The 55,224-nt window shown below is 64.8% G+C and carries 55 protein-coding genes, 2 tRNA genes and 1 pseudogene (1 of these 58 only partly in view); 28 read left to right on the forward strand and 30 right to left on the reverse strand.

What is annotated here, in order from left to right; translation table 11 throughout:
* The first annotated feature begins 117 nt into the window (after positions 1–117).
* Both ACFQU0_RS05120 and ACFQU0_RS05125 read left to right on the forward strand, forming a co-directional pair.
* A tRNA-Arg gene (locus tag ACFQU0_RS05120) sits at positions 118–192 on the forward strand.
* A gap of 25 nt (positions 193–217) precedes the next feature.
* Positions 218–526 (forward strand): ATPase with chaperone activity, encoded by a 309-nt coding sequence (locus tag ACFQU0_RS05125; protein ID WP_382199052.1) that lies wholly within the window; start codon positions 218–220, stop codon positions 524–526.
* 1 nt (position 527) lies between these two features.
* Here the strand turns inward: ACFQU0_RS05125 and ACFQU0_RS05130 are convergent, their stop codons facing one another.
* Entirely contained in the window at positions 528–2,135 is a 1,608-nt protein-coding gene (locus ACFQU0_RS05130) for an ABC transporter permease (protein WP_382199053.1), read from the reverse strand.
* A gap of 89 nt (positions 2,136–2,224) precedes the next feature.
* Between ACFQU0_RS05130 and ACFQU0_RS05135 the strand changes: the two genes are divergently transcribed.
* Positions 2,225–3,343, forward strand: coding sequence for an ABC transporter ATP-binding protein (locus tag ACFQU0_RS05135; protein ID WP_382199054.1), 1,119 nt, complete (start codon positions 2,225–2,227; stop codon positions 3,341–3,343).
* Between the two features lie 12 nt (positions 3,344–3,355).
* Here the strand turns inward: ACFQU0_RS05135 and ACFQU0_RS05140 are convergent, their stop codons facing one another.
* A complete protein-coding gene (locus ACFQU0_RS05140) occupies positions 3,356–5,248 on the reverse strand; it encodes an amidohydrolase (RefSeq protein WP_382199055.1) in 1,893 nt (630 codons plus the stop codon).
* A gap of 79 nt (positions 5,249–5,327) precedes the next feature.
* Here ACFQU0_RS05140 and ACFQU0_RS05145 point away from each other — a divergent pair, with 79 nt between their 5' ends.
* Entirely contained in the window at positions 5,328–6,056 is a 729-nt protein-coding gene (locus tag ACFQU0_RS05145; protein ID WP_382199056.1) for a TetR/AcrR family transcriptional regulator, read from the forward strand.
* Here ACFQU0_RS05145 and ACFQU0_RS05150 read toward each other — a convergent pair.
* Entirely contained in the window at positions 6,041–6,553 is a 513-nt protein-coding gene (locus tag ACFQU0_RS05150) for a copper chaperone PCu(A)C (RefSeq protein WP_382199057.1), read from the reverse strand. The genes ACFQU0_RS05145 and ACFQU0_RS05150 overlap by 16 nt on opposite strands.
* A 68-nt stretch (positions 6,554–6,621) precedes the next feature.
* The gene (locus ACFQU0_RS05155; protein ID WP_382199058.1) at positions 6,622–6,999 is read right to left on the reverse strand and encodes a DUF2946 domain-containing protein; all 378 of its coding nucleotides are present in this window, start codon (positions 6,997–6,999) and stop codon (positions 6,622–6,624) included.
* Between the two features lie 225 nt (positions 7,000–7,224).
* Here ACFQU0_RS05155 and ACFQU0_RS05160 point away from each other — a divergent pair, with 225 nt between their 5' ends.
* The 5 genes from ACFQU0_RS05160 to ACFQU0_RS05180 all read left to right on the forward strand — a co-directional run bounded on the left by ACFQU0_RS05160 (position 7,225) and on the right by ACFQU0_RS05180 (position 12,933).
* A complete protein-coding gene (locus tag ACFQU0_RS05160; protein WP_382199059.1) occupies positions 7,225–9,531 on the forward strand; it encodes an NADP-dependent malic enzyme in 2,307 nt (768 codons plus the stop codon).
* A gap of 224 nt (positions 9,532–9,755) precedes the next feature.
* Positions 9,756–10,790: an ABC transporter substrate-binding protein gene (locus ACFQU0_RS05165; protein ID WP_382199060.1), complete on the forward strand. Its 1,035-nt coding sequence runs from the start codon at positions 9,756–9,758 to the stop codon at positions 10,788–10,790.
* A gap of 64 nt (positions 10,791–10,854) precedes the next feature.
* On the forward strand, positions 10,855–11,682 hold the full coding sequence (locus tag ACFQU0_RS05170; RefSeq protein WP_382199061.1) for an ABC transporter ATP-binding protein: 828 nt from the start codon (positions 10,855–10,857) through the stop codon (positions 11,680–11,682).
* 10 nt (positions 11,683–11,692) lie between these two features.
* Entirely contained in the window at positions 11,693–12,460 is a 768-nt protein-coding gene (locus ACFQU0_RS05175; RefSeq protein ID WP_382199062.1) for an ABC transporter permease, read from the forward strand.
* Positions 12,457–12,933: a nucleoside deaminase gene (locus ACFQU0_RS05180; RefSeq protein ID WP_382199063.1), complete on the forward strand. Its 477-nt coding sequence runs from the start codon at positions 12,457–12,459 to the stop codon at positions 12,931–12,933. The genes ACFQU0_RS05175 and ACFQU0_RS05180 overlap by 4 nt, the downstream gene beginning before the upstream one ends.
* Positions 12,934–12,940: 7 nt before the next feature.
* Here ACFQU0_RS05180 and ACFQU0_RS05185 read toward each other — a convergent pair whose 3' ends face one another.
* Genes ACFQU0_RS05185 through ACFQU0_RS05200 form a run of 4 tightly spaced genes read right to left on the reverse strand, consistent with a single transcriptional unit; the run spans position 12,941 to position 15,291 of the window.
* The gene (locus ACFQU0_RS05185) at positions 12,941–13,342 is read right to left on the reverse strand and encodes a GFA family protein (RefSeq protein WP_382199064.1); all 402 of its coding nucleotides are present in this window, start codon (positions 13,340–13,342) and stop codon (positions 12,941–12,943) included.
* Between the two features lie 15 nt (positions 13,343–13,357).
* Positions 13,358–14,008, reverse strand: coding sequence for a glutathione S-transferase family protein (locus ACFQU0_RS05190; RefSeq protein ID WP_382199065.1), 651 nt, complete (start codon positions 14,006–14,008; stop codon positions 13,358–13,360).
* 9 nt (positions 14,009–14,017) lie between these two features.
* Entirely contained in the window at positions 14,018–14,197 is a 180-nt protein-coding gene (locus tag ACFQU0_RS05195) for a DUF3012 domain-containing protein (protein ID WP_382199066.1), read from the reverse strand.
* A 50-nt stretch (positions 14,198–14,247) separates the two neighbouring features.
* Entirely contained in the window at positions 14,248–15,291 is a 1,044-nt protein-coding gene (locus ACFQU0_RS05200; protein WP_382199067.1) for an aromatic ring-hydroxylating dioxygenase subunit alpha, read from the reverse strand.
* A 292-nt stretch (positions 15,292–15,583) separates the two neighbouring features.
* Between ACFQU0_RS05200 and ACFQU0_RS05205 the strand changes: the two genes are divergently transcribed.
* From ACFQU0_RS05205 to ACFQU0_RS05235, 7 genes are all read left to right on the forward strand, one after another.
* Entirely contained in the window at positions 15,584–16,615 is a 1,032-nt protein-coding gene (locus ACFQU0_RS05205; RefSeq protein WP_382199068.1) for an ABC transporter substrate-binding protein, read from the forward strand.
* 3 nt (positions 16,616–16,618) lie between these two features.
* A complete protein-coding gene (locus ACFQU0_RS05210) occupies positions 16,619–17,119 on the forward strand; it encodes a nucleoside deaminase (protein WP_382199069.1) in 501 nt (166 codons plus the stop codon).
* A 299-nt stretch (positions 17,120–17,418) separates the two neighbouring features.
* Entirely contained in the window at positions 17,419–18,249 is an 831-nt protein-coding gene (locus tag ACFQU0_RS05215; RefSeq protein WP_382199070.1) for an urease accessory protein UreD, read from the forward strand.
* An 88-nt stretch (positions 18,250–18,337) separates the two neighbouring features.
* Positions 18,338–19,465: a hypothetical protein gene (locus tag ACFQU0_RS05220; protein WP_382199071.1), complete on the forward strand. Its 1,128-nt coding sequence runs from the start codon at positions 18,338–18,340 to the stop codon at positions 19,463–19,465.
* Entirely contained in the window at positions 19,446–20,381 is a 936-nt protein-coding gene (locus ACFQU0_RS05225) for a metal ABC transporter solute-binding protein, Zn/Mn family (protein ID WP_382199072.1), read from the forward strand. Before ACFQU0_RS05220 ends, ACFQU0_RS05225 begins: the two co-directional genes overlap by 20 nt.
* On the forward strand, positions 20,378–21,109 hold the full coding sequence (locus ACFQU0_RS05230) for a metal ABC transporter permease (protein ID WP_382199073.1): 732 nt from the start codon (positions 20,378–20,380) through the stop codon (positions 21,107–21,109). Before ACFQU0_RS05225 ends, ACFQU0_RS05230 begins: the two co-directional genes overlap by 4 nt.
* A 32-nt stretch (positions 21,110–21,141) precedes the next feature.
* Positions 21,142–21,675, forward strand: coding sequence for a Fur family transcriptional regulator (locus tag ACFQU0_RS05235; RefSeq protein ID WP_382199074.1), 534 nt, complete (start codon positions 21,142–21,144; stop codon positions 21,673–21,675).
* Here ACFQU0_RS05235 and ACFQU0_RS05240 read toward each other — a convergent pair.
* The 6 genes from ACFQU0_RS05240 to urtA are packed head-to-tail and all read right to left on the reverse strand — an operon-like array spanning position 21,644 to position 28,609.
* Positions 21,644–22,981: a glycerate kinase type-2 family protein gene (locus tag ACFQU0_RS05240; RefSeq protein WP_382199075.1), complete on the reverse strand. Its 1,338-nt coding sequence runs from the start codon at positions 22,979–22,981 to the stop codon at positions 21,644–21,646. The genes ACFQU0_RS05235 and ACFQU0_RS05240 overlap by 32 nt on opposite strands.
* A 41-nt stretch (positions 22,982–23,022) precedes the next feature.
* Positions 23,023–23,715 carry an urea ABC transporter ATP-binding subunit UrtE gene (gene urtE, locus ACFQU0_RS05245; protein WP_382199330.1) on the reverse strand — a complete coding sequence of 231 codons (693 nt, stop codon included), beginning with the start codon at positions 23,713–23,715 and terminating at the stop codon, positions 23,023–23,025.
* Between the two features lie 17 nt (positions 23,716–23,732).
* Positions 23,733–24,608, reverse strand: a complete 876-nt coding sequence (urtD, locus tag ACFQU0_RS05250; RefSeq protein ID WP_382199076.1) for an urea ABC transporter ATP-binding protein UrtD — start codon at positions 24,606–24,608, stop codon at positions 23,733–23,735.
* On the reverse strand, positions 24,605–25,729 hold the full coding sequence (gene urtC / locus ACFQU0_RS05255; RefSeq protein ID WP_382199077.1) for an urea ABC transporter permease subunit UrtC: 1,125 nt from the start codon (positions 25,727–25,729) through the stop codon (positions 24,605–24,607). Before urtC ends, urtD begins: the two co-directional genes overlap by 4 nt.
* Positions 25,726–27,321, reverse strand: coding sequence for an urea ABC transporter permease subunit UrtB (gene urtB, locus ACFQU0_RS05260; protein WP_382199078.1), 1,596 nt, complete (start codon positions 27,319–27,321; stop codon positions 25,726–25,728). Before urtB ends, urtC begins: the two co-directional genes overlap by 4 nt.
* Positions 27,322–27,331: 10 nt before the next feature.
* Positions 27,332–28,609, reverse strand: coding sequence for an urea ABC transporter substrate-binding protein (urtA, locus tag ACFQU0_RS05265; RefSeq protein ID WP_382199079.1), 1,278 nt, complete (start codon positions 28,607–28,609; stop codon positions 27,332–27,334).
* Between the two features lie 328 nt (positions 28,610–28,937).
* On the opposite strand from urtA, the gene ACFQU0_RS05270 reads away from it, so the two are divergent.
* Positions 28,938–31,889: an EAL domain-containing protein gene (locus ACFQU0_RS05270; RefSeq protein ID WP_382199080.1), complete on the forward strand. Its 2,952-nt coding sequence runs from the start codon at positions 28,938–28,940 to the stop codon at positions 31,887–31,889.
* Between the two features lie 16 nt (positions 31,890–31,905).
* Here ACFQU0_RS05270 and ACFQU0_RS05275 read toward each other — a convergent pair whose 3' ends face one another.
* The 3 genes from ACFQU0_RS05275 to ACFQU0_RS05285 all read right to left on the reverse strand — a co-directional run bounded on the left by ACFQU0_RS05275 (position 31,906) and on the right by ACFQU0_RS05285 (position 37,330).
* On the reverse strand, positions 31,906–32,652 hold the full coding sequence (locus ACFQU0_RS05275) for an N-acyl amino acid synthase FeeM domain-containing protein (RefSeq protein ID WP_382199081.1): 747 nt from the start codon (positions 32,650–32,652) through the stop codon (positions 31,906–31,908).
* Between the two features lie 228 nt (positions 32,653–32,880).
* Entirely contained in the window at positions 32,881–33,840 is a 960-nt protein-coding gene (locus ACFQU0_RS05280) for a response regulator (RefSeq protein WP_382199082.1), read from the reverse strand.
* Entirely contained in the window at positions 33,821–37,330 is a 3,510-nt protein-coding gene (locus ACFQU0_RS05285) for a hybrid sensor histidine kinase/response regulator (protein ID WP_382199083.1), read from the reverse strand. Before ACFQU0_RS05285 ends, ACFQU0_RS05280 begins: the two co-directional genes overlap by 20 nt.
* On the opposite strand from ACFQU0_RS05285, the gene ACFQU0_RS05290 reads away from it, so the two are divergent.
* From ACFQU0_RS05290 to ureC, 4 genes are read left to right on the forward strand one after another with little or no spacing between them, the layout of a single operon-like run.
* Positions 37,329–37,631, forward strand: a complete 303-nt coding sequence (locus ACFQU0_RS05290) for an urease subunit gamma (RefSeq protein WP_382199084.1) — start codon at positions 37,329–37,331, stop codon at positions 37,629–37,631. The two genes, ACFQU0_RS05285 and ACFQU0_RS05290, sit on opposite strands and share 2 nt — an antisense overlap.
* A gap of 8 nt (positions 37,632–37,639) precedes the next feature.
* A complete protein-coding gene (locus ACFQU0_RS05295) occupies positions 37,640–37,807 on the forward strand; it encodes a hypothetical protein (RefSeq protein WP_382199085.1) in 168 nt (55 codons plus the stop codon).
* On the forward strand, positions 37,804–38,109 hold the full coding sequence (locus ACFQU0_RS05300; RefSeq protein ID WP_382199086.1) for an urease subunit beta: 306 nt from the start codon (positions 37,804–37,806) through the stop codon (positions 38,107–38,109). The genes ACFQU0_RS05295 and ACFQU0_RS05300 overlap by 4 nt, the downstream gene beginning before the upstream one ends.
* 2 nt (positions 38,110–38,111) lie before the next feature.
* Complete coding sequence (gene ureC / locus ACFQU0_RS05305; protein ID WP_382199087.1) at positions 38,112–39,830, forward strand: urease subunit alpha; 1,719 nt, start codon at positions 38,112–38,114, stop codon at positions 39,828–39,830.
* On the opposite strand, the gene ACFQU0_RS05310 is transcribed toward ureC, so the two are convergent.
* On the reverse strand, positions 39,815–40,000 hold the full coding sequence (locus ACFQU0_RS05310; RefSeq protein WP_382199088.1) for an AbrB/MazE/SpoVT family DNA-binding domain-containing protein: 186 nt from the start codon (positions 39,998–40,000) through the stop codon (positions 39,815–39,817). The two genes, ureC and ACFQU0_RS05310, sit on opposite strands and share 16 nt — an antisense overlap.
* 70 nt (positions 40,001–40,070) lie before the next feature.
* Between ACFQU0_RS05310 and ureE the strand changes: the two are divergent.
* The 4 genes and pseudogenes from ureE to ACFQU0_RS05330 all read left to right on the forward strand — a co-directional run.
* Positions 40,071–40,589, forward strand: a pseudogene (gene ureE / locus ACFQU0_RS05315) (urease accessory protein UreE); the annotation flags it as partial.
* 2 nt (positions 40,590–40,591) lie between these two features.
* Positions 40,592–41,332, forward strand: coding sequence for an urease accessory protein UreF (locus ACFQU0_RS05320; protein WP_382199089.1), 741 nt, complete (start codon positions 40,592–40,594; stop codon positions 41,330–41,332).
* Positions 41,329–41,997: an urease accessory protein UreG gene (gene ureG / locus ACFQU0_RS05325; RefSeq protein WP_382199090.1), complete on the forward strand. Its 669-nt coding sequence runs from the start codon at positions 41,329–41,331 to the stop codon at positions 41,995–41,997. Before ACFQU0_RS05320 ends, ureG begins: the two co-directional genes overlap by 4 nt.
* A 44-nt stretch (positions 41,998–42,041) precedes the next feature.
* Positions 42,042–42,129: transfer RNA gene (locus tag ACFQU0_RS05330), tRNA-Ser, on the forward strand.
* Between the two features lie 10 nt (positions 42,130–42,139).
* On the opposite strand, the gene ACFQU0_RS05335 is transcribed toward ACFQU0_RS05330, so the two are convergent.
* The 3 genes from ACFQU0_RS05335 to aceA all read right to left on the reverse strand — a co-directional run bounded on the left by ACFQU0_RS05335 (position 42,140) and on the right by aceA (position 44,972).
* The gene (locus ACFQU0_RS05335) at positions 42,140–42,538 is read right to left on the reverse strand and encodes a bacteriohemerythrin (RefSeq protein ID WP_382199091.1); all 399 of its coding nucleotides are present in this window, start codon (positions 42,536–42,538) and stop codon (positions 42,140–42,142) included.
* Positions 42,539–42,681: 143 nt separating this feature from the next.
* The gene (locus ACFQU0_RS05340) at positions 42,682–43,413 is read right to left on the reverse strand and encodes a hypothetical protein (RefSeq protein ID WP_382199093.1); all 732 of its coding nucleotides are present in this window, start codon (positions 43,411–43,413) and stop codon (positions 42,682–42,684) included.
* 227 nt (positions 43,414–43,640) lie between these two features.
* On the reverse strand, positions 43,641–44,972 hold the full coding sequence (aceA, locus tag ACFQU0_RS05345; protein WP_382199094.1) for an isocitrate lyase: 1,332 nt from the start codon (positions 44,970–44,972) through the stop codon (positions 43,641–43,643).
* Between the two features lie 386 nt (positions 44,973–45,358).
* On the opposite strand from aceA, the gene ACFQU0_RS05350 reads away from it, so the two are divergent.
* Positions 45,359–46,279 (forward strand): DMT family transporter, encoded by a 921-nt coding sequence (locus ACFQU0_RS05350; protein ID WP_382199095.1) that lies wholly within the window; start codon positions 45,359–45,361, stop codon positions 46,277–46,279.
* 2 nt (positions 46,280–46,281) lie between these two features.
* Here ACFQU0_RS05350 and ACFQU0_RS05355 read toward each other — a convergent pair whose 3' ends face one another.
* Together ACFQU0_RS05355 and ACFQU0_RS05360 are read right to left on the reverse strand one after the other, a co-directional pair.
* On the reverse strand, positions 46,282–46,962 hold the full coding sequence (locus tag ACFQU0_RS05355) for a sulfite exporter TauE/SafE family protein (protein ID WP_382199096.1): 681 nt from the start codon (positions 46,960–46,962) through the stop codon (positions 46,282–46,284).
* 9 nt (positions 46,963–46,971) lie between these two features.
* The gene (locus ACFQU0_RS05360) at positions 46,972–47,640 is read right to left on the reverse strand and encodes a pyridoxamine 5'-phosphate oxidase family protein (RefSeq protein ID WP_382199097.1); all 669 of its coding nucleotides are present in this window, start codon (positions 47,638–47,640) and stop codon (positions 46,972–46,974) included.
* Between the two features lie 117 nt (positions 47,641–47,757).
* Between ACFQU0_RS05360 and pdxR the strand changes: the two genes are divergently transcribed.
* A complete protein-coding gene (pdxR, locus tag ACFQU0_RS05365) occupies positions 47,758–49,230 on the forward strand; it encodes a MocR-like pyridoxine biosynthesis transcription factor PdxR (RefSeq protein ID WP_382199098.1) in 1,473 nt (490 codons plus the stop codon).
* 27 nt (positions 49,231–49,257) lie between these two features.
* Here the strand turns inward: pdxR and hemN are convergent, their stop codons facing one another.
* Positions 49,258–50,634, reverse strand: coding sequence for an oxygen-independent coproporphyrinogen III oxidase (gene hemN, locus ACFQU0_RS05370; RefSeq protein WP_382199099.1), 1,377 nt, complete (start codon positions 50,632–50,634; stop codon positions 49,258–49,260).
* A 128-nt stretch (positions 50,635–50,762) separates the two neighbouring features.
* On the opposite strand from hemN, the gene fnr reads away from it, so the two are divergent.
* Entirely contained in the window at positions 50,763–51,482 is a 720-nt protein-coding gene (gene fnr, locus ACFQU0_RS05375; RefSeq protein ID WP_382199100.1) for a fumarate/nitrate reduction transcriptional regulator Fnr, read from the forward strand.
* 5 nt (positions 51,483–51,487) lie between these two features.
* Here fnr and ACFQU0_RS05380 read toward each other — a convergent pair whose 3' ends face one another.
* The 6 genes from ACFQU0_RS05380 to ccoO form a co-directional block, all read right to left on the reverse strand.
* Positions 51,488–51,784: a hypothetical protein gene (locus tag ACFQU0_RS05380; RefSeq protein WP_382199101.1), complete on the reverse strand. Its 297-nt coding sequence runs from the start codon at positions 51,782–51,784 to the stop codon at positions 51,488–51,490.
* Between the two features lie 38 nt (positions 51,785–51,822).
* The gene (locus ACFQU0_RS05385; RefSeq protein WP_382199102.1) at positions 51,823–52,089 is read right to left on the reverse strand and encodes a nitrogen fixation protein FixH; all 267 of its coding nucleotides are present in this window, start codon (positions 52,087–52,089) and stop codon (positions 51,823–51,825) included.
* A 24-nt stretch (positions 52,090–52,113) separates the two neighbouring features.
* The gene (ccoG, locus tag ACFQU0_RS05390; RefSeq protein ID WP_382199331.1) at positions 52,114–53,484 is read right to left on the reverse strand and encodes a cytochrome c oxidase accessory protein CcoG; all 1,371 of its coding nucleotides are present in this window, start codon (positions 53,482–53,484) and stop codon (positions 52,114–52,116) included.
* A gap of 130 nt (positions 53,485–53,614) precedes the next feature.
* Positions 53,615–54,526: a cytochrome-c oxidase, cbb3-type subunit III gene (gene ccoP / locus ACFQU0_RS05395; RefSeq protein ID WP_382199103.1), complete on the reverse strand. Its 912-nt coding sequence runs from the start codon at positions 54,524–54,526 to the stop codon at positions 53,615–53,617.
* 27 nt (positions 54,527–54,553) lie between these two features.
* A complete protein-coding gene (locus ACFQU0_RS05400; protein WP_382199104.1) occupies positions 54,554–54,700 on the reverse strand; it encodes a cbb3-type cytochrome oxidase subunit 3 in 147 nt (48 codons plus the stop codon).
* A gap of 12 nt (positions 54,701–54,712) precedes the next feature.
* Positions 54,713–55,224, reverse strand: the 3' portion of a protein-coding gene (ccoO, locus tag ACFQU0_RS05405; protein WP_382199105.1) for a cytochrome-c oxidase, cbb3-type subunit II. It continues 112 nt past the right edge of the window; only the last 512 of its 624 coding nucleotides appear in the window; its start codon lies beyond the right edge, outside the window — the gene reads right to left on this strand; it ends in the stop codon at positions 54,713–54,715.

The raw sequence follows: 55,224 nt of genomic DNA on the forward strand, positions 1-55,224 counted from the left end.
TTGGCTGCCAGCACCATCACATCACGTCAAAGCGGACAATCTACTTGCTACAAAACCGGACAGTTCTATTTGCTGCTGACAGGCCTGTGGCCAGGGCCGTTAGAATCCACGCGCCCCGCCGCCATAGTTCAATGGATAGAACGAGCGCCTCCTAAGCGCTAGATGCAGGTTCGATTCCTGCTGGGGGCGCCACATTCTCCCCAACCCGCGCCCACCGATGTCCGAGGACAGCCAACTCCTGATCCCGCCGTCCTTCATCGCGCTGTACGTACCACCGGGCCGCATCAAGCCGACGCTGGCGCGCGACGAGATCGCGCAGCGCTACGAGCTGTGCGAGGACATGGCGCAGATGTTGACCGAAACGGCGTCCACCATGCTGGTGACGCTGGGCATCACCGAACAGGATGTGCTGGCGCGCTGCCGCCTGGGGCTGCGGGCCGAGCCGGCGGTGGTGTCGGCCGACGAGGCGGGCTGGGTGGTCTCACGGTTGGCCGAGCTGATGAACTGGCCTGCCCCACTGAGGTGATTCAACGCGAGCGCAGGGTGCGGCTGAGCAGGATGACCGGCAACAGGCCCACCAACACCAGGGTGAGTGCGGGCAGCGAGGCCTCGCCGAGACGCTCGTCGCGCGCCAGCTGATAAGCCACCACGGCGAGGGTGTCGCTGTTGAAGGGGCGCAACACCAGGGTGGCGGGCAGTTCTTTCATCACGTCCACAAACACCAACAAGGCGGCGGCCGCCACCGAACGGCGCAGCAACGGCCAGTGCACGCGCAACATCAGCGCCAGGCCGGTGGTGCCGAGCATGCGGGCAGAATCGTCCAGGCTGGCGGGAATGCGGGCGTAGCCGCTTTGTACCGATTGAAGGGCCACCGCACAAAACCGCACCAGGTAGGCCCAGACGATGCCCAAGGCGGTGGCCGTGACCCAGGCGCCCACGCCGCTGTGGGGCGCCACCTGCTGCAGCCAACCCACGGGCAACAGCAGCCCCACCACCACCACGGCCCCGGGCACGGCGTAGCCCAGGCTGGTGAGTTGCACCACACCACGGGTAAAGGTGTCGGGCCACACGCGCACGGCAAAAGCGAGCACCAGCGCCAGGCCCACCGCCAACGTGGCACTGAGGCCAGCGAGGCGCACGCTGTTGAAAGCCCAACCCACAAAGGCGGCCCAGGGCAGCTCGTCCCAGCCGCCCAGCAGCGGGCGCAGCATGAACAGCACTGGCAGCACAAAACCGGCCAGCACCGGCAGGCCACACACCGCCCAAGCCAGGGCCACGCGCGCGCCACGCAGTTGCACAGGTTGCGCTTCGTCGCCGCCAGCACGGCCGCCGCGTTGCACCGCAAACCGCAAGCGCCGCTGGGCGCGGTGCTCCAGCCACATCAGCAAGGCCACGAGCAGCAACAGCAGTGTGGCCAGCTGGGCAGCGGCCAAGGGCATGTCCATGGACAACCAGGCCTTGTAGATACCAGCGGTGAAAGTCTGGATGCCGAAGTAGCTGACCACGCCGTAGTCGGCCAGGGTTTCCATGAGCGCCAGCGCCACACCGGCTGCCACCGCCGGGCGGGCCAGGGGCAGCGCCACCTCGCGCACCCGGCGCGACAACGGCGCACCGAGCAAACGCGCGGCCTCCATCAGCTGCGCGGCGCGCTCCGACAAAGCCGTGCGCGCCAACAGGTACACGTACGGATAGAGCGCGAAGGTGAACACCCAAACCGCCCCGCCCAGGCTGCGCACCTCGGGGAACACACGCCCGCGCAAGCCGAAGCTCTCGCGCAGCGCGGTTTGCAGTGGACCCGAGAACTGCAGGTAGTCGGTGTAGGCGTATGCCACCACATAGGCCGGCATGGCCAGGGGCAGCAACAGCGCCCATTCCATGACGCGCCGGCCCGGAAAGTCGAACAGCGTCACCGCGCTGGCGGTGGCCATGCCCACCACCGCCACCCCCACGGCCACGGCCGCGCACAGGCCAATGGTGGTGGCGGTGTAGCCCGGCAACACGGTTTGCGCCATTTGCAGCAGCACATCCTGCGCGGCGGCATCAAAGCGCATCCATGAAGCCACCAGCGCCAGCACCGGCAAGGTCAGGAACAGGGTGAGCAGCAACAGCAATGCCGAGGTGAGCCAGCGGGTCATATGGGGTGTGCAAGGTGCGGGCGTGGCTCCCCAGGACAGGATGACCCACATCAACGCAAATGAGAATTGTAGTTATCTACAATGCGCCTATGTTTCTATCGGTGTCCCAACTGCAGATTCGTTACCCCGGCGCTGCCCAGGCGGCGGTGGACGGCGTGACCCTGGGCCTGAGTGCCGGTGACATCGGGGTGCTGATTGGGCCCTCGGGCTGTGGCAAGACCACCTTGCTGCGTGCGGTGGCCGGGCTGGAGCGTGCCACCAGTGGACACATCCGACTGGGTGGCGAGGTGGTTAGTGCAGCGGGTGAACATGTGCCTGCTGAAAAGCGCCGCATTGGCATGGTGTTCCAGGACTACGCCCTGTTCCCGCACCTCAATGTGGGCCGCAACGTGGCCTTTGGCCTGCAACACCTGAATCCGGCAGAACGCCGCGGCCGCGTCGCCGAGGTGCTGACGCTGGTGGGCTTGGACGGCCTGCAGGAACGTTATCCACACGAACTGTCGGGCGGCCAGCAGCAGCGTGTGGCGCTGGCACGCGCGCTGGCCCCGCAGCCGCGCCTGCTGTTGCTGGACGAGCCTTTTTCCAACCTCGACGTCGACCTGCGCGAGCGCCTGGCCCACGAAGTGCGTGGCATCCTCAAGGCGGCCGGCGCCACGGCCTTGTTCGTCACCCACGACCAGCTGGAGGCCTTTGCCATTGGCGACGTGATCGGTGTCATGCACCAGGGCCACCTGCACCAGTGGGACGACGCCTACGCGCTGTACCACCGCCCCGCCACGCGTTTTGTGGCCGAGTTCATCGGCCACGGCGTGTTTGCACCGGCCCGCATCAGCCAGCTGGGCGACGACGTGGTGGTGGACACGCCCATGGGCCCGCTGCTGGATGTGGACGAATGCCCGCTGCCCAGCGCCTACGAAGCCGGGCTGTGTGATGTGCTGCTGCGCGCCGACGACATCGTGCACGACGACGACGCGCCGGTGAAGGCGCAAATCGTGCGCAAGGCCTTTCGCGGCTCGGAGTTTTTGTACACCCTGCGCCTGTCCAGCGGCGAGACGGTGATGACCCACGTGCCCTCACACCACAACCACGCGGTGGGCGAATGGATTGGCATACGCGCCCAGGTGGACCATGTGGTGACCTTTGCGCGTGGCGCGGGGCCCAGCTCGCCGCCCGCGCCTGCGGCCACGGTGGCCGCCGAGTCTGCCTGAACCGCTTTTCCGTCAGTGCAGCTGTTCGCCGTGGTGGTGGTCCGGCCCGCAGAACGCGTGCGAGCGCACCACGTGCCAGCCTTTGTTGCTGTCCTTGCCCCCGTTGCCTGGCTGTGACATGCGGTTGCGCAGGCTGGCACCGGTCGCTGCGGTGCTGCGCTGGTAGACGTACTCACCCCCCAACACCGTGGCCGCCACCTCGACATCGAACATCAGTCGGTTGATGTCCACCTGCGTGACGTCCTCGTCGAAGATCACGAAGTCAGCGTATTTGCCCACCTCGATGGAGCCGACCTCTTTGTCCATTCCAAGGGCCTTGGCGCCATGGATGGTGTAGGCGGCGATCATGGTGTCGCGGTCCACGCGTTCTTCGGCATACAACACCTCGCCGAAGTGTTCGTCGGGGATGGGGTTGGTGCGGGTGACACCCATGTAGATGGCGCGCAGCGGCGTGTTGAGCATGGGCTCACCAGGCATCGAGTCCACCGGCCAGTCGCTGCCGCCCACGATGGTGGCACCGGCCGCTTTCAGGCTCCCTGCAGGGTAGATGTAGCGGTGCGCCTGCGGGTCGATGAAGGGCTTGAGCGCATCCAGCGTGTAAACGTCGGGCAAGGCCCAGAACATCTGCAGGTTGGCCAGCACGTTGGCCGGTGCAAAACGCGGGATGTCGTCGGGGTGGATGATCTCCAGATGCGAGATCTGGTGGGCAATCGCCTGGTTGCCGTTGGCCACGCGCACTTTCTCGAAGGCATCCAGGACGGTGCGGGTGGTGAAGTTGCCGATGGAATGCACGTTCACGCGGAAGCCCTCCTTGTCCAGGCGGGTCAGATAACGTTCCATCACGTCCTGCTCGAAATAGCGACCACCGTAATTGGTGGTGGGCTGGCCGTTGGTGTCGAGATATGGCGTCAGCATGGCGGCAGTCTGGGTCGGGTACTCGATCACACCGTCCGAAAACACCTTCACGCCATCGGCCTTGACCAGCTTGTGCTGCGCAAACCGTGCGCGCTGCTCCTTCAAGCGGGCGTACTGGGCTTCGTCGTCGGCGACGTCGGCCATGAGGTTGGCGCGCACCCGCATCTTGAGCGTGCCGTCCTTCTCCAGCGCGTCGTACACATCCATGGCACGCTCCGACGCCCAAGCGTCCTGCACCGACGTCAGGCCTTTGGAGCGCGCCAAATCCAGCGCCTGCCGGCTTTTCACCACATGCTGCGCCAGCGGTATTTCAGGGATGGCGCTGCTGACCAAGCCCTGAGCCGCATCCACCAGCGCGCCGGTGGGCTGGCCTTGGGCGTCGCGCACGATCACGCCGCCCACCGGGTCGGGCGTGGCCGCCATCACCCCAACCATTTGCAAGGCCAACGAATTGGCCCAGGCGGTGTGGCCGTCTATGCCCGCCACAAACATCGGCCGCGTGGTGCTGACCTGATCGAGGTCGGCACTTGTCATCACCAGACCCGCCGGGTTGACGTTGACGGCCTCGAACCATTCGCCGGCAGCGCCAGGATCGGCCGCCAGGCAGGCTTGCAGGCGGGTCACGATCTCGGCTGCCGCCAGCGTTTCGCCGTCCATGCTGCACTGGCCCAGACGGGTGGCACCCAGCACCGGGTGGATGTGGGCGTCGATGAAGCCCGGCAGCAAGGTCTTGCCCTGCAGGTCGATCACCTCGGTCTGGCTGTCGATGTAACGCGCCATGTCGGCGTCCGAACCCACCGCAATGATTTTGCCGCCGCGCACCGCCACCGCCTGCGCCACCGTGCGTTGCGCGTCCATGGTGACCACGTGGCCGCCCTTGAAAACCTGGGTGGCAGGGGTTTCGCCCCCACCACCGAGGCAAGCGGCCAGAATAGCCACCGAAGCGGCGCCGGCCAGCCAGGCGCGCCCCACCCGATATCGTTTCAGCATGTTGACTCCGTAGGTTGTTTTGGCAGCTTGACGGTCAATATCACCAGTTAATATTGCCAGTAAATACTGCTGTTTTATTGTGACCCAACCCCAACGTGGCCCCACAGCCACTTCTCCTGCCAACAAAGGTGCCAGTTCGACCGCAGACACCGGGGTCAACCTCTACCGCCGCGAGCCACGGCAGGCCCGGTCACGCGAAATGACCGAGCGCATCCTTCGAGCGACCATCGAACATTTGGAGGAAGAAGGTGGCCGCACCCTGACCACCAACCACATTGCCCGGCGGGCCGGGGTGGACATCGCCTCGCTGTACCGCTACTACGGCAGCAAAGAAGCCATCCTGGTGGAGTTGACGGAACGCTGGATCGCGGGCATCCAGGCCATCCACGACCGCCACCTTGAGCGCATGCTCAACGGCATGCCGTTGCTGGCCATGCTGCGATCGGTCACCCACGACATCGAGCACATGCCAGAAGGCCGCTGGGCCTACCAGGAGTTGGCCTACCTCATGGAAACCCTGCCGCCACTGCGTGCCCTGGAGGACGCGCATTCGGCCCGCATCGTCGATTTCTGGGCGAAGGCCTTGCAGCACCATGGGTCGGACTGGCCCTTGCAACGCCTGCGCGTGCTGTCACGCCTGTTCTACGTGCAGATCGACGCTGCACTGATGTTGGCCGCGCAACTGCCCGCCGCCGAGGCCGCCGATGTGCGGCGCTGGCACGGGCGCGCGGTCGTGCGTCTGCTGCGGCAGGCCCTGCCGCGCAGACACCTCAAGCCTGGGTCACCGCCCCGTCAAGGTTTTTGCTGACCGTGGCCGCCATGGTGGCCGTGGTCCATGGGCTTGGCAGGCATGGCAGCCGCGCCCAGGGCACGCACCGGCGCCTGCAGGGTCTGGCTGCTGCGCACCTTGGCAGCGTCTTCAAACACCAGCGTCAGCGGAATCGACTCGCCCGCCTTGAGCGGCTGCTTCAAGTCCATCAGCATCACGTGGTAACCACCCGGCTTGAGTTCGGTGGTCTTGCCTGCGGCCAGATCCAATGACGGCACAGCGCGCATGCGCATGACGTCTTTGTCCATCGCCATTTCGTGGACTTCAACCACACCCGCCACAGGCGAGCTGGCCGACACCAGGCGCATGTCCTGCGGGGCAGTCAACCGCATGAACGCACCCGACGCCTTTTGTTGGGCCACGGTCCCGCGCACCCAGGGATCCTCAATCTTGACCTGCGCCTGGGCCCAGACGCTGCCCACCACACCCACGTTCAAGGCGACCAAGCCCGCCACCAGCCATTGCTTCTTGTGCATACAAAACTCCGGAAAAAATCAAACATCGGCGGCCCAGCAGGCACACCGTAAAAAAACAAGGGAGAGCGTCACAAGAAGGTGGGCGGGGCACGGCTTTGCAAGGGCGTCCAGGCGCGCTGCAAAGGCGCCGACGTGGCCACCGCTGCGGGGCCATGGGCCGTGGGCAAGGGATGCGCCCACCACCGTGAAGTGGTTGGCACACCACCTGCCACATGGGTGCTGCACCAGGCGCAACCGCCCGACGCACCGCTGCTGGGCGGTGTGCCGTCTGAGCGGTCATCAAGTTGCACCCAGGCCATGCCGCTGGCCGAGCAGATTTGCACCCAGTTGGCGCGTTCGCTGCCCGCCACCACCGCCTGTGTCACGGCAGGCGTGAAAACGCCCGCCACCATGGCCAGCAAAGCCAGCCAGGCACTGAAACGGCGGTAAAACAACGGCAAACCCATGTGAGAAGTTTAACGATCCCGCCCGAGCCCGCAGGCCTGTGACCAGAAGTGAAAACTGAATTGACCACTGGCTCATCCCTGAACCGCTGTCTGCGGGTTTCCAGAGAGGCCCAGACCGTGCTGGCTTGGATACACTGAAACCGCCTGCCTCACCCCATTGCCCTCGGCGGCCCTTGGGAGCCTGTGAGCACAAGCACCTTGCCACAACAGACAGATCGAAACGACATGACACCCGCCGAACAAGCCCTGCGCGACGCCGCACTCGAATACCACCGCAGCCCGTCCAAGGGCAAGATCGCGGTCACCCCGACCAAACCCCTGTCCAACCAGCGCGACCTGTCGCTGGCCTACTCGCCCGGCGTGGCCTACCCCTGCCTGGCCATCGAGGCCGACCCGACATTGGCCTCCGAATACACCTCGCGCGGCAACCTGGTGGGTGTGATCACCAACGGCACCGCCGTGCTGGGCCTGGGCGACATCGGCCCGCTGGCCTCCAAACCGGTGATGGAAGGCAAAGGCTGCCTGTTCAAGAAGTTCGCCGGTATCGATGTGTTCGACATCGAACTGGCCGAGCGCGACCCCGACAAACTGGTCGAGATCATCGCCTCGCTGGAGCCCACGCTGGGCGGCATCAACCTCGAAGACATCAAGGCGCCCGAGTGCTTCTACATCGAGAAGAAGCTGCGCGAACGCATGAACATCCCGGTCTTCCACGATGACCAGCACGGCACGGCCATCATCTCCAGCGCCGCCCTGCTCAACGGCCTGGAACTGGTGCAGAAGGACATTGGCGCGGTCAAGGTCGCGGTGTCGGGCGCGGGCGCGGCAGCCATCGCCTGCCTGGACGTGATGGTGGGCCTGGGTGTCAAGGTCGAGAACATCCTGGTCTGCGACTCCAAGGGCGTGATCCACACCGAACGCGACGACACCAAAGCCGGCAAGCTCGATGCCTCCAAGCAGCGCTATTGCCAAGTCACCAGCGCGCGCACCCTGGCCGACGCGGTCAAGGGCGCCGACGTGTTTCTGGGCTGCTCGGCCCCCGGCGTGATGACGGTGGAGATGGTCAAGACCATGGGCACCCAGCCCATCATCCTGGCCCTGGCCAACCCCGAGCCTGAAATTCGCCCCGAGCTGGCCAAGGCCGCGCGGCCCGATTGCATCATCGCCACCGGCCGCAGCGATTACCCCAACCAGGTCAACAACGTCCTGTGTTTCCCCTACATCTTCCGTGGCGCACTCGACTGCGGCGCGACCAAGATCACCGAGGAAATGAAACTGGCCTGCGTGCGCCAGATCGCCGACCTGGCCAAGAGCGAGATCAGCGACGAGGTGGCCGCGGCCTACGTGGGCCAGGAGCTGGCCTTTGGCCCCGACTACCTGATCCCCAAGCCTTTCGACTCGCGCCTCATTCTCAAGATCGCGCCGGCCGTGGCGCAGGCCGCCGCCGATTCGGGCGTGGCCACCCGCCCCATCACCGACATGGAGGCCTACATCGAGTCGCTGTCGCGTTTTGTGTACCAGACCGGCATCCTGATGCGGCCCATCTTCAACGCCGCCAAGGCCGTGGCCGACAACGCCAAGCGGGTGGCCTACGCCGACGGTGAAGACGAACGCGCGCTGCGTGCCGCCCAAATGGCCATCGACGAACACCTGGCCCGCCCCATCCTGATCGGCCGCCCGGCGGTGATTGCCGCCCGCATTGAAAAGGCCGGCCTGCGCATGCGCCTGGGGGTGGACGTGGAGAACGTCAACCCCGAGGACGACCCGCGTTTCCGCCAGTACTGGGAGCACTACCACAAGCTCATGGGCCGCAATGGCGCCACGCCCGAGGTGTCCAAGGCCGCCGTGCGCCGCTCCAACACCATCATCGGCTCGCTGATGGTGTCGCTGGGCGATGCGGATGCGCTGATCTGTGGCTTGGTGGGCAGCTACATGACGCACCTGGAACGCATCGACAGCATCATTGGCAAACAACAAGGCGTGGGCAACTACGCTGCGGTGAATGCGCTGATGACCGACCGGGGCCCCATCTTCATCGCCGACACCTACGTCAACGAAGACCCCAGCGCCGAACAACTGGCCGAGATCGCGTGGATGTCGGCACAGCAGGTGATGCGTTTTGGCATCCCACCCAAGGTGGCCTTCCTGTCGCACTCCAGCTACGGCTCGTCCAAGCGCGCATCGGCCAAAAAAATGCGCCTGGCGCGCGACCTGTTCGTGGCCCAACACCCCGACATCGAATGCGATGGCGAACTGCACGGCGATGCCGCGCTGCAGCCCGAAATCCGCAGCGCCTACCTGGGTGAGGACAGCACGCTCAGCGGTTCGGCCAACCTGTTGATCTGCCCCAACCTGGACGCAGCCAACATCCTCTACAACGTGATGAAAACCACGACCAGCGGTGGCGTGACGGTGGGCCCTGTGCTCATGGGCGCCGCAGCCACGGCCTACATCCTCACGCCAGCGGCCACTGTGCGCCGCGTGCTCAACATGACGGCGCTGGCCGTGGCCGCCAAAGCCAGCACCCGCTGAAGCCGTCACCCGGCCAGAGGGCACCAAAACAGGGCAAACCCTGTGCGGCGTGCTTCACATTGATGCAACAATCCCGCCAGCTCACGCTGGCGGCTGGGTGATGCACACGTTTGTATACACGTTTTGTGTCCACAAACGGGCGATCCCCGCAGCGTGGCACCGTTATTGCTTAGTCCCAGGCACACCAAGTCTGGCGCCCAGTGCGTCGCCCCTTCGGAGAAACCATGAACAAGCGCCTCTTCATCCAGACCGCCACGGCCCTGGGCCTGGCTTCCGCCTTCGGCCTGGCCCACGCCCAGAGCACCGCCATCAAATTCCAGCTTGACTGGCGCTTCGAGGGCCCGGCAGCGCTGTTCGTTCAACCGGCCGCCAAAGGCTACTTCAAGGCCGCCGGCCTGGATGTGACCATCGACTCCGGCAACGGCTCGGGCGGCACCGTCACCCGCGTGGCGTCAGGCACCTACGACATGGGTTTTGCCGACATGGCGGCCCTGATGGAATTCCACGCCAACAACCCGGACGCCCCCAACAAGCCGGTGGCCGTGATGATGGTCTACAACAACACGCCGGCGGCGGTGTTGGCGCTGAAAAAGTCGGGCATCAAAACCCCGGCCGACTTGAGCGGTAAAAAGCTGGGCGCGCCCGTATTTGACGCCGGGCGCAAGGCCTTCCCCATCTTCCAGAAGGCCAACAACGTCACCAACGTGGCCTGGACCGCCATGGACCCGCCGCTGCGCGAAACCATGCTGGTGCGCGGTGACATCGACGCCATCACCGGCTTCTCGTTCACCTCGCTGCTCAACCTCGAAGCACGCGGCGCCAAGACCGACGACGTGGTCATCATGCCCTACGCCGATTTTGGCGTGAAGCTCTACGGCAACGTCATCATCGCCAGCCCCAAGCTGATCAAAGAGAGCCCGGCGGCCATCAAGGCCTTCCTGAGCGCCTTCACCAAGGGCGCCAAAGAGGTCATGGCCAACCCAGCCGCCAGCATCGAGTTCGTCAAGCAGCGCGACGGCATCATCAATGTGCCGCTGGAAACGCGCCGCCTGCAGATGGCCATCGACGCGGTGGTGGCCAGCCCCGACGCGCGCAAGGAAGGTTTTGGCCAGATCAACCCGGCCCGCATGTCGCTGATGGCCTCGCAAGTGTCTGACGCCTTTGCCACCAAAACCCGCATCGACCCCGCTGCGGTGTGGAATGGCAGCATGCTGCCCAGCGCGGCCGAGCTCAACATCCTGCCGCCCGCCAAGAAATAAGCCCGATCCGACCCAAGGGCCAGCCGTCTGACGAAGGCTGGCCCTTTTTTTGCGAGTGACACGCATGAGCACCGATTCCCAAGCCCCCTTTGTGCACTTCGACGACGTCTGGCTGGCCTACAACGACGAGTTGCTGGCCCAAAACGTCTTCGCGGTGGAGAACATCAACCTGAAGGTGCAGCAGGGCGAGTTCATTGCCATCGTTGGCCCGTCGGGCTGCGGCAAGTCCACCTTCATGAAACTGACCACCGGCCTGAAAAAACCCAGCATGGGCCGCATCCATGTGGACGGACAGCCGGTCAATGGTCCGCTGAAAATTTCGGGCATGGCCTTCCAGGCGCCATCGCTGCTGCCCTGGCGCACCACGCTCGACAACGTGCTGCTGCCACTGGAGATCGTGGAACCCTACCGCCAGCAGTTCAAGGACCGGCGCAAGGAATTTGAGGACCGCGCCAAGAAGCTGCTGACCACTGTGGGCCTGGGTGGCATGGAGAACAAGTTTCCGTGGGAACTGTCGGGCGGCATGCAGCAGCGCGCCAGCATCTGCCGCGCCCTCATCCACGAGCCCAAGATGCTGCTGCTCGACGAGCCCTTCGGTGCACTCGACGCCTTCACCCGCGAGGAGCTTTGGTGCACCCTGCGCGACCTGTGGCAAGAGCAGCGTTTCAACGTCATTCTGGTCACCCACGACCTGCGCGAATCGGTGTTTCTGGCCGACACGGTGTACGTGATGAGCAAGAGCCCGGGCCGTTTTGTGGTGCGCCGCGAGATCGACCTGCCGCGCCCGCGCGACCTGGAAACCACCTACACGCCCGAGTTCACCAACATCGTCCACGAGCTGCGCGGCCACATCGGCGCCATGCGCAAGTCGGGCGCCGTGATCAACCAGTGAAGACCATCCCATGAAACGAAAACAGATCGAACGCTGGTCCCCCCTGCTGCTGCTGCTCGCCATCGTGGTGGTGTGGGAGGTGATCTGCAGCGGCTTCGGCGTGTCCGAATTCATCTTTCCCAGCCCCAGCCGCATCTGGGAGCAGACGCTGGAACACAAGCTCACCATCGCCGGCCACGCCTGGCGCACCTTCTGGGTGACCATGGTGGGTTTTGGCATCGCCATCGTGGTGGGGGTGCTGCTGGGCTTCCTCATCGGCAGCTCACGCCTGGCGTACGCGGCGGTCTACCCGCTCATGACTGCCTTCAACGCGCTGCCCAAGGCCGCCTTCGTGCCCATCCTGGTGGTGTGGTTCGGCATCGGTGTGGGCCCGGCCATCCTCACGGCCTTCCTCATCAGCTTCTTCCCCATCATGGTCAACATCGCCACCGGTCTGGCCACGCTGGAGCCCGAGCTGGAGGACGTGCTGCGCGTGCTGGGCGCCAAGCGCTGGGACGTGCTGATCAAAGTGGGGCTTCCGCGCTCACTGCCCTACTTCTACGGCTCGCTCAAAGTCGCCATCACCCTGGCCTTCGTGGGCACCACCGTGTCGGAGATGACGGCCGCCAACGAAGGCATCGGCTACCTGCTGATCTCGGCCGGCAGCTCCATGCAAATGGGTCTGGCCTTCAGCGGTCTGCTGGTGGTCGGCGCCATGGCCATGGCCATGTACGAGCTGTTCAGCTTCGTTGAGAAACACACCACCGGCTGGGCGCATCGCGGCAGCCAGAACGCATGACGCCCGAACAGGCTATCCGACACCTGCGCCGGGCCAACGAAGTGGCGCGCCGCGCCCGCGATGCCATGGGCAAACACCCCTTCGGCGCCATCCTGGTGGCGCCCGATGGCGAAACGGTGCTGGCCGAGCAAGGCAATGTGGACACCGTCAACCACGCCGAAGCGGTGCTGGCGCGCACCGCCGTGCTAAACCATCCGGCCGAGTACCTGTGGCAATGCACCCTCGTCACCACCGTGGAACCCTGCGCCATGTGCGCCGGTACCCAGTACTGGGCCCACATCGGCCGCCTGGTGTATGGCATGACGGAGCGGCGCCTGCTGGAACTCACCGGCAGCCACGAAGAAAACCCCACCATGGACTTGCCCTGCCGCAGCGTGTTTGAGGCCGGCCAGAAAACCATCGAAGTCATCGGCCCCGTGCCGGAAGTGGAAGAAGAAATCGCGGCCTTGCACCGCGATTTCTGGCAGGGCTGATCGCGCGCTAAAGGTGGGCGAAGAAAGTCGGGGCCTGCTGCCACCGATCTTCGCGCCCGTCCACGTAGGTGATGGACAGCGCGACCAGTGCCTCGTCGCTCAAGTCGTCCAGGCACCCGAGGTTGACGCCGTACATTTTGCCGATGGGCGTGTCGGTGCCCACGCCGAAAGGCCGCACGCCGCAATGGCGGCAGAAGTAGTGCTGGTTCTTGCGCGTGTTGAACAGGTACTGTGTCAGTTCGCCTTCACCCGCGAGCAGACGAAAGCCGCCCTCACGGGCGACCGCAGGCCAGAAGCGGGTGCGTCGGCAAATGCTGCAGTTGCAGCGGTAGGTGCTTTCGGTGAGATCAAGATCGGCCTCGAAGCGCACCGCGCCACAGTGGCAACTGCCCCGGTAGGTCTTGAGCATGGCGGCGCCCCAGGCTCACCAGCGGGGCGCCACACGCTCGCCGGGCAGCAGCTCGTAGGGAGGTTTCCAACCCGGCAACGCGCGCAGGCGCTCCGTCCAACGCGCGATGGCCGGGTAGCTGACCGGAAGATCGATGCCGCTTTCCTCGGCAGGGAAGTACAGGTAGCCACACAGCGACATGTCGGCGATGGTCGGTGCATCGCCCACCAGGTAATCGCTCTGGGCCAGATGGCGCTCGACGATGCCGAAGGCGCCCTCGACCCGGCCACGCAGCCAGGCCACGACGGCGGGGTCAGCCGGCGCCGGGGCGAAGGACTTGCTGAACCGCAAGGTGGCGAAGTAGCTGGTGAACTTGTGGTTGTCGAAGAACAGCCAGCGCAACACCTCCTGGTGCTCATCGTCTGTGGTGCCACCGTAAGCCCCGTGGCGTTCGGCAAGGCGAAGCATGATGGCCGCCGACTGCGTGAGTTTGCGGGCACCGTCTTCCAACACCGGCACCTCGCCCATCGCGTTGACGTCCTGACGCCATCCGTCCGTGCGGGTCAGGCCGGCCGCGAATTCGGCAAACGGCACGTGCACCGCCTGCCAGGGCTGACCCAGCGCCTGCAACAGCAACGCCACCTTGTAGGTGTTGCCCGATTGCGAAAAGCCGTGCAGCTTGTACATGGCGTCCCCTTATTTCAGGATGCAGTGTTGGGCGAAGTCGGTAGCTTCGTTCATGCTCCAGTCGCCCTTGGGTTTGTCCTTGAGCTGTTGGCACCATTTGTCGCTGCCCACTTCGGGTGCGCAGCCCAAGAGTCCGGCCAGCCAGACCATCAAGCACACGCTCACCAGCTTGCGTTTCATCGGCGTCATTTCATATCCTCCATGGGGTTGTTGTGACGCCGATGGTAGCGCCAGCGCGCTCAGCGGTGGACTTCGGCCTCGCCCGCCCCGCTCAGCAAGGTCATCAGTTGGCGGCGGATCAGCACCCCAGGCCGGTCGGAGTCCATCGAATACTCCACGCCCCGGCGGCGCAGGTCCACCACCGCGTCGGGGTCGGTCGATTCAAGGATGTCTTTGTCCTCACGCGTGATCTCCTCGTCAAAGTCGATCAGTATCTGCGCCGGGCAGTCGGCCTCGGTGTCGTTGCGGTACAGCCACTGGCAGAGCTGGATGTGGCCGTCATCGATGGGGGTGAAGCAGTTGATGATGATGTGACGTATGCCGCTGGGGTATTCGATGTCGAGCCGACGCGAAAAGGGTTGGAAGTAGGCGTTGCGCATGTGGCGCGTCGTCACCGGCTCATCGACACCGCTGATGCGCCGAAAGCGCTCGGGGTTGGCGGCAGCGATCACGGTCTCGGCGTAGAAACCTTCGTCGTTTTCGACGATTTCGTACTTGCTCGGCTTGGGCGCGTCGGGCACACCAAAGGTGGCCCGGTGCACGAAGCTGAAGTGCGAGTTGTCGAACGAGTTTTCCAGCGCGCGCAGCGGGCTGGTGGCCCACACCTCGTGGAACTGGAAGATGGTGCGAAAGGCCGGGTCGTCAAATTCGGGCACGGCCGGGATGTCGGCAATGGGGTCTTCCAGCGCCACCCACGCGTAGCCGTAGCGTGCGGTGCAGTGGTAGGCGGTGGTGCGGTAGTCGAGCGGGATGCGGCGTTCGGCGTCGAACTGCGGAATCACCACCACGCTGCCGCTGCGGTCGTAAGTCCAGCCGTGGTAGCCACACTGGATGTGGCCCTGACCACAGGCCTTGCCGGCGCCGTCCACACACCAGCCCTTGGAGAGTTTGGCGGTGCGGTGACAGCAGCGGTCGCGCAGCGCGGCGGGCTGACCGGAGGCATCAAGAAACAGCACGACGTCCTCGCCCAGCAACTTGAAAGGCTTGGGGCCATCGGCCAGATGGGACAGCGGCATGACCGCGTGCCAGTACTTGCGAAAAACGGCTTGTTGGGTGACCAGCATGGAAACGCTCCTTGGATTTCAAACAGATGAACCAAGAGCAATTTCCGGCCGCAGCCCCTGTGGATGGGGGACGAGGGTGAACGCTTCTACTCTCAACAGAACTGTAGCAAACGGCGGGCCAGCCGCCGCTCACGAAACCCACACAGCCTGGCACGGCTGTTGCATTGAACGTGGCAAGAGTAGAAGCGTTCAGCGTGGCGCACTGATGCAGTGCCTGTCGCCCGGAAATTGCTCTTGAGTTCCCGCGTTGCGTTGTGCGCGCGGGCCTTCAACAGCACCCACGGAGCCCCACATGCACCGCCGTCATTTCATCGCATCTGCCGCCGCCCTCACCTCTTCCGTCGCGGCGCCCACCGTCTGGGCACAGTCCACGCCCAAACTCACGCCGCTCAAATTCACGCTGGATTTCCGCGTCACCGGCCAGACCGCGCCCTTCTTTCTGGCCCAGCAAAAAGGCTACTACCGAGAGGAAGGCCTGGACGTGAACATCGACGTGGGCGCGGGCTCGGTGGCCTCCATCACCCGCATCGCCAGCGGCGTGTACCACATGGGTCTGGGCGACATCAGCTCGCTGATCGAGTTCCATGCACAGAACGCCGGCACACCTTTGGTGCAGGCGGTCTACCAGTACTACAACCGCGCACCGTTTGTGATCATCGGCCGCAAGGACCGGGGCATCACCAGCGATTTCGCCAGCCTCAAGGGCAAACGCGTGGCAGCCGCCGCCGTCGAAGCCACACGCCGCGCCTGGCCGATGGTGGCACGCAAGCTGCGCATGCCCGACGACCACTTCGCCTGGAGCACCACCGACTTCAGCGCCCGCGACAACGTGATGGTGCGCGGCGATGTGGACGCAGCCACCTACTTCCACGACTCGGCCGTGTCGCTGTTCGCGCGCATGAAAACCGAGGAGCTGTCCATCCTCAAATACACGGACGCCGGGGTGAACCTCTACGGCAACGCCATCCTGGCCAGCAACGCCATGGTCACGCAAAACCCGGGTTTGGTGGCCGCCTTCCTGCGCGCCACCAACCGCGCCCTGCAGGAAACGCTGGCCAACCCGCAGCCGGCGATGGCTGCCATCAAACAGCGCGAGCCCATCCTGGACGAAAAAATCGAACTGGAACGCTGGCGCCTGACGGCCCAGTACGTGGCCGCCGCCGACACCCGCAGCCACGGGCTGGGCGACGTGCGCAAGTACCTGCTGGAGCAACAGGTCGATCAGGTGAGCGAGGTATTTGGTCTCAAGAACCGCCCCAGCGCCGAAGGCGTTTTCAACCGCGCCATGTTGCCTTCGATAGCCGACCGCACACTGAAAGCCTGAGCCATGGTGCTGCCCACAGAACAAACGCTGAGCGAACGCGACGGCCGCTACCTGCGCCAGGCGATTGCCTGGTCGCGCACCGGCCACGAGCGGGGCAATCGCCCCTTCGGCGCCGTGGTGGTGGCCGACACCGGTGAGGTGCTGGGCGAAGCCTGGTGCAACACGTCTGAGACGGGCGACTGCACCGGGCACGCCGAAACCAATGTGGTCCGCCAGCTCAGCCCGAAGGTGGATCGCGCGACGCTCGCGCGCGCCACCCTGTATTCGTCGGCCGAGCCCTGCGTGATGTGTGCGGGGGCGATCTTCTGGTCCAACATTGGCCGGGTGGTCTATGGCATCGACGCCGTGCGGCTGCGCGTTTTCCGGGGTGAGCGCGCCGAGCAGCGTGACGCCGAACTGTCGTGCCGCGATGTGTTCGCGGCCTCACCACACCCGATTGAATGTATTGGCCCAGCGTTGGTGGATGAGGCGAGCGAGGTGCATGTGGGGTTTTGGAAGACCTGACTTCGTGGTGCGGAACTGACGTGTCGGCCTGCCCTGCGCCGCTCGTGTCCTCCGGGCGCTGCGCGCCCTCCCCCTTTACCTCGCTATGCAGGACAGACCGCCCCGCCAGTTCCACAATGCCGTGGCACGCCACCGGGGGCAAACCACGTCTCCGCAGCAGAAGGGACAGGGTGATCGGCGCAGCGAGGTAAAGGGGGAGGCCGAAGGCCGGAGGACACGAGCGAAGCCGGTCACCCTGTCCCTTCTGTCGCCCACCCATCCCGCAAAACCGATGGCCGCGCCGCACTAAACTCAAACCCATGCCCTGGCACGCCCGACTCGAACTCGACTACACACTCAAGCACGACACCACGGTGCTGCACCACCGCCACGAAGGCCCGTTGCGCATCTTTCAAAGCCTCTACCCCGAAGGCAAAACCATCTGCCACAACGTGGTGGTACACCCACCCGGTGGCCTGGCCAACGGCGACGTGGTGGACATCGCCGTCAACGTCGGGCACGGGGCCCATGCGTGGATAGGCACGCCGGGCGCCACGCGTTTCTATCGCAGCGGTGGTGAAGCTGCCAAACAACAGATCACGCTGCGAGTACAAGACGGCGCCCGATTGGAATGGCTGCCGCTGGAAACCCTGGCCTACAGCGGCTGTTTGGGCCACAACACCCTGAGCCTGCAACTGGCCCCCACCGCCGAAGCCTTGTTGTGGGACGTGCTGGCCCTGGGCCAACCCACGGCGGGCAAACCGTTCGAGGCAGGCGCCTTCACGCAGCGACTCTCGGTGCCCGACCTCTGGCTGGAGCAGGCCCACATCCGCGCCGACGACACACGCTTGCTCGACGCCCCCCTGGGCATGGACGGGCAACGTTGTATGGGCACGCTGGTGTTCGCCTCGGGCACGGCGCTCGGGCGTGACCGCACCGAGCTCGTGCTCGACACGGTGCGCAGCGTCTGTGCCCACCACCCGCTCAGCGCCCGTGCCGGCGCAACCAGCCCCAACCCCCAGATGGTGGTGCTGCGCGTGCTTGGGCCCGTGGTGGAGCCGGTCATGGACCTGCTGCAGCAGGTGTGGAGCGCACTGCGCCCCACCGTGTGGGGCATCGCCCCCCAACGCCCTCGCATCTGGGACGTGTGAGCCCCAACGGCGGGGTGTATTGGTTGTTTTTTCGCCCTCATAATGTGATGTTGTAACATCACATTTTTTGAACCGCAGGAAAACACGCATGCTCAAGCCATTCACCCACCTCGCCTTTGTGGCCCTGGCGGTTCCCGCCGCACACGCTCAACCCGACCACTGGCAATGGGGCGCGGTGCTGGACGTCACCGCAACCTCCCGCGCCTTGGGGCTGGCACAACGCAACCAAGGACTCGCGCTGGGGCACAGCGACGTGTCGGCATCGGGCCCCGTTGGCAAGGCGCTGTTGGCCCAGCTCACCGCCGCCGTGCACACCCACGAGGGCAAGACCGAGGCCGAGCTTGAAGAGGCCTGGTTGCAAACCCGCAGCCTGCCGTGGGGCCTGCAAGCACGCGCCGGCCGGTTTGCGTCGCAGCTGGGTTACCTCAACGAACAGCACCCACACGCCGACGACTTTGTGGAGCGGCCGCTGATGTACCGCGCGTTTTTGGGCGGGCACTGGAACGACGATGGCCTGCGCCTGAACTGGACCGCTCCCACACCCATGTACCTGCGCCTGGGGGCCGAGGTCTTCCGTGGCAAACGGCTCGTTGAACACGCAGAACCTGCGTCCAGCCCAGGGGTGTCGGTGCTGTCCGCGCGGCTGGGTGACGACATCGGTGCCTCACACAGTTGGCAGGCCGGCTTTGCGCTGGTTCAAAACCGCCGACAACAGGAAGTGGCCGAGCATGGGCACGAAGACGAGCACGGCGATGACCATGGTGACGAACACGATCACGGTCACGGTGCGCTCTACAGCGGCAAACGCATGCAGGTGTGGGATGTCACCTGGAAGTGGGCCCCCGACGGCAACAACAGCCAGCGCCAGTTGCGTGTGGGCTATGAACGTGCGGTGGTGCACAAGCCCAACCACTTTGCGACCGCAGCCGATCGCCACGTGGCGGACCACCTCGCGGTGGTCTGGCGCTTCTCACCCACCTGGGAGGTCGGCACCCGGCTGGAACGTTTGCGCGTGGCCGAGCCCCACGGCGACCACTTTCACAGCGCGCGCCTGCGCCAGACCAGCCTGATGCTGGCCTACAAACCTGGGCACATGCAAACCGTGCGCCTGCAAGTGGCCAAACAAACCGGCAGCGACAGCCTTGCCACCAAGGGCCACTCGGTGCAGTTGCAGTACGTCCTGAACTGGGGTGCCCATGCCGCGCACAGTTTCTGAAGCACGGCACCTCACACGCTGGCTGATCACCTGCGCCTGGTTGGCCTGCGCTGGCTCGGCGCACGCCCTCAACGTGTTTGCCTGCGAGCCGGAGTGGGCCTCGCTCGTCAAGGCACTGGCCCCACAGGCGCAGGTCGTCAGCGCCACCCACCAACGCCAGGACCCGCACCACATCGAGGCACGCCCCAGCCTGATCGCTGCCCTGCGCCGTGCCGACCTGGCTGTGTGCACAGGTGCCGAACTGGAAGCCGGCTGGTTGCCCGTGCTGCAACAACGCGCAGGCAACCCCAAGGTGCTGGACCGCGCAGGGGGCATGTTCTTCGCATCCGACCACGTGGCCCTGATCGACGCCCGCGCGCCGGGCGGCCCGTTCGACGGTGACGTGCATGCCGCTGGCAACCCACACTTCCAGGTGGACCCTGACCGGGTGCTGGAGGTCGCGCGCGGTTTGGCCGAAACACTTGCCCAAGTGGACCCCACAGGGGCCGGTGCCTACCACCAGCGTGCACAGGCGTTTGAGCGCGACTGGTTGACCCATGTGCAACGTTGGCGGGCACAAACCAGCCCCTTGCGGGGCCAGCGCGTGATCGCACAACACAGCAGCTTTGCCTACCTCTGGCGCTGGCTGGGGATGGTCCAGAGCGCCGATCTGGAGCCCAAGCCCGGCCTGCCTCCCACGCCTGGCCACCTGAATGCGGTGCTCAAGGTGGCGCAGCGCGAACGGCCCATGGCGGTGGTCGCCACCCGCTACCAGGACGCCCGCAGCGCACACTGGCTGGCCGCGCAACTGGGCAACGAAGCCATGGCCATCGCGCTGCCCACCACGGTGGACGACGCACAGGACCCCCAAGGCCTGGTGCGCCTGTTTGACGACCTGTTCAAACAGCTGTTGAACGCCAACGGTGGCACACGATGAGCGAGCTGGCTTGGTTGCTCGCGCCCATGTGCGCACTGGTGCTGGCCGCTGTCACGCTGGTGCCGCTGGGGCGCGAGGTGCTGCAACGGGGGGTGGTGTTTGTCGATCTCGCGCTGGCACAGGGCGCGGCCTGCGGCGCCCTGCTCAGCGCCCTGTGGTGGGACCATCCGGCCGTGTGGAAGGTGCAGGTCAGCGCTTCGCTGGCGGCACTGCTGCTGGCGGGCCTGGTGGCCTGGGTCGTCCAGCGCTGGCCCGCGCAGCGCGAAGCCCTCATTGGCCTGCTCTACGTGGCCGGGGCCAACTTGGCCTTGTGGGGCGCCTCCTGGGAGCCCCACGGGCGCGAGCGGCTGGACCAATTGTTGTCGGCCGACGTGTTGTGGGCGCCCTGGAGCGCCATCGCCTGGTTCGGGGTCTGTGCGGCACCGGTGTGGCTGCTGTCACTGCGGTGGCCGCAGACGCTGGCCCGCAACGCCTTGTTCTACCCGCTGTTTGCGGTTGTGCTCAGCGCAGCGGTGCCCCTGTTGGGCCTTTACCTGGTGTTCGCACTGCTGATTGCCCCCGCACTCTGGACCTTCAAAGGCCACAGCCTGGTGGCAACCATCGCACTCGCGGTCGGTGCGTGTTTGCTGGGCCTGGCCGTGTCGTGGACGTGGGATGCCCCCAGCGGCGCTTGTGTGGCATTGGCCACCGCGCTCTTGGGTTTGGGCAGCCTTTGCAAACGAAGCTGAACGCAGGCAGGCGGCACCCTAAAATGGGCGCCATGCCCCGTTCCCCCTCCTCGCTCCGCGCTTCCGCCAAGGCACAAGCCACAGCCGCCCAAGCCAAAGACATCGACGCGCAGCTGGCCTCAGCAGATCGGCACTGCCTGGACCACGGTCTCAAGCTCACCAGCGGACGCAAGGCGGTGCTGCAAGCCCTGCTGCGCCGTGGGGGCACCGCCAAGGCCTACGAGCTGCTGGCCGACCTGCAAAGCGGCGGTGCCTCGGTTGCGCCCATGGCGGTCTACCGCTCGCTCGATTTTTTGGTGGCCCATGACATCGTGCACAAGGTGGCCAGCAACAGCAGCTTCGTCTACTGCCAGCACGACCACCACCGCCACCACGAACCCTCTTTTTTGATTTGTGAGCGCTGCGGCAGCGCCACCGAGTGGGACGCCGAGGGCTGCCACGCTGTGGTGGCCCAGGCCTTGAAGGCCACGGGTTTTGCGGTGCACGGCATCGAAATACAAGGCCTGTGCGCCGGCTGCGCACAGACCGACAAGCTCACAACACCAGCAACGCGCGGAAATCGTTGACGTTGGTGTTGGTCGGCCCCGTCACCACGAGGTCACCGATGGCGTCAAAGAAGCTGTACGCATCGTTGTGATCCAGGTGGGCTTGCAGCGACACGCCGGCGGCCTGCGCGCGCGCCAGGGTATCAGGTGCCACCAACGCGCCCGCGTTGTCTTCCACGCCATCGATGCCATCGGTGTCGGCAGCAAGGCCCCACACGCCGGGCTGGCCTTGCAGCGCCTGGGCCAGGCCCATGCAGAACTCGCCTGCACGCCCACCGCGCCCTCGCGGTGTGCCTTCGGGCTGAGGCCGCACGGTGACGGTGGTTTCGCCACCCGACAGGATGACGCAGGGCTTTTGAAACGGTCCCTCGCCGCGCGCCGCCGCGCGCGCCAAGGCCGCATGCACCTTGCCCACTTCACGCGACTCACCCTCGATTTCGTCGCTCAGCACATAGGCGTTGAGGCCCAGGGCACGGGCCGCGTCGGCCGCCGCCTGCAGGGACTGCGCGGGCGTGGCGATCATGGCGAACTGGTGGCCGGCCAGGGCGGGATGGCCCGGTTTGACCGACTCCAACGCACCACTGGTCAGGCCCACGCGCACCACCGCAGGCACGTCGATCTGGTAGCGGCGCAGAATGTCGAGGGTCTGCTCGCAGGTGCTGGCATCGGGCACCGTGGGGCCGCTGGCGATGACGGCCGGATCGTCGCCGGGCACGTCGCTGATGGCCAGGGTGACGACACGCGCCGGTGCACAGGCCTGCGCCAACCGGCCACCCTTGATGCGCGACAGGTGTTTGCGCACGGTGTTCATCTCACCGATGTCGGCGCCGCTGCGCAGCAGTTCGCGGTTGATGCGTTGCTTGTCGGCCAGCGACAGGCCCTCGCAAGGCCAGGTGAGCAGCGAGGAACCACCGCCCGAGATCAGGCAGATGACGAGGTCGTTGGCGGTGCACCCGTGGGCGATTTCCAGCATGCGCTGGGCGGCCCGCAAGCCGGCCTCGTCGGGCACCGGATGGGCGGCCTCCACCACCTCGATCTGCTGCGGCACGTCGGCCGGTCGGGGCGGCAGGTGGCCATAACGTGTGACCACCAGGCCGGTCAGGCGGGTGTCGGTGCCACCATGGGCGCGCGCGTGCTCGGGCCACAGGGTCTCAAGGGCCAGCGCCATGGCGGCGCCGGCCTTGCCGGCCCCCAGCACCACGGTGCGGCCACCGGGTGGCGGCGGTGGTGGCAGGTGGGCGCCCAGGGTGTGCAGCGGCATGGCGCGCTGCACCGCCACTTGGAACAGATCGACGAGGGTTTGGCGGGGGTTTTCAAAGGTCGGCATGGCGACATTGTGCCGCCTGCCTGCACCGCTCCAATGGCCGCTCAGATGGCCACCAGCTGCCGGATGTCCTTGGCCTGCATTTCGCTGCCCGGCCCACTCGCAATCACCTCGCCGCGCTCCATCACCACGTACTGATCGGCCAGGGCTTCGGCAAAGTCGTAGTACTGCTCCACCAGCACGATGGCCATGTCGCCCCGATCGGCCAGCATGCGGATCACCTTGCCGATGTCTTTGATGATGTTGGGCTGTATGCCCTCGGTGGGTTCGTCCAGGATCAGCAACTTGGGGCCAGCGGCTAGCGCCCGCGCGATGGCCAGCTGCTGCTGCTGGCCTCCAGAGAGATCACCGCCCCGTCGCCCCAGCATCTGCTTGAGCACTGGGAACAGTTCGAACAGCTCGGCCGGAATGGGCGTGCCCCCCGGTTTGTAGGCCAGGCCCATCTGCAGGTTTTCCAACACCGTCAGGCGGGCAAAAATCTCCCGCCCCTGCGGTACAAAACCCATGCCGGACCGCGCTCTTTCGTAAGGCGTGGCTTTGTCGATGGGCTGGCCGTTGAAGGTGATGCCACCGCTCTTGATGGGCACCAGGCCCATGAGGGATTTCAGCAAGGTGGTCTTGCCCACCCCGTTGCGTCCCAGCACCACGGTGACCTGGCCGAGTTCGGCACGCAGGTTGACGTTGCGCAGGATGTGGCTGCCACCGTAGTACTGGTTGACGTCTTTGACTTCGAGCAGGCTCATGTGTGTACTCCTCAACGGCCGAGGTAAACCTCGATCACGCGTTCATCGGCCTGCACCTCGTCCAGCGTGCCTTCGGCCAGCACCGAGCCGTCGCACAACACGGTGACTTTTTCAGAGATGGCGCGGATGAAGCTCATGTCGTGCTCCACCACCATCAGCGAATGTTTGCCCTTGAGCGTGAGAAACAGCTCGGCGGTGCGGGCGGTTTCTTCGTCGGTCATGCCGGCCACCGGTTCGTCGAGCAGCAAGAGCTTGGGGTCTTGCATGAGCAACATGCCAATCTCCAGCCACTGCTTCTGGCCGTGGCTCAACAGGCCGGCCTGGCGGCTGGCGCTGCTGGCCAGGTGGATGGTGGTCAACACCTCGGCCAGGCGGTCTTTCTCTTCACCGGTCAACGTGAACACCATGCTGTGGCGCACGCGTTTGTCGGTGGCCAGCGCCAGTTCCAGGTTCTCGAACACGCTGAGCTGCTCGAACACCGTCGGCTTCTGGAACTTGCGGCCAATGCCCAGGGCGGCGATCTCGGCCTCGCGGTGGCGCAGCAAATCGATGGTGCTGCCGAAAAACACCGAGCCTTGGTCGGGTCGGGTCTTGCCGGTGATGATGTCCATCATCGTCGTCTTGCCAGCACCGTTGGGGCCGATGATGCAGCGCAACTCACCCGGGGCGATGTCCAGGTTCAGCCCGTTGATGGCCTTGAAGCCGTCGAAGCTCACGTGCACATCTTCGAGGTAGAGAATGCGGCCATGGGTGGTGTCCACCTCGCCCGCCTTGGCGATGCGGCCGTAGCCCGCGCGGCGACCACCGGATTCGGTGCGACCGACTTCGACCGCCGCCCGGCTTTTCTCAAAGCGCTGCGCGCCCGCTTCCAACAGGTCCGGCGTCATGCCTTGCCTCCACGCAGTTTCTTCACCAGCCCCACCACACCTTGTGGCATCCACAAGGTGACCGCGATGAACAGCGCACCGAGGAAATACAGCCAGAACTCAGGGAAGGCCACGGTGAGCCAGCTTTTGGCGCCGTTGACGATGAAGGCCCCGGCGATGGGCCCCACCAGCGTGGCACGCCCGCCCACGGCAGCCCACACCGCCATCTCGATGCTGGCCGCTGTGCTCATTTCGCCCGGGTTGATGATGCCCACCTGCGGCACGTAGAGTGCACCGGCCACACCACACATCACGGCCGAGATGGTCCAGATGGTGAGCTTGTAGGGAAGCGGGTTGTAGCCACAAAACATGACGCGGCTTTCCGAATCACGCACGGCTTGCAGCACGCGGCCAAACTTGCTGCCCACCAGCCAGCGCGCAAACAAATAGAAGCCCAGCAGCGTGAGGCCGGTGAAAACAAACAGCGTCATGCGCATGCCCGGCGTGGCGATGGGCAGGCCCAGGATGCGCTTGAAATCGGTGAAGCCGTTGTTGCCGCCCATGCCGGTTTCGTTGCGGAAGAAAAGCAGCAGCGCGGCAAAGGTCAGCGCCTGGGTGATGATGGAAAAGTACACGCCCTTGATGCGCGAACGGAAGGCGAAGTAGCCGAACACAAAGGCCACCACACCCGGCACCAGCACGATGAGCAGCAGCGTGGCGATGAAGCTGTCGCTCAAGGCCCAATGCCAGGGCAGTTCCTTCCAGTCCAGAAAGACCATGAAGTCGGGCAGATCGCTTTTGTAGTTGCCGTCGCGGCCGATCTGGCGCATGAGGTACATGCCCATCACATAGCCACCCAGCGCAAAGAACAGGCCGTGGCCCAGGCTGAGAATGCCGGTGTAGCCCCAGATGAGGTCCATGGCCAGCGCGCAGATGGCGTAGCACATGATCTTGCCGAGCAGGCCCACCATGTAGCCCGAGAGGTGGAAGGCACTGTCTTCAGGCACCAGCAGGTTGAGCACCGGTGCGAGGGCGCACACCAGCAGCAGGGCCACGATGAAGGCGCTCCAGCCGGGGCGGGTGAGCAAGGGGCCGCGCTCGGGCAAGGCGACAACGGCGGGGGTGGTGGTCGTGCTGTTCATGCTTCGGCACTCCGGCCCTTCATGGCAAAAATTCCCTGCGGCCGTTTCTGGATGAAAACGATGATGAAAATCAGCACGGCGATCTTGGCCAGCACGGCACCGGTCCAGCCTTCGAGCACTTTGTTGAGCAGGCCCAGGCTCAGCGCGGCGTACACCGTGCCCGCCAGTTGGCCCACGCCGCCGAGCACCACCACCATGAAGGAATCCACGATGTAGTTCTGGCCCAGGTCGGGGCCGACGTTGCCGATCTGGCTCAGCGCGCAACCGGCCAGGCCCGCGATGCCCGAACCCAGCGCGAAGGCGTAGGTGTCGATGCGGGCGGTGTTGACGCCCATACAAGAAGCGATCGGCCGGTTCTGCGTGACGCCGCGCACAAACAGGCCCAGCCGGGTGCGCGAGATCAGCAGCGTCACGCCCAGCAACACGGCGGCGGCAAAGGCGATGATGATGAGGCGGTTCCACGGCAAGGTGAGGTTGCCCAGCAGCGTGACGCTGCCACTCATCCAGCTCGGGTTTTCCACGCCCACGTTCTGCGCGCCAAACAGGCTGCGCACCAGTTGCATCAGCACCAGGCTGATGCCCCAGGTGGCGAGCAGGGTTTCCAGCGGGCGGCCGTACAAGAAGCGGATCACGCTGCGCTCCATGGCCGCGCCCACCAGGGCCGAGGTCAGGAAAGCCACGGGAATGGCGGCAAGCAAGTACCAGTCGAACAGGCCGGGCAGGCTGTTGCGGAAGAAGACTTGCACCGCCCAGGTGGCGTAGGCGCCGATCATGATCAGTTCGCCGTGGGCCATGTTGATCACGCCCATGAGGCCGTAGGTGATGGCCAGGCCCAGCGCGGCCAGCAGCAGGATGGAGCCCAGGCTGACGCCGGTGAAGGCTTGCGACAGGGCACTGCCCAACGCCAGTTGGCGGTCGATGGCCGAGAGCGCGGCCGACAGCGCGGCCTTGACCCCCGGGTTGGCTTCCGCCTCCAGGCGTTGCAACAACAGCGGGCGCAGCGTCGGCCGGCTTTTTTCGCCCAGCGCCTTGGCGGCACTCAGGCGCTTGGCGTCGTCTTCGGCGGCCAGCTGCATGGCGGCCAGGGCGAGGTCCAGGCTGTCGCGCGCCTGGTCGTCCAGCGCGCCGGCCAGGGCCTTCTCGATCAGGGGAATCTGTGTGGCGTCGGGCTCTTCAAATGCCGCGCGCTGCAGCAGCTTGGCCGCGTCACGCTGCGCACCCACGTCGCTGCCAAACAGTTGGCGCACCGCGAGGGCGGCTTCCAGCGCACCCCGCATGCGGTTGTTAACGATGACGTCTTGTGCCTCGTCGTTCTGTGCCACCGCCGCACCGGTGGTGGCGTCGGTGGTGCTGCCGTCGTCGGCCACGATCAGCACCTGCTGGCCCAGCACTTTGACCGCACCATCGGCCAGCGCTTTCATCAGCGCCTGGGCCTGGTCGTCGGGCTCGGCCGCCAGGCGGTTGAGTGTGGCGATGCGCGCATCGCCATCGCCCTCGACCAACGCCAAGGCGTCGGCCGGGGTCAGGGCATGAACACTGGCTGCGCCCATCAGGCACAGCAGGGCACAACAGGAACGCAGCCAGCGCATCATGCTCCCTCGCTCACTTCGCCATGGCGACGTTTTTCTTGCCCTTGTTCTCGGCGATGTAGTCGCTCCACGGGTCGGCCACCACGGGGCCCGGGGTCTTCCACACCACGTTGAACTGGCCGTCGGCCTTGATCTCGCCGATGAACACCGGCTTGTGCAGGTGGTGGTTTTCCTTGTCCATGGTGGAGGTGAAGCCGCCCGGCGCCTTGAAGGTCTGGCCGGCCATGGCGGCAATCACCTTGTCGGTGTCGGTGCTCTTGGCCTTGGCCACGGCCTGCGCCCACATGTTGATGCCGATGTAAGTGGCTTCCATCGGGTCGTTGGTGAGCGGCTTGTCCTTGTGGCCAGCGATGTTCTTGGCCTTGGCGTAGGCGGCCCACTTCTTGGTGAACTCGGCGTTGGCCGGGTTCTTGATGCTCATGAAGTAGTTCCAGGCGGCCAGGTGGCCCACCAGCGGCTTGGTGTCCACACCACGCAGCTCTTCTTCACCCACCGAGAAGGCCACCACCGGCACGTCCTTGGCCGACAGACCGGCGTTGCCCAGCTCCTTGTAGAAGGGCACGTTGGAGTCGCCGTTGATGGTGGAGACCACCGCCGTCTTCTTGCCCGCAGACGCGAACTTCTTGATGTTGGCGATGATGGTCTGGTAGTCGGAGTGGCCGAAGGGGGTGTACTCCTCCATGATGTCCTCATCCTTCACGCCCTTGGCTTTGAGGAAGGCACGCAGGATCTTGTTGGTGGTGCGGGGGTAAACGTAGTCGGTGCCCAGCAGCACCCAGCGCTTGGCCGAGCCACCGTCTTTGCTCATCAGGTACTCCACGGCGGGAATGGCCTGCTGGTTGGGCGCGGCACCGGTGTAGAACACGTTCTTGCTCAGCTCTTCACCCTCGTACTGCACGGGGTAGAACAGCAGCGAGTTCTTTTCCTCGAACACCGGCAGCACCGACTTGCGCGACACCGAAGTCCAGCAGCCGAACACGGCGGCCACCTTGTCCTGGTCGATCAGTTGTTTGGCCTTCTCGGCAAACAGCGGCCAGTTGGAAGCCGGGTCCACCACCACGGGTTCGAGCTTCTTGCCCAACACGCCGCCCTTGGCGTTGATCTCGTCGATGGCCATCAGGGCCACGTCCTTGAGCACGGTTTCCGAAATGGCCATGGTGCCCGACAGGCTGTGCAACACGCCGACCTTGATGGTCTCTTGCGCGTGGGCCGACAGGCCAAAGGCGCCCAGGGCGGTGGCCACCGTCAGGGCTTTGAGGGTGAATCGGCGGGTGTTCTGCGCTTGCGACATGGGGTTTCTCCAGGTTTTCCAGACAACACAAAGGGGAGGCTTGTGTCCCCTTGGCGTGGCCTAAAAAAAGCCGCTTCAGAGGGGATGACTGGATGCTAGGGAGAACCCTGGGTGGCGTATGTACGCCGGGTGGCGTATGCGGGCGAGTGTGCACACAAGGAGACAGACGGGCGTTCAAATTCGAACCTGGGTTGCTTCACAACCGGCAAACAACTCACATTCACTTCATAATTGATCGAACCAATGCGAATCAATATTGCACCGTCAGCAAAGTGAAGAGACAACGGAATAAATGTTAAATGTGACAAGCCCAGCCGTTACCTCCTGGTTGAGCGCCTGCCACCAGGTGTTGGATCGGTTGCTGTTCCGTTTGTCCACCTATTTGTTGCCGCTGCTGATGCTCGGGCTCTCGGCCCTTGCGCTGGTCGCCTGGCCCAGTCACTACCCCTCCCTGCAAGGCCAGGCTCTGAGCTTTCAGGTGGTGGAAGACCTTCGCGGCAACTGGACACCACCAGACGCCTTGAAAGCGCTGGCCGAGGTCAATCCGCCTGCTGTGGCGCACAGAGACACACAGTTGTCCACCCGGCCTTTTTGGCTGCGTCTTGACGTAGCGGAACACGACAGCGCGATTCCCCAGTCGGTGGAGTTCAGCTCGCGGCACGCGACCGAAATCACTTGCTGGGATGCGCAGAACCTGACCGAATTGGGGCACGCCGACCGCGGCACCGACACAGGCCCCCTGTCGCTTCTCAAAGCGGGTTTCGCCCTCGCGCTGCCAGTGGACCGGGCCGTCGACTCGGCAATCTGCCGAGCCCTCTTTGTGGGGCCCGCGCGCATACGGGCCCAGCAGTGGGACTCACCTGTGCTGTTGCGCTCCACACAGCAGTTTCACAACTACGCTGGTCTGCTCGATGGCGGGGTGATGATCCTCGCGTTGTTTGTGTTCCTGACTGGGCTGATCAACCGAAACACCACCTATGTGTTGTTTTCGACATGGCTGGTCGTGAACTTGCGCATGGCTGCCCTCTCTGCGGGTTGGGACTATCAGTGGCTGGGTCACTTGGTACCGGTGAACTGGCTACAACCATCACGCCTGATCACTGTGGCGGTGTATTACGTGACCACCATCACCCTGTTCCGCACCTTCTTTGAAGACGAACTGAACAAAGTGGGCTACCAACAACTGATGCGACTGGCGCAGTGGACATGCCTGCCCCTGTTGATGCTGTCGGCGACGTTGTCTTACGCCAGCTTCCTGCCGCTGATCTGGGTGTCAACCGCGTTCAACATCATCGTGTTGGTGTTCTTTCTCGGTCGCATCCTGTGGCTTACCCGCTCGCGCGTGGCCATGTGGTACGCCGCATCCATCACTATCACACTGTTCGCCAGCCTGTACGAGGTGATCTCTGCCGCCCTGGGCATCAAAGGTTTGATTGACAGCGTCAACAGCGTGACGGCGGCGCTCTCTTCCAGCCTGATGGCTGCGCTGGCTATTGCTGCGCAGATGAAACAGGAGCATGAACAACGGCTGGAAATCCAGGCTGAGCTGCAGCACACGTACGAGGCCATGCCCATCGGACTGTTCACGCTCGACATGCAGGGACGCTTCATGAGCGCCAACCCGGCCTTGCTGCAAATGCTGGGCGAACAGGTGCTGGAGCCTGGCCACAACGACTGGTACCGGCAGTTCAGGCAGGGCGCCTGGACCCACTTGCACCAGCAGTTGCACCAGCAGAAGACGGTAGAACTGGAAGTCGAGGGTTTGCGCCAGGACGACAACGCCCGTCCGCGGCGCTACATGGTGCGCGCCGCTCTGGCGCGCGACAAAATCGAAGGTTCGCTGCAGGATGTGACCGAAAAATCGCTTGCCATCGAAAACCTTCGCTTCTTGGCACACAACGACCCGCTCACGAAGGTCCTCAACCGCCGTGGCGTGGAAATGGCGTTGGATGCAGCTCTCAGCGGCGCGCGCGAAGGCAGACCGCTTGCGCTGGCCTACCTCGATCTGGACCGTTTCAAACTCATCAACGACCTGTTCGGCCACAACGCGGGAGACGAAGTGCTGCAACAGGTTTGCACCCGGGTCAACACGCTGCTGTCAGAACCCATGCGTCTGGGGCGCGTGGGTGGCGACGAATTTGTCATCGTGATGCCCGACACCCGCGTCAAACTGGCCCGACTGATTTGCCAGGGCGTGGTAGCCACCATCGGGGGCACCCCATACCGTGTGGGCGAACGGGCGTTTCATGTGCGTGGCTCGGTGGGCCTGATTGAAGTCGGCCCGGGCACCTCCATCAAGGACGCCGTGGCCACCGCCGACCGCGCCTGCCGCGAGGCGAAAGCCGGGCATTCCGACGGGCTGGTGGTGTTCGAGAAAAACGCCCGCGCCTTCCTGGACCACGAAGCCGAAATGCGCCTGGTCGAGCGCCTGTCCGCGCAGGCCGACCTCAGCGGCCTGTTCGTCGAGATGCAGCCCATCATGTCGCTGCGCAAACCGCGCGCCTCGCTCAACTTCGAGGTGTTGCTGCGCATGCAGGACGAAAACGGCAACCGCATCCCCACCGACCGTCTCATCGCAGCAGGCGAGAACAGCGGACGCATGGGCGTGATCGACCGCTGGGTGCTGGACCACACGCTGCAGTGGCTGCAAACCCACCAGGCATCACTGGGTGCGACCCAGTTCGTCTGCATGAACCTCAGCGGCGCGTCTTTGAACGACGAGCGCTTTGTGGACGACGTGTTCGAAGCACTGGAACAGAACATCGAGATCGCACGCCACATCTGCCTGGAAATCACCGAAAGCGTTGCGCTGCACGACCTGCAGAACACCCGCCGCTTCATCGACCGGGTGCGCCAGTACGGGGCCAAGGTGGCGCTGGACGACTTCGGCGCCGGCTACACCTCGTTCTCGTACCTGAAAGACTTGCCAGGTGACCTGCTCAAGATCGATGGCAGCTTCATCGTCAACATGAACCAGCACCCGGCCAACATTGCCATCGTCGAGGCCATCGTCAACCTGGCACAAAACCTGGGCATGAAAACCATTGCGGAATGGGCCGAGGACGCGGAAACCGTGCAGACGCTGGCGGAGATCGGTGTGGACTACGTGCAGGGCTTCGTGGTGGCCAGGCCCCAAGCACCGGCCGCCATCCTCGGCGTTCGCTCGTCGGCAGACTTCATTCCGGCCGAAGGGGAGATGGCAACCGTGCTCGATGCGCTGGAAAAACTGGGCACCACGCCCGACCTGTTTTTGGGCACATCGGTCGATCAGGTGCACTGATCGGCTGCCCCCCGCCTTATTGGGTGGCGAAGCGGGCGGTCATGCCCATGGTGGGCCACTCGGCAGCATCCGCACTTGCCTCTGCGTTGCCATAGGGAGGCAACGCGATGTCTTGGTGAATCGTCTGAAACACGAACTGGTACAACGGATGGCGCGCCTCGAACCAGCGCTGCTCGGCTGTCTCCACTTCGAACGACATGATGCGGTGCGGCAGATCGCCAGCGTGTTTGAGCGGCACGAATCCCTGCCCAGGAAACACGTCGCTGAACATCAGGCGTTGGTACTGTCGATCAATGGGCGCACGCCCTGCAATCACCATGTAGTCCACGCCCACCATGTGGCAGTAGAGGAAAAAGGACTTGAACAAGGCGGTCTTGACGAGGCGCCCTGCGGCTTCCTGTGTCACCCCCAGGCGCGTGGCTTCGGCCAGCGTGGCGTTACAAAACGGTGCTGGCAGCGTCACCGACTGCTCCAGCGTGAGCGGCCGAAAGCGGTTGGACTGGATGCGCATCGTGCCCAAAGGCGACCCGTCGAGCTTGGACTCTGCGAGCAAGACCACCACACCTGGTTCGTGGTCCGCGCCTTCGGCACGCAACAAAGTTTGCGCAAACTCCGGCAAGTGGCGCGCATAAGCCTCGTGGCGTATCTGCACCGCTTTGTCGAGATCTTCCTGGCTGTTCACCAGCTTGATGGTGAAGGGCAGCCACTCTTCCTTGAGTGCGCCGCGCTGCAGGGCAACGGGCGCACGGACCACCTCGCCCACGCGCGGAGACAGGTGAGAAGGGCTCGAAGGGACTGTCGAGAAAGCATTGAGGTTTTCCATGGCACGACCCGTTGATTTGCGAAGAAATGAAAAGTACAAAATCAATGTAAATTTCAATTCACATTTCTGAAGTCGGTGCCGCGCTGAAAATCGTGTCAGGTTTTTTCCTACAAGGCTGCCCACTCACACCCGGAAACACCTGCATCAGATCGACACAGGTGCGGGCTTTCAAGCCGATGGCCCGAGCCCACGCACGCGGTTGATGGCCATGGCCGCAGCGGCCGTGCGGGTTTCCACGCCGAGCTTGGCGTACACACGTTCGAGGTGTTTTTTTACCGTGGCCGGGCTGGCGCCGAGAATGTCGCCGATGTCGCGGTTGATCTTGCCCTTCACCACCCAGTACAGCACCTCGGCCTCGCGCGCGGTGAGACCAAACGCTTGTGCCGTGGCTTCGATGACGCTGGTGTCGGAGCTTTCCTGCATCACGATCAGCCACTCACCGTCGTCCACCTGCTGGTGCAAACGGAAGGTCAGGCGGCGTGGCCCGCTTTCCATGCTCAGGCGCGGTGGCTCGCGCAAGGGGTCGGGCGGCAACTGGCGTTGCAGCCACACCACCACCTCGGGCGGCGCGTGGGGCGACTGGGTGCCGCAGTAGCGCAGCAGCCATTCGCGTGCCAGCGGGGTTCGCCACATCAGGCGGCCGTCGCTGGCGCGCACGGTGATGGCGGCGTAGCCCAGCGCGTCCAGCGCATTGCGGGCCTGCTGTCGCTCGCGCGCGCCCTGGCGCGCCTGGCGGGCGCTTTGCAGGTGCACGCCCATGCGCGCCATCACCTCGCGCGGCTTCACGGGCTTGGTCACGTAATCGGCGCCGCCGGCCTCCAGCGCGGCCACCAGGTGCTCGGTCTCGGTGAGCCCGGTCATGAAGATGATGGGGATGGCGGCCGTGGCCGGGTTGGCCTTGAGGCGGCGCGCCACCTCGAAACCATCAATGCCGGGCATGACGGCGTCGAGCAGAATGAGGTCGGGCAAGGCCTGGGCCGCGCGGGCGAGCGCGCTTTCGCCGTCCAGCGCCACCAGCACGGTGTAACCGGCCTCGTCCAGCGCGTCGTGCAGCACGGCCACGTTGTCGGGCACGTCGTCCACGATGAGCACCAGGGGGGCGTCGGCGTCAAGGGTGGCGGGGGTCAAGCTGTGTCTCCGCGATCAGTTGTTCGATGGCCTCGAACCGGAAGGCCCGCGCCAGCGCCGCCACACGCTGAACGAAGTGGGCGCACTCGGGGCGGCGCGCCAGCAATTCGTCGAGTTGTCGCACCACACCCTTGTAGTAACCCAGCCGGGTGGCGGCCAGCAAGACGTCCAGCTCGGCGGCTGTGGGCCTGGCCTGTTCGCTGACAGCGGCTTCAGGTGCCGGCGCCTCGGGGGGCGCCGTGTCCACTTGCCACGCCAGGTCCAGGCGCTGGCCCAGCCAGTCCAGCAGGTCGTCGCGCCGCACCGGCTTGACGAGGAAATCGCGCGGCGGCAGGCCAATGTCGTTGTCCAGCCCTTTGTCGAAGGCGTTGGCCGAAACGACCGCCAAGGCAGGCTCGGGCGCCAGGCCCAGCGCGCGGATGCGGCGCAGCGTCTCCCAGCCATCGATGCCGGGCATGGCCAGGTCCATGCACACGGCGTCGGGGCGCAGGCCGTTGGCCAGGGCACGCAAAGCGTCTTCGCCGTGGGTGGCCAGGGTCACGTCAAAGCCCAGAGGGCTGAGCCAGCGGGCAATGAGGTTGCGGTCGGCCTCTTCGTTGTCGACCACCAGCACGCGGCGACGTGCCCCCTGGTAACCCACGCGCGGTGGTGATGTCAGCGCCGCCGGGGCCACCGCGCCTTGCAATTCGGGCACAAACAGGCGCAGACGGAACACCGTGCCCTGCCCCGGCGTGCTGTGGGCGGTCATCTCGCCGCCCATGAGGTCGGTCAGCATCTTGGCAATCGTCAGCCCCAGACCCGAACCCTGAGCGCCACCGGCCGCCGTGCTGCCGCGTGCAAAGGGCTCGAACACGCGTTGCAGGTCCTCGGCCGTCATGCCCGGCCCGGTGTCGGTCACCTCGATGTGGGCCATCTCGCGGGCATAGCGCACGCGCAAGGCCACCTCGCCGCGCGCGGTGAACTTGACGGCGTTGCCCAGCAGGTTGATGAGGATTTGGCGCACGCGTTTTTCGTCGGCACGCACCGCCAGGGGCAGGCTGCCTTGGGTCTCAAAACGGAAGCGCAAACCTTTCTCTTGCGCTTGCAGTTCAAACAAGCACGCCATCTCGGCCATGGCGGCCTGAAAGCGCATGGGCTTGAGGTCCAGCGTCAGCTTGCCCGACTCGATGCGGGCGATGTCCAGCGTGCCTTCGATGAGCGAGAGCAGGTGCTCGCCGCCCCGGTGGATGACCTGGATGGCCTGGGCCCGGTGCGGCGCCATGCCGGTGTCCTCCTGCAGCAATTGGGCGTAACCCAGGATGCTGTTGAGCGGTGTGCGCAGCTCGTGGCTGATGGTGCTGATGTAGCGCGTCTTGGCCTGGTTGGCCTGGTCGGCGGCGCGTTTGGCCTGCTGCAGTTGCTCATCGGTGCGGCGGTGCGATGCGATCTCCTGCATCAGCAGTGCGCTCTGGCGGCGCGATTCCTCCTGCGCCACCTCGCGGCTCTGGTGCGCCAGCACCAGCCACCAGGCCACCACCGCCGCCACCGTGAGCAGCACCAGAAACACCAGCACAAAACCGGGGGAGCGCTGTTGCCCATACAGCAGGCCCAACACCGCCGCCAGCACAGGGGCCACCACCGCCATGAGCAACAAGTAATGGGCCAGACCGGCGTCGAGGTAAGGCCACAGGCGGCGCGGCAACACGGCCCGCAGGGCCTGGCCCCATTGCACACTCAGGCGCGCGTGGGGTTTGCATTGGTCGCCACAGCGGGCATCCAGCGTGCAGCACAGCGAGCAGATGGCACCGCCATAAGCCAGGCAGTGGGCCATGTCGGGGCCTTCGTAATCGCGCTCGCAAATCACGCACCGAAGAACACCCCCCGCGCCGCCTTCGGCGTCACCCCCCTGAGAGGGGGGCCACACGAGCGGACCTGCAATGCCGGATCCGCCGTGTGTGCTGGGCTGGGAGGTGCGCGCCAGGTAATAGCGGCCCCGGGTACCCCATGCGATGAGCGGTGCCGCAACAAACGCAGTCACCATCGCAATGCTGGCCGAGAAGGCCTGCGCCAGGGCACCAAACACGCCCATGTGCGCCGCGATGGACAGGGTTGAAGCCAGGGCCATGGCGCCCACGCCCACTGGGTTGATGTCGTAGAGGTGGGCACGCTTGAACTCGATGCCTTTGGGCGACAGGCCCAGCGGCTTGTTCACCACCAGATCGGCCACCACCGCCATGATCCAGGTGATGGCGATGTTGGCGTACAGGCCCAGCACCTCGCCCAGCGCCTGGAACACGTTCATTTCCATGAGCATGAAGGCGATCAGCGTGTTGAACACCACCCACACCACGCGGCCCGGGTGGCTGTGGGTGAGGCGTGAGAAGAAGTTGCTCCAGGCCAGCGAGCCGGCGTAGGCATTCGTGACGTTGATCTTGAGTTGCGAGACGATCACGAAAAGCGCCGTGGCCGCCACCGCCCAGCCGTAGTTCGGGAACACGTACTCGTAGGCGGCCAGGTACATCTGGTTGGGGTCCACCGCGCGCTCCACCGGCACCATGTGGCTGATGGCGAGATACGCCAGCACCGCGCCGCCCAACATCTTGAGCACGCCCAGCAACACCCAACCCGGCCCACCCGCCAACACGCCCGCCCACCAGCGCAGCGCGCCCACTTTTTCGCGCGCGGGCATGAAGCGCAGGTAGTCGGCCTGCTCCCCCATTTGGGTGATGAGGGCGATGCCCACCGTCAAAGCAGCACCGAAAAAGTGCACGTTGAAACGCGCACCTTCACCCGATGCGCCGCCGTAGTGCACAACGCCGCCAAATGCACCCGGTTCGTGCATGGCCACATACACGAACGGCAAGACCAGCATCACCAGCCACAGCGGCTGGGTCCAGACCTGCAAGCGGCCGATGACGGACACACCGTGTGTCACCAGTGGAATCACCACCACCGCACAAATCAGGTAGCCCCAGGCGGGCGGGATGTCGAAGGCCAGCTCCAGCGCGTAGGCCATCACCGCCGCCTCCAGCGCAAAGAAGATGAAGGTGAAGCTGGCGTAGATCAGCGAGGTGATGGTGGAGCCGATGTAGCCAAAGCCCGCGCCACGCGTGAGCAGGTCCATGTCCACCCCGTAGCGGGCGGCGTACACGCTGATGGGCAGGCCGGCCAGAAAGATGATGAGCCCGGTGGCCAGGATGGCCAGGGCCGCGTTGACAAAACCGTACTGCACCAGCAGCGTGGCGCCCACGGCCTCCAGGATCAGGAACGACGCCGCGCCAAAGGCCGTGTTGGCCACGCGCCAGACCGACCATTGACGGAAGCGCTGTGGGGTGTAGCGCAGCGCATAGTCCTCCAGTGTCTCACTGGCCACCCAAGCGTTGTAGTCGCGCCGCACCTTGATGATGCGTTGCGGGGCACTGGCGGAGGCGGAAGACAACGGTGAATTCACGGCCTGCACAGTGCAGCTTCCGTGCCATCCCCGGCACGGCTTTTGCTGATACCCACGCATGGAACTCACACCCCGCGAGAAAGACAAGCTCCTCATCTTCACCGCCGCCTTGCTGGCCGAGCGGCGCAAGGCGCGTGGACTCAAACTCAATTACCCCGAAGCGGTGGCCCTCATCAGCGCCGTCGTGATGGAGGGCGCGCGCGACGGAAAGACCGTGGCGCAACTCATGAGCGAGGGCCGCCTGGTGCTCGCGCGCGAAGACGTGATGGAGGGCATCCCCGAGATGATTCCCGACATCCAGGTCGAGGCCACCTTTCCCGACGGCACCAAGCTCGTCACCGTCCACCAACCCATCGTCTGAGCCCTGCCATGAAACACATCGCCACCCTCGCCGCCACGCTCAGCACCCTGCCCGCCTTCGCGCACGACGGCCACGGCCTGTTCGGCAGCCATTGGCACGCCAGCGACGCGCTGGGTTTTGTGGCCGTGGGCGCTGTTGCGGCGGCTTTTCTCTGGTTCACCCGGGGCGGCAAATGATTCCCGGCGAGTACCTGATCGACGAAGGCGAACACGCCCTGAACCCGGGCCGCCGCACCTTGAGCGTGCTGGTGAAAAACACCGCCGAGCGCCCCATCCAGGTGGGCTCGCACTACCACTTCAGCGAAACCAACGGCGCACTGGACTTTGACCGTGCTGCCGCGCGCGGCATGCGGCTGAACATCGCCAGCGGCACGGCCGTGCGCTTCGAGCCCGGCCAGCAGCGCACCGTGGAACTGGTGGACTACGCCGGCGACCGGGTGATCTACGGATTTCGCGCGTTGACCCAAGGAAAACTTTGACCATGGCCAGCATTCCCAAACGCGCCTACGCCGACATGTTCGGCCCCACCGTGGGTGACCGACTGCGCCTGGCCGACACCGGCCTCATCGTCGAGGTGGAGCAGGACCTGACCTTGCGCGCCGGTGGCTACGGCGAGGAAGTGAAATTCGGCGGCGGCAAGACCATCCGCGACGGCATGGCGCAGAGCCAGCGCACGAATGGCGAAGGCGCCATGGACACCGTGCTGACCAATGCGCTGCTGATCGACCACTGGGGCATCGTCAAGTGCGACATCGGGCTCAAGCATGGCCGCATAGCGGCAATAGGCAAGGCCGGCAACCCCGACACCCAGCCCGGCGTGGACATCGTCATCGGCCCGGGCACCGAAATCATCAGTTGCGAGGGCAACATCGTCACCGCCGGTGGCATCGACAGCCACATCCACTTCATCTGCCCGCAGCAGGTGGACGAGGCCCTGGCCTCGGGCGTGACCACCATGCTGGGCGGCGGCACCGGCCCGGCCACCGGCACCTTCGCCACCACCTGCACGCCCGGCCCCTGGCACATCGAGCGCATGCTGCAGGCGGCCGATGGCCTGCCCATGAACATTGGCTTCCTGGGCAAAGGCAACGCCAGCCGGCCCGAGGCGCTGCGCGAGCAGGTGCACGCCGGCGTCATCGGACTGAAGCTGCACGAAGACTGGGGCACCACGCCGTCGGCCATCGACACCTGTTTGGACGTGGCCGAAGAAACCGACACGCAGGTCGCCATACACAGCGACACGCTCAACGAATCGGGTTTCGTCGAAAACACGATTGCAGCCACCAAAGGCCGCACGCTGTGCGCCTTCCACACCGAAGGTGCGGGTGGTGGCCACGCGCCCGACATCATGCGCGTGGTGGGCGAGGCCAACTTCCTGCCCTCGTCCACCAACCCCACCATGCCCTACACGGTGAACACGCTGGACGAGCACGTGGACATGCTGATGGTGTGCCACCACCTCGATGCGTCCATCCCCGAGGACTTGGCCTTTGCCGAAAGCCGCATCCGCCGCGAAACCATCGCCGCCGAAGACATCCTGCACGACCTGGGCGCCATCAGCATGATGAGCAGCGACAGCCAGGCCATGGGCCGCGTGGGCGAGGTCGTGATCCGCACCTGGCAGACGGCCGACAAGATGAAGCAGCAGCGTGGCGCACTGCCGCAGGACAGCAGCCGCAACGACAACTTCCGCATCAAGCGTTACATCGCCAAATACACCATCAACCCGGCCATTGCCCACGGCATCTCGCACATCGTGGGTTCGGTGGAGCCGGGCAAATGGGCGGATCTGGTGATCTGGAAGCCGGCCTTCTTTGGCGTGAAACCCGCGCTGGTGCTCAAGGGCGGCAGCATCGCGCTGGCCGCAATGGGTGATCCCAACGCCTCCATCCCCACGCCGCAGCCGGTGCACTACCGCCCGCAGTTCGGCGCCTTCGGCGGCGCGCTGGCGCGGGGCAGCCTGAGCTTTGTGTCTCAGGCCGCGCTGGACGCCGGCGTGGCGCAGCGCTATGGCTTGGCCAAACAACTCGTGGCCGTGCAAGGTTGTCGCCACGTTACCAAGGCCAGCATGGTGCACAACAGCCACCTGCCGGTGATGGAGATCGACCCGCAGCGCTACACCGTGCGCGCCGATGGCGTGCTGCTGACCTGCGAGCCCGCCACGCGGCTGCCGCTGGCGCAGCGCTACTTTTTGTTTTGATCCGTTGGGTCGGTGTCATCACCACTTTCGCCGTCGCTCCGAGACAGGTTGTATCCACCCGACGTCAACTCGGTCACGTACAAGCTGTCCCCCACGGTAACGTTCAAGCTGGCAAGCACTTCCTCAGGCAGGATCACGCCCAACGAATCACCCACTTCGATCAGTTTCATTGAAAACATTTCGGGCCTCCCTGCTAACGTTATAACGGACTTGACTCCACACTCACACCCGCCCAACCCTATGCTGCAAGCCTCCAAACTCATCCCCCAAGGCCAGGGCCTGGCCGAGGTGCTGCTGCGCCGCGCGCCCAGCGTCACCCTGGACTGGGACTTGCGTCAGAAAAGCCGGTTTGATGCCGAGACAAGCGACGGCCAGCGGGTGGGCGTGTTCCTGCCACGCGGCACCGTGGTACGCGGCGGCGATGTGTTGCTGACACAGGCCGGCGGTTTCATCCGTGTAGTGGCCGCGCCCCAGGCGGTGCTGCGCATCACCGCCTGTGCCCAGCACGGCAGCCCTTTCGACCTGACCCGCGCGGCCTACCACCTGGGCAACCGCCACGTGCCCATTGAGCTGCAGCCGGACCACCTCAAGATCGAGCCCGATCATGTGCTGGCCGACATGCTGCGCCAGATGCACCTGATCGTGAACGAGGTGCGCGAACCCTTCGAGCCCGAGAGCGGCGCCTACGCGCAAGGCGGACATGGTCACGGCCATGCCCATGCCCATTCACACGACCACGGTCACCACGACCACGGCCACTGATGCGCCGTCTGCTCCGCAAGCCCGCACGCCCCGCCCCGCGCTCGCGCACCTCCAACCCGGCCAGCCTGCTGCCCCTGATCTGGCTGGCCTCGCCGGCGCTGCCCATCGGTGGGTTTTCCTATTCCGAAGGCCTGGAAGCGGCGGTGAACGCCGGTCATGTGCGCGACGAGGCCAGCGCCAGTGCCTGGGTAGGCGATCAGTTGCACCTGAGCCTGGCGCGCGCCGACCTGCCAGTGCTGGCCCGCGCCCTGCCCGCCTGGCGCCGCCACGACTGGGCCCGCCTGGCCGAGTTGGACGCCTGGGTGCGCCAGACCCGCGAAACCGCCGAAATGCGCCTGCAGACCGAGCAGATGGGCCGCTCGCTCATCGAATGGCTCAAGACCGTGCAGCCTGAGGCACTGGCCAACCAACACGCTCCCGCCACGCTGCAAGCCCCCACCTACCCGGTCGCCTTCGGCCTGGCGCTGGCCCTGCACACACCGGCCATCACGCCGGTGCGCGACAGCCTGCTGGCCTTCGCCTTCGGCTGGGCCGAAAACATGGTGCAAGCCGCCATCAAAGCCGTGCCCCTGGGCCAGGCCGCCGGTCAGCGCATGCTGGCGCGGCTGATGGCCGACATCCCCGCCGTGGTGGACACCGCGTTGACCATGCGCGACAGCGAACGCCAATCCTTTTGCCCCATGCTGGCCATCCTCTCGGCCCGGCACGAAACCCAGTACTCACGCCTTTTCCGATCATGAACACACCCGCCCTGCACCAGATCCCCGGCCGCACCAAACACCTGCCCCCGCTGCGCGTGGGCATTGGCGGGCCTGTGGGTTCCGGCAAAACCACCCTGCTGGAAATGTTGTGCAAGGCCATGCGCCAGCGGTACGACCTCATCGCCATCACCAACGACATCTATACCAAAGAAGACCAGCGCCTGCTGACCGTCAGCGGCGCGCTGCCGGCCGAGCGCATCATGGGCGTGGAAACCGGCGGCTGCCCGCACACCGCCATCCGCGAAGACGCTTCCATCAACCTCGAAGCCATCGACCGCATGTTGGGAGACTTTCCCAACGCCGACGTCGTGTTCATCGAAAGTGGTGGCGACAACCTGGCCGCCACCTTCAGCCCCGAGCTGAGCGACCTCACCATCTACGTCATCGACGTGGCGGCTGGCGAAAAAATCCCGCGCAAGGGTGGCCCCGGCATCACCAAAAGCGACCTCTTCGTCATCAACAAAACCGACCTCGCCCCCCACGTGGGCGCCGACTTGGAGGTGATGAAAGCCGACACCGCCCGCATGCGCCCCGACACCACCCGCCGCCCCTGGGTGATGACCAACCTCAAGACGCGCAGCGGTGTGGACGAGGTGGTTCGCTTCATCGAACAGCGTGGGATGCTGACAGCCGAAAAAGCCTGAGCCCAGACCGGTACAATCAGCGCCGCTGGCAACAGTGTGACCCTGGAAGCGTGGCAGAGTGGTCGATTGCACCGGTCTTGAAAACCGGCAACCCGCAAGGGTTCGTGAGTTCGAATCTCACCGCTTCCGCCAGAACCGTCTATCAGTCGTGCATGTAGCCTTTGACCGGCATGTCCGTCTCGGTCAGGTGATGGGTCATCCAGCCGTCCAGGCCATCGACCAAGGCTTTGCGGTCCAGCGAATCTGCGGCCGCAGCCGCCATCCAGCGATCCAGTTCGGCTTCCGCCACGCGGTGGATGACGCGGTGTTCATCAAGCGTTGGGCAGCCATTGGCCGCCAGCAACCCCTCTTCCAGCTCATCGTGGCGGCGCGCCAGATCGGCAAACTCCCGAAGCGCCTGGAGAATGGGCGCATCGGTAGGCGGCGCCCCTGTCACCAGCGCAATCAGCTCCTTGGACAGTTCGATCAGCACAATGTGCTGCTCATCCAACCGCGCATTGCGCACGCTCAGCGCGTGGCTCCATTGGGGGACGTGGGGCATCGCGGTTCTCCGAGAACAACTCGCGTGATTCTGCCTGTGGCCCGCCTCACACACGAAGACCCAACTGGCAAAAAAAAGCCCAACTCGGCGTCGGCCTGAACCGTTGCGTCACTGGGCGTGGTCAACCGAGTCTGACTGGCGCGTCAGTTGTAGTTGAGTCTCATGTTGAACGTGATACCTGAGTCTTGGAATGTGATGCGCTCGCTGCGACGTCGAATTGCCCCGTCCATCGAAATATCAAATACCGAATCGCTTGTCGCTTGCCCTCCGCTCGTGTCTTTGACGTTTTCAACTATTTTCAGCCTAGCACCATCATTTGAAGCTGCTTCAATCGCGTAAGTTTGAACAGAAGTGCCAATTTTGATCGATTTAGAACTGCTGCTGTAGCAATCCACCTCCGCAAACGGACCACTGTCACCCACCTTGACAAATTCCGGAATGACAAATGGGCCACGTACCACGCAGTGGTTTCCATTCGCGGAAGTTCCCAGCGGGGCGAAACTCTGAGAAAAATAGTTTTTAGACGAATTTGTAAACGGCACAGATATACCTTCCACGATCAAATCGCCATTCACGGTGAGATTTTTGACAATGGCCATTTGACCTTCAAAACTCCCTGTTGTTGCGCTCTCAGTCATAGAACCCGAGCCGACAAACTGCACCGTATCCTCACCATCTGTTGCCGATCCGGACACCGCTGCAGACAACGTGCCCTCTCGCTCAATCAGATTCTTGTAGGCCACACGCAGTGGGTACTGAAGTTCCGGGCTTGCTTCATCAACGCCATCGCTGCCCCCTCCACATGCCACAAGCAGGAAAGCAGCTGCCGGAACCACCGCTGCTTTGACCCAATATCCCATCACAGGCTTTGCCATTTTTCACTCCCTTTTTTTACATTGGTTGTTATTCACAAAAAATCACATACACATGCAAGTCACTTGCTGAGATGCAATCAATTCACGCCCATTCACAAGCGCATTGCAATGCTACCGCAGAACCAAACTTTACTGCGATTGCCTGCCGCCCAAATGAACAAAGCCCGGGGGTCGCCCGGGCTTCTTTTTTCTGGCCCCTGCGGATAAGCAGGGGTTGAAACTCACTCTCAGTGGAACTGTTCTTCTTCGGTCGAACCGGTCAGGGCCTTCACGCTGGACGAACCGCCCTGGATCACGGTGGTCACGTCGTCGAAGTAGCCGGCGCCGACTTCCTGCTGGTGCGACACGAAGGTGTAGCCCTTGTCGCGTGCGGCGAACTCGGGTTCCTGCACCATTTCGGTGTAGTGCTTCATGCCTTCGCCGCGAGCGTAGGCGTGGGCGAACTGGAAGGTCTGGAACCAGTTGATGTGGATGCCGGCCAGGGTGATGAACTGGAACTTGTAGCCCAGCGCGGACAGGTCTTCCTGGAAGGATGCGATCTGCTTGTCGTTGAGGTTCTTCTTCCAGTTGAAGGAAGGCGAGCAGTTGTACGACAGCAGCTTGCCGGGGCAGGCGGCGTGCACGGCTTGGGCGAATTCACGGGCGAAGCCGATGTCGGGCACGCCGGTTTCGCACCACACCAGGTCGGCGTAGGGTGCGTAGGCCACGCCACGGCTGATGGACTGCTCCAGGCCGTTCTTGACGCGGAAGAAGCCTTCGGGGGTGCGTTCGCCGGTCAGGAAGGGCTTGTCGTTGGCGTCGTGGTCGCTGGTGATGAGGTTGGCGGCCTCGGCGTCGGTGCGGGCCAGCACGATGGTGGACACGCCCATGACGTCGGCGGCAAAGCGGGCCGAGATCAGCTTTTCGCAGGCTTCTTGCGTGGGCACCAGCACCTTGCCACCCATGTGGCCGCACTTCTTCACGGCGGCCAGTTGGTCTTCGAAGTGCACGCCAGCGGCACCGGCGGCAATCATGTTCTTCATGAGTTCGAAGGCATTGAGCACGCCGCCGAAACCGGCTTCGGCATCGGCCACGATGGGCAGGAAGTAGTCGATGAATTCAGGCGAACCCGGCTCGATGCCACGGCTCCACTGGATTTCGTCGGCCCGCTTGAACGTGTTGTTGATGCGGCGAACCATGGTGGGCACCGAGTCGTAGGCGTAGAGCGACTGGTCGGGGTACATGGTTTCAGAGGTGTTGCCATCGGCGGCCACTTGCCAGCCCGACAGGTACACGGCCTCCAGGCCAGCCTTGGCTTGCTGCATGGCTTGGCCGGCGGTGATGGCGCCGAAGGCGTTGACGTAGCCCTTCTTGGCGCTGCCGTTGATCTTGTCCCACAGCTTTTCGGCACCACGCTTGGCCAGCGTGTGGTCGATGGCCAGGCTGCCACGCAGGCGAACCACGTCGGCGGCGCTGTAGCCGCGCTTCACACCCTTCCAGCGGGGGTTCTGGGCCCAGTCTTTCTCCAGGGCTTCAATTTGTTGTTGGCGGCTGAGTTGGCCGTTGAGGGCTTGCGACATGGTCACTCCTTGGTTGGTTGAGTCGGGGGCGGTGGCTGCTGCTTGCAAGACCGGTGCCCATGGCCTGTACTTTAAGTCTTCTATAAGAGCTTGTCCAATCTTATGTCTTATAGAAGACAAGATTTTTATTTGTTTAAAATCAACAACATATGATTTTTTTATCGCAATATGAAAATCAATCTCTTGTATTGAGAAATTTTTCTGCATCGCAGCATTTCGTCATTTCGCATTGCGGAAGCACATTTCTTCTTTCTGAAAACACAAGAGCACGCCGCAGGTGCAGGCACCGACACGGTGCGCCGGGTGCGCCAGGTGCGCCAGGTGCGCCAGGTGCGCCAGGTGCGCCAGGTGCGGCATGATGGCGCCTTTGTCCGCACCACATACGCATGAACCGTTGGCTCGCCTACCTCTGTCTCGCCTCCAGCATGGCCCTGGTGGGCAGCTACGTGGCCCTGTCCAAACCGCTGGTGGCCGCCATGCCCGTGTTTTTGCTGGCCTGGCTGCGATTTGGCATTGGCGGTCTGGCCATGGCGCGCTGGTTGCGCAAGCCGGCCGATGAACCCCCGCTCACGCCGCGCACGCGCGCCTTGCTCTTTCTCGAATCCTTCCTGGGCAACTTCCTGTTCTCGCTCTGTATGTTGTTCGGTGTCAAGCTCACCACGGCGGTGGCGGCCGGCGTCATCATGTCGGCCATTCCGGCGGTGGTGGCGGTGCTCAGCGCCCTCTTCCTGCACGAACGCATCGGCAAGCGTTCGATGGCGGCCATTGCGCTGGCCGCCATTGGCATCGGGCTGTTTTCCCTGACCAAGGCGGACACCGCCAGCAGCACGGCAGACACCTGGGCCGGCATGCCGCTGCCCTTGTGGGGCAACCTGCTGATCTTCGCGGCCGTGGTGTGCGAAGCGTCTTACGTGGTCATTGGCAAGCGGCTCACGCAGGGCCTGGGTCCCAAGCGCATTTCATCGCTCATCAACCTGGTCGGTTTTGTGCTGGTCACGCCCATGGGGCTGTGGGCCGCGCTGAGCTTCGATTTCAGCAGCGTGTCAACCAGCTTCTGGCTGCTGCTGGTGTTTTACGGCCTGGCGGCCAGCGTTTGGACGGTGTGGCTGTGGATGACCGGCCTCAAGGCCGTGCCCGCATCCCAGGCCGGCGTGTTCACCGTGATGTTGCCCGTGAGCGCTGCCGCCATCGGCGTGCTGTTCATGGGTGAAAGCCTGACCGGCGTGCAAGCGCTGGCGTTCGGCATCGCCCTGCTGGGGCTGGTGCTGGCCACGCTGCCGGGCCGCGAACCGCCTTCAGCCCACTGAGATCAAGCGCACCACAGGCCGGTGGGGTTGGTCATGCCCATCCAGATCGCCCAACCCGACGTGAGCACCAGCGCCGCACCCGCCAGGCGCATGCCCCAGGCACCGCCGCGCAGGCTGCCCGATGCGTGCCAGCGCAGCAGCAGCCAGGGACCAATCGTCATGGACACCGACGTGCCCAATGCAAACAGGCCCATGATGACCGCGCCTTCCAGCACGTTGGCCGACAGCGATGCGAGCAGCAGCGCGGAATACAACAGGCCACACGGCATCAGCGCCCAACCCGCACCCAAGGCATAAGGGGCTTTGCCGCCCAGACGGCCCAACACCGGTTTGGCCTTGCGCCACACCGACTGCGCAAAGCCGTCCACCCACGCGGGCTGACGCGCCTGCACCAGCAACAACAAACCCACCAGCAGGGCCACCACATGCATGGCGGTCCACAAAGGCCGCAAAACAACGGTGTTCGTGCCCAGCCAGCCCAAACCTTGCACGGTGGCTGCGGCCACACCGCCCAGCGTGGCGTAGCCCACGATGCGACCGAGCTGAAACCCCACGATGGCCTGGCGCGTGCGCGGCGCGGCTGCCTTGGCAATGCCAGCGCAGGCCGCGCCACACATGGCCACGCAGTGGGGGCCACCCACAAAACCCATGAACAAGGCCGTGACGGCCATCGACGTTTGCATGGACGAAGTCTAGCAAGGCGCGTGTGCCCACGCCCGCACGTAGGGCGGAGGCTCGATAGCGCACAGCGGGTCAACCACGGGCGCCGCGCGGTGCTGCACCAGCGGAAGTACGCCCGCCCAGGCCGGGTGCTCCATGTCTTCCGTGTCGTCCACGGGCGGGCCAGTGCGCACTTTACAGGCGGCCTCGCCCAAGGCGATACGCATCACGGTGGTTGCGGCCAGTTCCTTGGAGCTGCCGGCGCGGATCTCGGACTGGCGGCCGGGCGCGATGTGGTCCATGAGCGCGGCCAGGGAAGCCTGCTTCTCGGCCACTGCCTCGAATTGGCCATAGACCATGGCCGAGCGGTAGTTCATCGAATGATTGAAGGCCGAGCGCGCCAGCACCAGCCCGTCAAGGTGGGTGATGGTCACGCAAGCCTGCGTGCCATCTTGCAGCAGTCGAATCAGCCGCCCACCGTTGGAGCCGTGGATGTAGAGGTGCTCGCCCTCGCGCCAGCAAGCGGTGGGAATGCAGTGTGTGCCCTTGCCGTCGACGAAGGCCACGTGGCACAGGTAGGCGGCGTCGATGATGGCGTGCAGCGTGGCGCGGTCGTAGCGTGCGTTCTCGGCCACGCGGCGCACGCGGGTGCGGTCGCTGGGCGGCTGGCTGGTGGAGGGCAGATCGGTGGTGTTGCTCACGGGCGCTTGTTCCTGGGTTGCGGTAGACGGAGGAAGCGCAATGTAATCGCCTGCTGGCATCCGAATAAGACCCATATCCGTGCTATTTTTTAGAGCCACAGAAACCGACCTCCTCAAATGGACTACCAACTCCTTTTTTCCGCCTTTCGCGCGCAGCCCGCCCACGCCAGCTGGTCGCAGCAGCGCCAGCTGCACGCCTGCCTGCGCCACGGCGTGCGCACCGGGCTGCTGGCCAGCGGCACGCGCTTGCCCGCCAGCCGCACGCTGGCGGGCGAGCTGGGCGTAGCACGCAACACCGTGCTCTACGCCTACGAGCAGTTGGCCACGGAAGGCTTCATCCTGGCCAGCCGGCGCGGCAGTGTGGTGGCGCCCCTGGCCACCTCGTTCGCGCCCGCCGCGCCCTGGCGCACGTCCACGGCCGCCGAGCCCTCCGGCCTGTCGCGGCGGGTGCGCGGCATGTCGCTGCTGCCCGGCTCCCCCGCCTCGGTGGCCTTCGCGCCGGGCGTGCCCGCGCTCGATGACTTCCCGCTCACGCTGTGGCGGCGCATGCTGGACCGCGCGTGGCGCGCGCTGCGGCCCGCCCAGCTCAACTACGCCGACCCGGCGGGCGAACCCCTGCTGCGCGAAGCCATCGCCAACCACCTGCGCGTGGCGCGGGGGGCGCTCGTGGACGCGGCCCAGGTGTTCGTGACCGACGGCACCCAGGCCAGCCTGGACCTGTGCGCCCGCGCCTTCGCCGACGCGGGCGACAAGGTGTGGGTGGAAAACCCCGGCTACCAGGGCGCGGTGGCGGCGTTCCGCGCGGCGCAGCTCCGGACCATAGGCATCGTGGTGGATGCCGAGGGCATGGCCCCCACCGCCGGCGACTGGCAGCGCCAGCGCCCCCGGCTGATCTACGCCACGCCCTCGCACCAGTACCCCGTGGGCAGCGTCATGAGCCTGGCACGGCGCCTGGCCCTGATCGAGGGCGCGCGCCAGGCGGGCGCGCTGGTGATCGAGGACGACTACGACAGCGAGTTCCGCCACGACGGCCCGGCCCTGGCCTGCCTGCAAGGGCTGGCGGCGGACGCGCCCGTGGTCTACCTGGGCACCTTCAGTAAGACGCTGTTCCCCGCGCTGCGCATGGGCTTCATGGTGGTGCCCGCCACCTTGGCGCCTGCGTTGGCCGCGATGCTGGACCGCACCGCGCCACGCGGGCGCGCGGCCGACCAGCTGGCGCTCGCCGAATTCATCCACAGCGGGCAGTTCAGCCTGCACCTGCGGCGCATGCGCCGCCTGTACCGCGAACGCCGCGATGCGCTCACGGCCGCCCTCACCCGGCGGCTGGGCGACGTGGCCACCGTTTACGGCGGCTCGGCGGGCATGCACCTAGCGCTGCGCCTGCACGACGACCGCGCGGACGACGTGGCGTTGAGCGCGCGCCTGCTGGATCAGCAGGGCATCGTGGCTCCGGCGCTCAGCTTGCACGCAGTGGGCCTGCGCGCCCAGCCCTGGCGGGGCTTTCTGCTGGGCTACGCCCAGGTGCCGGCCGAGGCCATGGAAGGGCTGGTGCGGCGGCTCGACGCCGTGGTGCGCGGGGATGGGAAATAGGCTGTCCACCACGGCAGCGCTGCGGCCTCAGATGATTTTCGAGAAGCGGGCGCGGTCCTGGTCCACGCGCAGGTGTTTGTCGAACACCATGGCGATGGCGCGCACCAGGTACCAGCCAGCTTCGGTCACTTCGATGCACTGGTCGTCTATGGTCACCAGCCCCTGGGCTTCGAAATCCTGCAGTTGCTCCAGTTCGCGCGCGAAGTAGCTTCGGAAGTCGAGCAGGTGACCCAGTTCGATGGACTCAAACAGCAACCGGCCCTGGCACATCAGCGCCATGATGGCGGTGCGGCGCACCAGATCATCGCGCGTGAGCGCCATGCCACGCACGATGGGCAGGCGGCCCTGGTCGAGGGCGTCGTAGTACTCGTCGAGCGTCTTGGCGTTCTGGCTGTAAGTGGCGCCCACGCGGCCGATGGCCGACACGCCGAGCGCGATCAGGTCGCAGTCGGGCTGGGTGCTGTAGCCCTGGAAGTTGCGGTGCAGCCGGCCCTGTCGCTTGGCCACGGCCAAGGCGTCGTTGGGCAGGGCGAAGTGGTCCATGCCCACGTACACATAACCGGCCTCGCTGAAGGCGTCGAGCGATTGCGACAGCATGGACAGCTTGTCGGCGGGCGCAGGCAGTTCGGCCGCCACGATGCGGCGTTGCGGCTTGAAGCGCGCCGGCAAATGGGCGTAGGCGTAAAGGGCGATGCGGTCGGGGCGCAACTGGGCCACCTGGCTCAAAGTGCGCGCGAACGACTCGGGGGTTTGCAGCGGCAGGCCGTAGATCAGATCGACGTTGACCGACTCGAAGCCGATGCGGCGGGCGGCCGCCACCAGCGCAAACACCTGTTCGGCGGGCTGTACGCGGTGCACCGCTTTCTGCACGGCGGGGTCGAAGTCCTGCACGCCGAAACTCAGGCGGTTGAAACCCAGTTGGTGCAGGTGCTCCAGGCGCTGCTCGGTCACGGTGCGGGGGTCGACCTCGATGGAGTATTCGCCCCCCGGTACGAGGTTGAAATGGCGGCGCACGGTGTGCATGAGGTCACTCAGTTCCGCGTCGCTCAAGAAGGTGGGCGTGCCGCCGCCGATGTGCAGTTGCGACACGTGGTGGCCACGGCCAAAGTGCTGCACGTGCAGGTCCAGCTCACGCGCCAGGTAGCGCAGGTACTCGGCCGATTTGCTGTGGTGTTTGGTGATGACCTTGTTGCAGGCGCAGTAGTAGCACACCGACTCGCAAAAAGGCACGTGGATGTACAGCGACAGCGGCAAGGCCAGCGAGCCGGCGCGGCGCTGCTCCAAGGCCTGGATGTAATCGGCCTCGCCAAAGGCTTCCACAAAACGGTCGGCCGTCGGGTACGAGGTGTAGCGCGGCCCAGGCACGTCAAAGCGGCGCAGCAGTTGTTCGTCAATCACGTGCATGTCGGGGCATCTCCAATGTGGGAGGAACTGTGCCTGACACGGGGCTTTCTGCCCTTGATCTGGGTCAACCCCCTCCAAATGTGAATGATGTTTTCCGCTAACATGGGGAAACACCTGACAATCGCACCATGGACGCACACAGCATCAAGGTCGCCTGCTCCAGTTGCAACTTGCGTGAACTCTGCCTGCCCATGGGCCTGAGCCACGACGAGATGAACAAGCTGGACCACGTGATCTCTACCCGCAAACGCATCAAACGTGGCACGGCCCTGTTCAACACGGGTGACCGCTTCACCTCGCTCTACGCCGTTCGCTCGGGTTTCTTCAAGACCTGTATCACCACCGCCGATGGGCGCGACCAGGTGACGGGCTTCCAGATGACGGGCGAGATCATCGGCCTGGACGGCATCGTGTCCGACCAGCACTCTTGCGACGCCATCGCGCTGGAAGACGCCGAAGTCTGCGTCATGCCCTTCGACCAGCTGGAGACGCTTTCACGCGAGTTCAACACCTTGCAGCACCACGTGCACAAGATCATGAGCCGCGAGATCGTGCGCGACCACGGGGTGATGCTGCTGCTGGGCAGCATGCGCGCCGAGGAACGCCTGGCCGCTTTTCTGCTCAACCTGGTGCAGCGCCTGCACGCGCGGGGTTTCTCGCAGTCCGAGCTGATCCTGCGCATGACGCGCGAGGAAATCGGCAGCTACCTGGGCATGAAGCTGGAGACCGTGAGCCGCACCTTCTCGAAATTCGTCGAGGACGGCGTCATAGAGGTCAAGCAGCGTTACGTGAAGATCCTCGACACGGAAGCGCTCAAGCGCATCGTGAACCCCCAGGTCTGCAACTGATCAACTCAGCAGCAGTTGCCCTCGCGCGCGCAGTCGGCGGGGCGCTCTTCGGGCGGCACGGGGCAGCGGTTCACCTCGAAAGGTGACATGGCCAACAACGTGGTGAGCGCGCTGGACGCCATGGTCGCACCCCAGAAGAAGAAAAAGCTCACGGTGTACACCGCCTGGCGCGACCAGCCCAGCTCGCCGCCGCCCATGCGGTGCAGGTCGTCCGGATCGACCATCGCAAAGACCACCATCTCCAGCACGCCGGCCACCAGAAAGGCCGGCCACGCAATCCACATCAGGCGTTGCAGGCGCATCGCAGTCTCCTTGTTGTTTGTCGGTCTGGCCCCGGGGCTCAGGGCTTCACGGGCACCGTGGCGGTGGTGGCGTGGTTGCGTGCCTGACCAGCGGGCGCCAGCTTGAAGGCTTCGTCGGGTGACGCCGTGCGGGTCTGCGGCGCGCTGCGGTCAAGCACGGGGTCGGGGTTGGTCATGGCAATGATGGCGGTGGCAATACCGGCCACCACCACCACGGCCGGGCCGCCGATCACCAGCCAGACATAGGGCTCACGCCACCAGGCTCGGGCCACGGGCGGGTTCTTGAGGGCTTGGGCAGTTGTCATGGGGGTCTTTCTAAACGGGCAGGTTCAACGTGGCACCAGGAACACGGCTTTTTCGCTCACCTGGGCCACATCGGCCCCTGTGGAGCGGACATCGAAATGGATGGGGTGAGAGCCCGGCGCCACGCCCGGCGGCACCTGCACACGCACGGCCACAGAACGCACTTCGGTCGAGCGCACTTCAATGCTGGTCTCGGAAGCGATCGTGACCCCCTCCAGGCCGCTCACGGCCAACTGGTAAGACTGGGTCGATTCGGTGGCGTTCATCACTTGCAGGCGGTACACGTTTTCAATGCGGCCCTGCTCCACCAGGCGCGCCAGCGCGCCACGGTCACGGATCACGTCCACCTTCAGCGGCGTGCGCAGGAACAGGCTCACGCCCACGGCCACACAGATCAGGCCCAGGATGGCGGTGTACACCAGCACACGCGGGCGCACCGCACGTTTGATGATTTCGGCTTGCGTCCAGCCATTGGCCACCGCGTTCTGGGTGGAATAGCGGATGAGGCCCCGTGGGTAGCCCACCTTGTCCATCACGTCGTCGCACACGTCGATGCAGGCCGCGCAGCCGATGCACTCGTACTGCAGGCCTTTGCGGATGTCGATGCCCGTGGGGCACACCTGCACACACAGGGTGCAGTCCACACACGACCCCAGACCCAGCGCCTGGGGATCGGCCTTTTTGGAGCGCGGGCCACGCGGCTCGCCGCGCTTTTCGTCGTAGGTGACGATGAGCGTGTCCTTGTCGAACATGGCGCTCTGGAAACGCGCATAGGGGCACATGTACTTGCACACCTGCTCGCGCATGAAACCGGCGTTGCCGTAGGTGGCAAAACCATAGAAGAACACCCAGAACGTCTGCCAGGGGCCCAAGGTGCCGGCCAGGGTCAGCGCACTGAGTTCGCGGATGGGCGTGAAGTAGCCCACAAAAGTGAAACCGGTCCACAGCGCAAAGAGAATCCAGATGCCGTGTTTGAGCGATTTTTTGCCCAGCTTCTGGGCCGACAGGGGCGACTCGTCCAGCCGGATGCGGGCCGAGCGGTCACCTTCAACCTTGCGCTCAAACCAGAGGAATATCTCGGTGTAAACGGTTTGTGGGCAGGCGTAGCCACACCACAACCGCCCCGCCACCGCCGTGAACAGGAACAAGGCCAGTGCCGAAATGACCAGCAGACCGGTGAGGTAAATGAAGTCCTGCGGGTACAGCACCAGACCAAAAATGAAGAAACGGCGCGCTTCCAGATCGAAGAGCACCGCTTGACGCGCGTTCCACTCCAGCCACGGCAGCCCGTAAAAAACCAGCTGCGTCAACCACACCACCGCCCAACGCCATTTGACGAACAAGCCCTGCACCGAGCGCGGATAAATCTTCTTGCTCTTTTCGTACAGGGACACCATCACCTCGTCCGCACCGTCGGGTGCCACCGGCGTGATGGGGATGACCTTGCTGTTGCTGTTGCTGGAGATCACGGGAACGTCTGCTTTCTGGGGGAGCGCCCCGTTGGGGCGCTCCACTCGGGGGGCCGGGTTACTTGGCGGCGGGCTTGTTGGACAGGCCCCACACATAGGCCGTCAGCACGTGGATCTGCTCATCGCTGAGCTTGCCCTTTTGTGCCGGCATCACGTTGTGCTTGCCTTCGTTGACCATCTTGATGATGGCGTCTGCACCCCAGCCATGCAGCCACACGGCGTCGGTCAGGTTGGGTGCGCCCATGGCGGTGTTGCCCTTGCCGTCCATGCCGTGGCAGGCGGCGCAGGCTCCGAACTTGGACTTGCCCAGCGACGCCTGGATGGAGTCGTGCGGGCTGCCCGAGAGGCTCAACACATACTGGGCCAGGTTGCGCACGTCTTCGGCCGAACCCACCGCAGCGGCCATGGGCGGCATGACGCCCTGGCGGCCTTCGTTGAGGGTGGTCTTGATCGCGTCGGGCGCACCGCCCCACAGCCAGTCGGCATCGGCGAGGTTGGGAAAGCCCTTGCTGCCGCGTGCGTCAGAGCCGTGGCACTGGGCGCAGTTGTTCATGAACAGGCGCTCCCCCACGGCCATGGCCTGGGCGTCACCCGCCAACTGCTCGGGCGGCTGGCCATTGAACTTGGCGTACAAGGGCGCCGTCGAATCGACCGCCTTTTTCACCTCATCGGTGTGCTGCCCGGCGGACGACCAGTTCAGCGTGCCCTGGAATTTGCCCAGGGTGGGGTACAGCGCCGCGTACACAAAACCAAAGACGCAGGTGAGGATGAACAGGTAAATCCACCACCGGGGCAGCGGGTTGTTCATTTCACGCAGGTCTTCGTCCCAAACGTGGCCGGTGGTGTTGTCGCTGCTGGCGTTGACCTTGGTGGTGCCCGAGATCCACAACAGGATCAGACAGGCAATGATGCTGACCACGGTCAGCCCGGCCACATACAGGTGCCAGAATTCGCTTGTGAAGTCGCTCATGATGTTTTTCCTTGTGCGTTGCGCGGCTCAGCGGTCCTGCTCATCTTCGAACGGGAGCTGGGCGGCGGCTTCGAAGTCGGCCTGGTTGCGACGCGACCAGGCCCACGCCACGATGCCCACAAACAGCAGCAGGCTCAGAACGGTGACCGCGCTGCGGAAGTCGTTGATGTCCATGGCGCCGACCCCTTACTTGACAGCGGTGCCCAGCACCTGCAGATAGGCCACCAGGGCGTCCATTTCGGTTTTGCCCTTGACCGACTCGACCGAGCTGGCAATTTCCTCGTCGGTGTAGGGCGCGCCCAGTGTGCGCAGCACGGCCATGCGCTTGGGCAGATCGGCACCACCCACGGGGGCCTTCTCCAGCCACGGGTAAGCGGGCATGTTGGACTCGGGCACCAGGTCGCGCGGGTTGTTCAGGTGGATGCGGTGCCACTCGTCGTTGTAGCGACCACCCACACGGGCCAGGTCAGGGCCGGTGCGCTTGGAACCCCACTGGAACGGGCGGTCGTACACAAACTCGCCGGCCACCGAATAGGGGCCATAACGCAGCGTCTCGGCGTGGAAGGGGCGGATCATCTGCGAGTGGCAGTTGTAGCAACCCTCACGCACATAAATGTCGCGCCCGGCAATCTGCAGCGCGGTGTAGGGCTTGAGGCCTTCCACCGCCTGTGTGGTGGACTTCTGGAAGAACAGCGGCA

It is taken from the genome of Hydrogenophaga defluvii, assembly GCF_042665235.1.
Lineage (GTDB): Bacteria > Pseudomonadota > Gammaproteobacteria > Burkholderiales > Burkholderiaceae_C > Hydrogenophaga > Hydrogenophaga defluvii_A.

Coding starts and splice junctions, on each gene's coding strand:
- ACFQU0_RS05125 (WP_382199052.1), top strand. CDS start 218: ATGTCCGAGGACAGCCAACTCCTGATCCCGCCGTCCTTCATCGCGCTG.
- ACFQU0_RS05350 (WP_382199095.1), top strand. CDS start 45,359: ATGAACCGTTGGCTCGCCTACCTCTGTCTCGCCTCCAGCATGGCCCTG.
- ccoG (WP_382199331.1), bottom strand. CDS start 53,484: ATGGTGTCCCTGTACGAAAAGAGCAAGAAGATTTATCCGCGCTCGGTG.
- ACFQU0_RS05310 (WP_382199088.1), bottom strand. CDS start 40,000: ATGAAACTGATCGAAGTGGGTGATTCGTTGGGCGTGATCCTGCCTGAG.
- ACFQU0_RS05290 (WP_382199084.1), top strand. CDS start 37,329: ATGGAACTCACACCCCGCGAGAAAGACAAGCTCCTCATCTTCACCGCC.
- ACFQU0_RS05155 (WP_382199058.1), bottom strand. CDS start 6,999: ATGGGTTTGCCGTTGTTTTACCGCCGTTTCAGTGCCTGGCTGGCTTTG.
- urtA (WP_382199079.1), bottom strand. CDS start 28,609: ATGTCGCAAGCGCAGAACACCCGCCGATTCACCCTCAAAGCCCTGACG.
- ACFQU0_RS05225 (WP_382199072.1), top strand. CDS start 19,446: ATGCCGCGCACAGTTTCTGAAGCACGGCACCTCACACGCTGGCTGATC.
- ACFQU0_RS05150 (WP_382199057.1), bottom strand. CDS start 6,553: ATGCACAAGAAGCAATGGCTGGTGGCGGGCTTGGTCGCCTTGAACGTG.
- ACFQU0_RS05210 (WP_382199069.1), top strand. CDS start 16,619: ATGGTGCTGCCCACAGAACAAACGCTGAGCGAACGCGACGGCCGCTAC.
- ACFQU0_RS05200 (WP_382199067.1), bottom strand. CDS start 15,291: ATGCTGGTCACCCAACAAGCCGTTTTTCGCAAGTACTGGCACGCGGTC.
- ACFQU0_RS05140 (WP_382199055.1), bottom strand. CDS start 5,248: ATGCTGAAACGATATCGGGTGGGGCGCGCCTGGCTGGCCGGCGCCGCT.
- ACFQU0_RS05185 (WP_382199064.1), bottom strand. CDS start 13,342: ATGCTCAAGACCTACCGGGGCAGTTGCCACTGTGGCGCGGTGCGCTTC.
- ACFQU0_RS05135 (WP_382199054.1), top strand. CDS start 2,225: ATGTTTCTATCGGTGTCCCAACTGCAGATTCGTTACCCCGGCGCTGCC.
- ACFQU0_RS05300 (WP_382199086.1), top strand. CDS start 37,804: ATGATTCCCGGCGAGTACCTGATCGACGAAGGCGAACACGCCCTGAAC.
- ccoP (WP_382199103.1), bottom strand. CDS start 54,526: ATGAGCGACTTCACAAGCGAATTCTGGCACCTGTATGTGGCCGGGCTG.
- ACFQU0_RS05235 (WP_382199074.1), top strand. CDS start 21,142: ATGCCCCGTTCCCCCTCCTCGCTCCGCGCTTCCGCCAAGGCACAAGCC.
- ureG (WP_382199090.1), top strand. CDS start 41,329: ATGAACACACCCGCCCTGCACCAGATCCCCGGCCGCACCAAACACCTG.
- ACFQU0_RS05130 (WP_382199053.1), bottom strand. CDS start 2,135: ATGACCCGCTGGCTCACCTCGGCATTGCTGTTGCTGCTCACCCTGTTC.
- ACFQU0_RS05320 (WP_382199089.1), top strand. CDS start 40,592: ATGCGCCGTCTGCTCCGCAAGCCCGCACGCCCCGCCCCGCGCTCGCGC.
- ACFQU0_RS05160 (WP_382199059.1), top strand. CDS start 7,225: ATGACACCCGCCGAACAAGCCCTGCGCGACGCCGCACTCGAATACCAC.
- ACFQU0_RS05335 (WP_382199091.1), bottom strand. CDS start 42,538: ATGCCCCACGTCCCCCAATGGAGCCACGCGCTGAGCGTGCGCAATGCG.
- urtC (WP_382199077.1), bottom strand. CDS start 25,729: ATGAACAGCACGACCACCACCCCCGCCGTTGTCGCCTTGCCCGAGCGC.
- ACFQU0_RS05190 (WP_382199065.1), bottom strand. CDS start 14,008: ATGTACAAGCTGCACGGCTTTTCGCAATCGGGCAACACCTACAAGGTG.
- ACFQU0_RS05400 (WP_382199104.1), bottom strand. CDS start 54,700: ATGGACATCAACGACTTCCGCAGCGCGGTCACCGTTCTGAGCCTGCTG.
- ACFQU0_RS05355 (WP_382199096.1), bottom strand. CDS start 46,962: ATGCAAACGTCGATGGCCGTCACGGCCTTGTTCATGGGTTTTGTGGGT.
- ACFQU0_RS05295 (WP_382199085.1), top strand. CDS start 37,640: ATGAAACACATCGCCACCCTCGCCGCCACGCTCAGCACCCTGCCCGCC.
- fnr (WP_382199100.1), top strand. CDS start 50,763: ATGGACGCACACAGCATCAAGGTCGCCTGCTCCAGTTGCAACTTGCGT.
- urtD (WP_382199076.1), bottom strand. CDS start 24,608: ATGACGCCGGACCTGTTGGAAGCGGGCGCGCAGCGCTTTGAGAAAAGC.
- ACFQU0_RS05205 (WP_382199068.1), top strand. CDS start 15,584: ATGCACCGCCGTCATTTCATCGCATCTGCCGCCGCCCTCACCTCTTCC.
- ureC (WP_382199087.1), top strand. CDS start 38,112: ATGGCCAGCATTCCCAAACGCGCCTACGCCGACATGTTCGGCCCCACC.
- urtB (WP_382199078.1), bottom strand. CDS start 27,321: ATGATGCGCTGGCTGCGTTCCTGTTGTGCCCTGCTGTGCCTGATGGGC.
- ACFQU0_RS05380 (WP_382199101.1), bottom strand. CDS start 51,784: ATGCGCCTGCAACGCCTGATGTGGATTGCGTGGCCGGCCTTTCTGGTG.
- ACFQU0_RS05230 (WP_382199073.1), top strand. CDS start 20,378: ATGAGCGAGCTGGCTTGGTTGCTCGCGCCCATGTGCGCACTGGTGCTG.
- ACFQU0_RS05170 (WP_382199061.1), top strand. CDS start 10,855: ATGAGCACCGATTCCCAAGCCCCCTTTGTGCACTTCGACGACGTCTGG.
- hemN (WP_382199099.1), bottom strand. CDS start 50,634: ATGCACGTGATTGACGAACAACTGCTGCGCCGCTTTGACGTGCCTGGG.
- ACFQU0_RS05340 (WP_382199093.1), bottom strand. CDS start 43,413: ATGGCAAAGCCTGTGATGGGATATTGGGTCAAAGCAGCGGTGGTTCCG.
- ACFQU0_RS05240 (WP_382199075.1), bottom strand. CDS start 22,981: ATGCCGACCTTTGAAAACCCCCGCCAAACCCTCGTCGATCTGTTCCAA.
- ACFQU0_RS05195 (WP_382199066.1), bottom strand. CDS start 14,197: ATGACGCCGATGAAACGCAAGCTGGTGAGCGTGTGCTTGATGGTCTGG.
- ACFQU0_RS05220 (WP_382199071.1), top strand. CDS start 18,338: ATGCTCAAGCCATTCACCCACCTCGCCTTTGTGGCCCTGGCGGTTCCC.
- ACFQU0_RS05165 (WP_382199060.1), top strand. CDS start 9,756: ATGAACAAGCGCCTCTTCATCCAGACCGCCACGGCCCTGGGCCTGGCT.
- ACFQU0_RS05215 (WP_382199070.1), top strand. CDS start 17,419: ATGCCCTGGCACGCCCGACTCGAACTCGACTACACACTCAAGCACGAC.
- ACFQU0_RS05385 (WP_382199102.1), bottom strand. CDS start 52,089: ATGACAACTGCCCAAGCCCTCAAGAACCCGCCCGTGGCCCGAGCCTGG.
- ACFQU0_RS05175 (WP_382199062.1), top strand. CDS start 11,693: ATGAAACGAAAACAGATCGAACGCTGGTCCCCCCTGCTGCTGCTGCTC.
- ACFQU0_RS05285 (WP_382199083.1), bottom strand. CDS start 37,330: ATGCGTGGGTATCAGCAAAAGCCGTGCCGGGGATGGCACGGAAGCTGC.
- ACFQU0_RS05180 (WP_382199063.1), top strand. CDS start 12,457: ATGACGCCCGAACAGGCTATCCGACACCTGCGCCGGGCCAACGAAGTG.
- pdxR (WP_382199098.1), top strand. CDS start 47,758: ATGGACTACCAACTCCTTTTTTCCGCCTTTCGCGCGCAGCCCGCCCAC.
- aceA (WP_382199094.1), bottom strand. CDS start 44,972: ATGTCGCAAGCCCTCAACGGCCAACTCAGCCGCCAACAACAAATTGAA.